This window comes from Microcoleus sp. Aus8_D2 (genome assembly GCF_036702665.1).
Lineage (GTDB): Bacteria > Cyanobacteriota > Cyanobacteriia > Cyanobacteriales > Microcoleaceae > Microcoleus.
Genome location: NZ_JAUBUN010000001.1, coordinates 232637 through 290307, shown reverse-complemented (window position 1 = coordinate 290307; position 57671 = coordinate 232637). Strand labels below are relative to the sequence as shown.

The 57671-nt window shown below is 46.2% G+C and carries 46 protein-coding genes, 1 other RNA gene and 3 pseudogenes (1 of these 50 cut by a window edge); 19 read left to right on the top strand and 31 right to left on the bottom strand.

Translation table 11 applies throughout. The annotated features are described in order from the left end of the window. Together QUB64_RS01260 and QUB64_RS01255 are read right to left on the bottom strand one after the other, a co-directional pair. A protein-coding gene (locus QUB64_RS01260; protein ID WP_333269053.1) for an nSTAND1 domain-containing NTPase crosses the window boundary here: on the bottom strand, positions 1-2595 show its beginning. 2883 nt of this gene lie to the left of the window's left edge; the window shows 2595 of its 5478 coding nt (coding positions 1-2595); it begins with the start codon at positions 2593-2595; the stop codon falls past the left edge of the window. Positions 2596-3278: 683 nt separating this feature from the next. Beyond that, positions 3279-4610: an ATP-binding protein gene (locus QUB64_RS01255; protein ID WP_333269052.1), complete on the bottom strand. Its 1332-nt coding sequence runs from the start codon at positions 4608-4610 to the stop codon at positions 3279-3281. A 334-nt stretch (positions 4611-4944) separates the two neighbouring features. On the opposite strand from QUB64_RS01255, the gene QUB64_RS01250 reads away from it, so the two are divergent. Next, the gene (locus QUB64_RS01250; protein WP_333269051.1) at positions 4945-5847 is read left to right on the top strand and encodes a cell division protein FtsQ/DivIB; all 903 of its coding nucleotides are present in this window, start codon (positions 4945-4947) and stop codon (positions 5845-5847) included. 368 nt (positions 5848-6215) lie between these two features. After that, entirely contained in the window at positions 6216-7487 is a 1272-nt protein-coding gene (gene ftsZ / locus QUB64_RS01245) for a cell division protein FtsZ (protein WP_333269050.1), read from the top strand. A gap of 164 nt (positions 7488-7651) precedes the next feature. Here the strand turns inward: ftsZ and QUB64_RS01240 are convergent, their stop codons facing one another. After that, complete coding sequence (locus QUB64_RS01240) at positions 7652-8431, bottom strand: MBL fold metallo-hydrolase (protein WP_333269049.1); 780 nt, start codon at positions 8429-8431, stop codon at positions 7652-7654. Positions 8432-8588: 157 nt separating this feature from the next. Between QUB64_RS01240 and QUB64_RS01235 the strand changes: the two genes are divergently transcribed. The 3 genes from QUB64_RS01235 (at position 8589) to thiD (ending at position 10988) form a co-directional block, all read left to right on the top strand. Beyond that, positions 8589-8771 (top strand): hypothetical protein, encoded by a 183-nt coding sequence (locus tag QUB64_RS01235; protein WP_333269048.1) that lies wholly within the window; start codon positions 8589-8591, stop codon positions 8769-8771. Between the two features lie 143 nt (positions 8772-8914). Then, complete coding sequence (locus QUB64_RS01230; protein ID WP_333269047.1) at positions 8915-10129, top strand: RNA-guided endonuclease InsQ/TnpB family protein; 1215 nt, start codon at positions 8915-8917, stop codon at positions 10127-10129. Positions 10130-10151: 22 nt separating this feature from the next. Then, positions 10152-10988 carry a bifunctional hydroxymethylpyrimidine kinase/phosphomethylpyrimidine kinase gene (gene thiD, locus QUB64_RS01225; RefSeq protein WP_333269090.1) on the top strand — a complete coding sequence of 279 codons (837 nt, stop codon included), beginning with the start codon at positions 10152-10154 and terminating at the stop codon, positions 10986-10988. 512 nt (positions 10989-11500) lie between these two features. On the opposite strand, the gene dndE is transcribed toward thiD, so the two are convergent. The 4 genes from dndE to dndC form a co-directional block, all read right to left on the bottom strand. Then, positions 11501-11902: a DNA sulfur modification protein DndE gene (dndE, locus tag QUB64_RS01220; RefSeq protein ID WP_333269046.1), complete on the bottom strand. Its 402-nt coding sequence runs from the start codon at positions 11900-11902 to the stop codon at positions 11501-11503. 289 nt (positions 11903-12191) lie between these two features. After that, entirely contained in the window at positions 12192-14189 is a 1998-nt protein-coding gene (gene dndD / locus QUB64_RS01215; protein WP_333269045.1) for a DNA sulfur modification protein DndD, read from the bottom strand. A 247-nt stretch (positions 14190-14436) separates the two neighbouring features. Continuing rightward, positions 14437-15000, bottom strand: a complete 564-nt coding sequence (locus QUB64_RS01210) for a GxxExxY protein (RefSeq protein WP_333269044.1) — start codon at positions 14998-15000, stop codon at positions 14437-14439. Positions 15001-15126: 126 nt separating this feature from the next. Further along, complete coding sequence (dndC, locus tag QUB64_RS01205; protein ID WP_333269043.1) at positions 15127-16809, bottom strand: DNA phosphorothioation system sulfurtransferase DndC; 1683 nt, start codon at positions 16807-16809, stop codon at positions 15127-15129. A gap of 170 nt (positions 16810-16979) precedes the next feature. Between dndC and QUB64_RS01200 the strand changes: the two are divergent. Both QUB64_RS01200 and QUB64_RS01195 read left to right on the top strand, forming a co-directional pair. Continuing rightward, positions 16980-18152, top strand: a pseudogene (locus tag QUB64_RS01200) (DNA sulfur modification protein DndB). A gap of 254 nt (positions 18153-18406) precedes the next feature. After that, on the top strand, positions 18407-19999 hold the full coding sequence (locus QUB64_RS01195) for a DGQHR domain-containing protein (RefSeq protein ID WP_333269042.1): 1593 nt from the start codon (positions 18407-18409) through the stop codon (positions 19997-19999). Positions 20000-20102: 103 nt separating this feature from the next. Here the strand turns inward: QUB64_RS01195 and QUB64_RS01190 are convergent, their stop codons facing one another. The 13 genes from QUB64_RS01190 to QUB64_RS01130 all read right to left on the bottom strand — a co-directional run bounded on the left by QUB64_RS01190 (position 20103) and on the right by QUB64_RS01130 (position 29013). After that, entirely contained in the window at positions 20103-21161 is a 1059-nt protein-coding gene (locus QUB64_RS01190; RefSeq protein WP_333269041.1) for an endonuclease/exonuclease/phosphatase family protein, read from the bottom strand. A 10-nt stretch (positions 21162-21171) separates the two neighbouring features. Continuing rightward, on the bottom strand, positions 21172-21642 hold the full coding sequence (locus QUB64_RS01185; RefSeq protein ID WP_333269040.1) for a DNA phosphorothioation-associated protein 4: 471 nt from the start codon (positions 21640-21642) through the stop codon (positions 21172-21174). A 228-nt stretch (positions 21643-21870) separates the two neighbouring features. Continuing rightward, positions 21871-22191: a nucleoside triphosphate pyrophosphohydrolase gene (locus QUB64_RS01180; protein WP_333269039.1), complete on the bottom strand. Its 321-nt coding sequence runs from the start codon at positions 22189-22191 to the stop codon at positions 21871-21873. Positions 22192-22203: 12 nt separating this feature from the next. Further along, a complete protein-coding gene (locus QUB64_RS01175; RefSeq protein ID WP_333269038.1) occupies positions 22204-22863 on the bottom strand; it encodes a Uma2 family endonuclease in 660 nt (219 codons plus the stop codon). Further along, positions 22850-24916: an AAA family ATPase gene (locus QUB64_RS01170; RefSeq protein ID WP_333269037.1), complete on the bottom strand. Its 2067-nt coding sequence runs from the start codon at positions 24914-24916 to the stop codon at positions 22850-22852. The genes QUB64_RS01175 and QUB64_RS01170 overlap by 14 nt, the downstream gene beginning before the upstream one ends. Further along, the gene (locus tag QUB64_RS01165; protein ID WP_333269036.1) at positions 24913-25188 is read right to left on the bottom strand and encodes a hypothetical protein; all 276 of its coding nucleotides are present in this window, start codon (positions 25186-25188) and stop codon (positions 24913-24915) included. The genes QUB64_RS01170 and QUB64_RS01165 overlap by 4 nt, the downstream gene beginning before the upstream one ends. Positions 25189-25515: 327 nt before the next feature. Continuing rightward, entirely contained in the window at positions 25516-26919 is a 1404-nt protein-coding gene (locus tag QUB64_RS01160) for a DNA phosphorothioation system restriction enzyme (RefSeq protein ID WP_333325353.1), read from the bottom strand. Positions 26920-26979: 60 nt separating this feature from the next. Next, positions 26980-27549 carry a Uma2 family endonuclease gene (locus QUB64_RS01155; protein ID WP_333269034.1) on the bottom strand — a complete coding sequence of 190 codons (570 nt, stop codon included), beginning with the start codon at positions 27547-27549 and terminating at the stop codon, positions 26980-26982. A gap of 24 nt (positions 27550-27573) precedes the next feature. Beyond that, positions 27574-28017, bottom strand: coding sequence for a hypothetical protein (locus tag QUB64_RS01150; protein WP_333269033.1), 444 nt, complete (start codon positions 28015-28017; stop codon positions 27574-27576). A 15-nt stretch (positions 28018-28032) separates the two neighbouring features. After that, complete coding sequence (locus QUB64_RS01145; RefSeq protein WP_333269032.1) at positions 28033-28170, bottom strand: hypothetical protein; 138 nt, start codon at positions 28168-28170, stop codon at positions 28033-28035. A gap of 49 nt (positions 28171-28219) precedes the next feature. Further along, positions 28220-28603, bottom strand: a complete 384-nt coding sequence (locus QUB64_RS01140; RefSeq protein ID WP_333269031.1) for a phasin-related domain-containing protein — start codon at positions 28601-28603, stop codon at positions 28220-28222. Positions 28604-28626: 23 nt separating this feature from the next. Beyond that, an RNA gene (ffs, locus tag QUB64_RS01135) (signal recognition particle sRNA small type) lies at positions 28627-28723 on the bottom strand. A 23-nt stretch (positions 28724-28746) separates the two neighbouring features. After that, a complete protein-coding gene (locus QUB64_RS01130; protein ID WP_333269030.1) occupies positions 28747-29013 on the bottom strand; it encodes a YciI family protein in 267 nt (88 codons plus the stop codon). Positions 29014-29140: 127 nt separating this feature from the next. Here QUB64_RS01130 and QUB64_RS01125 point away from each other — a divergent pair, with 127 nt between their 5' ends. Next, complete coding sequence (locus tag QUB64_RS01125) at positions 29141-29722, top strand: 2'-5' RNA ligase family protein (RefSeq protein ID WP_333269029.1); 582 nt, start codon at positions 29141-29143, stop codon at positions 29720-29722. A 299-nt stretch (positions 29723-30021) separates the two neighbouring features. Here QUB64_RS01125 and QUB64_RS01120 read toward each other — a convergent pair whose 3' ends face one another. Beyond that, positions 30022-30708 (bottom strand): ComF family protein, encoded by a 687-nt coding sequence (locus tag QUB64_RS01120; protein WP_333269028.1) that lies wholly within the window; start codon positions 30706-30708, stop codon positions 30022-30024. 73 nt (positions 30709-30781) lie between these two features. Between QUB64_RS01120 and QUB64_RS01115 the strand changes: the two genes are divergently transcribed. The 3 genes from QUB64_RS01115 (at position 30782) to QUB64_RS01105 (ending at position 35045) form a co-directional block, all read left to right on the top strand. Beyond that, positions 30782-33226, top strand: a complete 2445-nt coding sequence (locus QUB64_RS01115; protein WP_333269027.1) for a putative PEP-binding protein — start codon at positions 30782-30784, stop codon at positions 33224-33226. 221 nt (positions 33227-33447) lie between these two features. Then, positions 33448-33894 (top strand): hypothetical protein, encoded by a 447-nt coding sequence (locus QUB64_RS01110; RefSeq protein WP_333269026.1) that lies wholly within the window; start codon positions 33448-33450, stop codon positions 33892-33894. A 116-nt stretch (positions 33895-34010) separates the two neighbouring features. Next, entirely contained in the window at positions 34011-35045 is a 1035-nt protein-coding gene (locus QUB64_RS01105) for a VOC family protein (RefSeq protein ID WP_333269025.1), read from the top strand. A 79-nt stretch (positions 35046-35124) separates the two neighbouring features. Here the strand turns inward: QUB64_RS01105 and QUB64_RS01100 are convergent, their stop codons facing one another. The 3 genes from QUB64_RS01100 to QUB64_RS01090 form a co-directional block, all read right to left on the bottom strand. After that, a complete protein-coding gene (locus QUB64_RS01100) occupies positions 35125-35895 on the bottom strand; it encodes a DUF1838 domain-containing protein (RefSeq protein WP_333269024.1) in 771 nt (256 codons plus the stop codon). A gap of 182 nt (positions 35896-36077) precedes the next feature. Continuing rightward, the gene (locus tag QUB64_RS01095) at positions 36078-36365 is read right to left on the bottom strand and encodes an RNA recognition motif domain-containing protein (RefSeq protein WP_333269023.1); all 288 of its coding nucleotides are present in this window, start codon (positions 36363-36365) and stop codon (positions 36078-36080) included. Between the two features lie 155 nt (positions 36366-36520). After that, positions 36521-36739 carry a hypothetical protein gene (locus QUB64_RS01090; protein WP_333269022.1) on the bottom strand — a complete coding sequence of 73 codons (219 nt, stop codon included), beginning with the start codon at positions 36737-36739 and terminating at the stop codon, positions 36521-36523. 189 nt (positions 36740-36928) lie between these two features. On the opposite strand from QUB64_RS01090, the gene egtC reads away from it, so the two are divergent. Together egtC and QUB64_RS01080 are read left to right on the top strand one after the other, a co-directional pair. Then, entirely contained in the window at positions 36929-37717 is a 789-nt protein-coding gene (gene egtC, locus QUB64_RS01085; protein ID WP_333269021.1) for an ergothioneine biosynthesis protein EgtC, read from the top strand. Further along, positions 37689-38093, top strand: a pseudogene (locus QUB64_RS01080) (DinB family protein); the annotation flags it as partial. The gene egtC and the pseudogene QUB64_RS01080, both read left to right, overlap by 29 nt. 104 nt (positions 38094-38197) lie before the next feature. On the opposite strand, the gene QUB64_RS01075 reads toward QUB64_RS01080, so the two are convergent. Continuing rightward, complete coding sequence (locus tag QUB64_RS01075; protein ID WP_333393943.1) at positions 38198-38605, bottom strand: hypothetical protein; 408 nt, start codon at positions 38603-38605, stop codon at positions 38198-38200. A 7-nt stretch (positions 38606-38612) separates the two neighbouring features. Here QUB64_RS01075 and QUB64_RS01070 point away from each other — a divergent pair. After that, positions 38613-39347 (top strand): annotated as a pseudogene (locus QUB64_RS01070) (SUMF1/EgtB/PvdO family nonheme iron enzyme); the annotation flags it as partial. Between the two features lie 380 nt (positions 39348-39727). Next, positions 39728-40759 carry an L-histidine N(alpha)-methyltransferase gene (gene egtD / locus QUB64_RS01065; RefSeq protein WP_333269019.1) on the top strand — a complete coding sequence of 344 codons (1032 nt, stop codon included), beginning with the start codon at positions 39728-39730 and terminating at the stop codon, positions 40757-40759. 471 nt (positions 40760-41230) lie between these two features. Here the strand turns inward: egtD and QUB64_RS01060 are convergent, their stop codons facing one another. From QUB64_RS01060 to QUB64_RS01045, 4 genes are all read right to left on the bottom strand, one after another. Continuing rightward, positions 41231-41842 carry a hypothetical protein gene (locus QUB64_RS01060; RefSeq protein WP_333269018.1) on the bottom strand — a complete coding sequence of 204 codons (612 nt, stop codon included), beginning with the start codon at positions 41840-41842 and terminating at the stop codon, positions 41231-41233. A 401-nt stretch (positions 41843-42243) separates the two neighbouring features. Continuing rightward, positions 42244-42558 carry an RNA recognition motif domain-containing protein gene (locus QUB64_RS01055; protein ID WP_333269017.1) on the bottom strand — a complete coding sequence of 105 codons (315 nt, stop codon included), beginning with the start codon at positions 42556-42558 and terminating at the stop codon, positions 42244-42246. 457 nt (positions 42559-43015) lie between these two features. Continuing rightward, on the bottom strand, positions 43016-43864 hold the full coding sequence (locus QUB64_RS01050; protein ID WP_333269016.1) for a hypothetical protein: 849 nt from the start codon (positions 43862-43864) through the stop codon (positions 43016-43018). A 248-nt stretch (positions 43865-44112) separates the two neighbouring features. Next, entirely contained in the window at positions 44113-45795 is a 1683-nt protein-coding gene (locus QUB64_RS01045; RefSeq protein ID WP_333269015.1) for a tetratricopeptide repeat protein, read from the bottom strand. A 250-nt stretch (positions 45796-46045) separates the two neighbouring features. On the opposite strand from QUB64_RS01045, the gene QUB64_RS01040 reads away from it, so the two are divergent. Further along, the gene (locus QUB64_RS01040; protein ID WP_333269014.1) at positions 46046-47905 is read left to right on the top strand and encodes an RluA family pseudouridine synthase; all 1860 of its coding nucleotides are present in this window, start codon (positions 46046-46048) and stop codon (positions 47903-47905) included. Positions 47906-48255: 350 nt separating this feature from the next. On the opposite strand, the gene QUB64_RS01035 is transcribed toward QUB64_RS01040, so the two are convergent. Both QUB64_RS01035 and QUB64_RS01030 read right to left on the bottom strand, forming a co-directional pair. Beyond that, positions 48256-48894 carry a response regulator transcription factor gene (locus QUB64_RS01035; protein WP_333269013.1) on the bottom strand — a complete coding sequence of 213 codons (639 nt, stop codon included), beginning with the start codon at positions 48892-48894 and terminating at the stop codon, positions 48256-48258. 287 nt (positions 48895-49181) lie between these two features. After that, entirely contained in the window at positions 49182-50378 is a 1197-nt protein-coding gene (locus tag QUB64_RS01030; protein WP_333269012.1) for a sensor histidine kinase, read from the bottom strand. Between the two features lie 512 nt (positions 50379-50890). Here QUB64_RS01030 and QUB64_RS01025 point away from each other — a divergent pair. From QUB64_RS01025 to QUB64_RS01015, 3 genes are all read left to right on the top strand, one after another. Next, complete coding sequence (locus tag QUB64_RS01025) at positions 50891-51427, top strand: hypothetical protein (RefSeq protein WP_333269011.1); 537 nt, start codon at positions 50891-50893, stop codon at positions 51425-51427. A 365-nt stretch (positions 51428-51792) separates the two neighbouring features. Next, complete coding sequence (locus QUB64_RS01020; protein ID WP_333269010.1) at positions 51793-53769, top strand: efflux RND transporter periplasmic adaptor subunit; 1977 nt, start codon at positions 51793-51795, stop codon at positions 53767-53769. Positions 53770-54233: 464 nt separating this feature from the next. Next, complete coding sequence (locus tag QUB64_RS01015) at positions 54234-57371, top strand: efflux RND transporter permease subunit (protein WP_333269009.1); 3138 nt, start codon at positions 54234-54236, stop codon at positions 57369-57371. Positions 57372-57671: the final 300 nt, after the last annotated feature.

Sequence of the window (57671 nt, the reverse complement as noted above, 5' to 3'; positions counted from 1 at the left end):
TTGCAGTTCGTCTGCCAAATCTTCCACGAAGGCATCGATCAGTGCCGGCTCTAAATAAAATTCCGCCCGTTTTGTTAAGTGTCCGATTACAGCCCGCGCGTCTTTGATCGAAAAACTGCGCAGTTGGTAGCGGATGCTTTTGTCGAGAATATTATTGTTAATGGCGTCGAGGTCGGGGAAGCGATCGCAGTCGAGCAAATAGTGCAAGTAATCTTCGCGCAAGCAGAGAATTATCTTGACATAAGGCAGGTTTAAAAACAAACGCAAAAAGTTATAAAAAAGTTGTCTTTGTTCGACTGAGGTCGAAACAAAGAAAAACTCTTCAAATTGATCGAAAATCAGCACAGTCAACAAATTATTTGTGGCATTTTCGCGCAACTGATCTATAATAAAATTGGAGACTTCCGCTCTGCCATCTGGGAAAATAGAGCAACTTTTTTGGTCGATTTCCTGTACTACTTTGGCGATTAATTTCCTTTCCTCTTCGGTTTGTTTGTCGTGCAGCGCGCCGTTCAAAGCATTTTCTAATTCCACCAGCCAGTCGGTGTAAACTTTGACTACTACGGGCAAGGCATCCCGCGCGCCCGGAGTAATATTTTTCAAAGCAGGTACTAAGCCGGCGTTGACGAGAGAGCTTTTCCCGACTCCGCTGGGCCCGTGAATAATAGTTAATTTATGGTCGTCTCTGCTAATTCTTTCTAGCAATCTATTGATATCTTTTTGGCGGGAGTAAGCTGTCATGGACGCTGCGATCGCAGCTTGATTTTGAGCTGAGGGGCTCGAAGGATTGACAGCTTGGCGCTGCTGTTGCAATTGACTGGCTCCAATAAAAGCTCTAAATCCGTATTGATACTCGATCGATCGCTGAGTCTTTTTAATCCGGAAAGCTTTGAGATACTCTCCCTGCTCGAAATAAACTGCTTGCAGTTCCGTCAAAATATCGATGTAAAGTCGGGGATCGTACTTCGGCTCGCTTTGAGTTTGAGCCAACTCCAAAGAATGCACCGCCGCTTCCCACTGGCCTAGCTCCCGCAAACTTCTCGCTAACAGTAAAAGATACGAACTGCGATCGGATTTGGGATGTTGGATTTTAGATTTGGGATCGTTACTTGACTCGTTAGTGCCCACAAATTCTGGATAATTCCCCTCAAACCCCAATCTCAAATCTTCAATCAACAATCTCAAATCGTTAGGTGTTTGATCTAAAATCGCCAAGGCCAACTCGGCTAGCTGGCGGGCTTGACTCCACCTCGACTGTTGCAAGGCAACTTCAGCCAAAAACCCGTAATCTTGAGCTAGTTGGCTGGCAGTACCGTAAGTGAAGTGCAACTGCAAAGAATTTTCAGCTAATGCTTGCAACTCTCCCCAAGCTTTCAGGCGTTGCAGCACTTGTCCTAGGTGTGCTGTCACCTCAGCTACCAATTGCGGGCGATCGGCAAGGGAGAAAGCGTTTCTAGATTGTTCCAGGCTAATCCAAGCTTGTTCCCAGTGGTGGCGGTTGGCTACCGGATTTCTGGCTGCTTGTAAGCGGTGACACAAAGCTATGTGAAACAGCACTATGCCTTCTCTCTCTAAAAATAGGATGTTGGGGACAGGATTCGACAACGAGGAGCACAGGGTTGGTCGGTTTTCGGCATATTCCCAGTTTGCGAGTTCCCAGTTGCCGGTTTGCTGCTGCCAAAATGCTAAGCTTTCTTGATAGTGAATTAAGGCGGTTTCGGTTTGATCGCTGACATAGTAATCTCGACCGAGAACGAATTGCAGGCTGGCTTTCAGGGCGGGTTCTAATTCTTGACCGCGATTGTGTAAATCTCTTAAAGCTAATTCTAGTTCTCGGCGCGACAAAGAGCCGATCGCCAAATCGAGGGTATTCCCCGGACTCAAAGGCGAATAGGAATGGACATCTGATTGTTGTCCGTTTTGGGGTTGAGACTTAAAGGTGAGAAAGCGTTCTCCGGAGCTGAGGGAGCGCGAGTGGGCGGGGTTTTCCCAGTCGGTTTCGCAGGTGCCAAAACCTGGTCTGGTGCCGGCGGTGCTGCTGCCGAGTTCTTGATTGATTTCGCCTATTTTAAATATAGTATCGGCTCGCCCTGCCAGAAAATCAATTAATTCGTCAACCGCCATTTCAAATTTAATTGTGGCGGCGGCCCAACTTTTGAAATCCGGGGCCAGACGAATCATTTTGGTCACGATGTCATCTGTTACCCACAAAATCACCGGGCAGGAAAAATTTTTGCGAAATTCGTCTCGCACTTGATTGGTAGAGGCCATCAGTTCGTCGATCGCTACTACTGTTTCTAACCCGAATACCATCAAAGCCGAGGCGGAACCGACCGCCGAAGACTCGCTCGGGAACGTGTTTGCCAGGAGGGTAGTGTAGAGGGTTTTGACGGATGCTGGCAGGACGAGATCTTGAATTGGAACTGCGGACATTTCTCGCAGCCGCTGCGCTATTTGCTGTCGCAACTGCTCGTAGTTGCAGCGCACCAAAATTAGCGAGAATTGCTGTTGAGACATGGCGATGGACCTGACCAGAGTTTTGAGCGATCGCTCGTTGTAGCTGGCAGTTTCTTGTTGTTTAAGTAGATCGGTCATGCGTGCACCCCTTTTGCAGAAATCAATTACCTAACGATCGCCGATCGTGACTGAAACAGTATCTACTTAGAGATGCCCGTATCTGTCTGGAGCTTTATATCTGTAGGAATACGTAGTTTTTCGTACTTCTCCTATGAATACATACACAGTCATTAGGTTTAATCTAAACACATCATACCTCTCAATTTCCGAAAAAGCGAAACTTGAGAGTAAAAATTCAAGGTGGCTTAAAATATTTTTTAGTCAGCTACATATAAATTGCTACCGGTCATAAATAGCCGACCGCTAAATTTATGGATTATACCCACGACTAGCTATTAGTAAATAACTCCGGTATATGTGTAGCATATCTTTAGCAAAAAAGCAAAAAAAAGTCGTCCGGGAGGGGAATAGTTGAGGCTCATAGCAACAGGTAAATACAGACCTAGGGGGTCTGGCCTTGCAGATATGAGAGTTGGGATTGGGAAAAGTCCTTGATGGTGGCAAATATTTACGGTGCAATAATATTCGCGGCGTGCAGGCAGCATTCTACAGAAATCAGCCAGTGGCAAAAACCGCTGACTGCGTGCTATATTGGATTGTAGGAGTTGGGAGTTTTGAACGGTAAATTTTAAGTTAAAAAGTTTCTAATTCACTCGCGGCGAAGGGCTCTTAGAGTCGCGAATAAATCTCAAAAATCCCAACTATTTTTCGTGGTTGCCCTGCTGCCACTCCTGATATTTTCTGGTTTCTGCTAAAGCTGGATTGATGCCAAACCAGCGACCTTCTCGATCGCGGTATTCAAAGACAAACATACTGCGCAACAAGATTTGAGATTCTTCTTCGCCGGTTACACTTTGTCGGTTGACAACTTGAAACAGCAATTCCCATTCTGTGTCATTGATGGCTCCGAGAAGGTCATCGCGGTATTCTTGAATGACGCTTTCGAGACATTCGCGGGAGAAGGGAGGGTCTTCGTGTTGCAAACAGCTATACAAAAGCATTAGTAGGTTGCGAACATGGCCGCCGCTAATCCGGCAGAGCCTGTCTAAAGTTTCGGGAGAGTCAAAGACTTTGGAAATCAATTCGATGCGTTGAGCGGGAGCAACTGTGGGGAAAGCTCTAGCCAATACGAGTTGTCGCAGCAGTGCCATTCCTTCGTTGTGATCGTCGCCCGATCGCCGGATCACCGGTACCATCGGCATCACCTTAGGTTTGACTCCAAATCGACTGGCGAGACGGCCAAAGTCGTTAGAAAAAATCAAAGTCAGGGGAATTGTGTAGACGACGTGACAATTGAGTTTTTTCAACTGTTCGCCGCGGTCTAAAAACAGGTATTCTGGCTGGGTGCGCCCGCTGGGTTTGAGGGAAGCGTCGAGGCGATCGAGGTTGTCAACGATGACTGCGAGCCCTTTTTTGCCTTGGTGCTTGAGTTCGGCGTTAGCTCTGTTGAGGAGTTCTTCGTTGATGGACTGCAAGATGCTGTTGGTGCGGGGTTCGAGATATTGCCGGAGTTGCGATCGGAGTTTGGGAGAATCTTTAGTTTTAGCCGTAACTCTAGCAATGCCTATAGATAACTCCGCTTCCGCTGACAAATCTATGGGAGTCTGCAAAAATTCTGCCACTTCTGCAAACAGATTTGTAAAATAGCTGGGTCTGAGTTTGATTCTGGAGGATTCCATAGTTTCGCTGACTTGGCGAGCAATGCTCAGCAAAATATCGCTGATGTCTACATCGCCCATGTCTAAGTCTTGGGAAGACTCGAAGTAGACGACGCAAAAACCCTCTTGCTCTAGCTCAGCTTTGAGTCGAAACAATTCGGTAGATTTGCCGCACCCGATATGTCCTGTAAATAGCTGACAGGTTGGCTCGTCGGGGGAGATGCGGGTGATGGTTCGCTGTAAAGATTCAATGATTTTGCCGCCCCGCACGGAACCAAAATCAATGTAGTATTGATAGTCTCCTGGGTCTCCTGCAACAAGGGTCTTGCTCGGGTTACAGGCTTTATAGAATCTGTCTAATTCGAGTGCGATCACAATTGAAGCCGGCTAAAAGTTAAAAAAGTTAATCGAAAGTCTAAACTTTCTTTCGTTGAGTTTAGTTTGATTTGTCACCCTTTGCCCTGTGGGGTAATGCCCTAAATACCCAAACAACCTCTATCTGCTAATCAACCGGACGGCGCGGGAATTGGGAATTTTTAATTAAGAAATTTTAATTACCTAGCTGAACCGGTGATTTTACGGATATTGGCAGTGCTTCTGGGTAATTTTGCGGGGATCTGGTTAAATGGTAGGGGGGTAGGCAGCTTGAGAGAAATTAAACAGTTTTGAATTTTTGCTAATTTTAAATTACTAAAGTGTCAAGAGGTAGATGGCTAGTTTTGGAGCGGTTTCTCAAACAGAGTTAGGGCGCAGGCGTCAAGAGTTGCGGCGGCAGCGTCGCGCTCGATCGGTGGCTCTGCTGTGGCAAACGGTGGCAGCGAGCGCGATCGCCGGCGGTTTGCTGTGGTGGATTGCACAGCCAGCTTGGTTGATAGCTCGATCGGAACAAGTGAAGGTGGAGGGCAATCAGTGGCTGTCGGACAAGGCGGTGCGCTCTTTGGTGCCGCTGTCTTACCCTCAGTCGCTGTGGGGGATTCAACCGCAGGCGCTGGCCGAAAAGCTGGAGTCAACGGGAGCGATCGCCAAAGCCAAGGTGACTCGCAACTTGTTTCCGCCTTCTTTGACTATAGAAGTGTCAGAACGGCTGCCGGTGGCGGTGGCGCAGCCGACTGCGGTGTTGAAATCTAATAGCGACAAGGAAAAAGTGGGGTGGCTGGACGCTCGCGGAGGTTGGATGCCGTCGGATAGTTATGCCGCTGTGCGATCGCAGAATAGCTCGATCGTTCAAGGCAGCGCTCAGGGAACGGAGCCTCAGCATTCTTTGCCAACTTTAAAAGTCATCGGGCCTTTGGAACAGTATCGCGCCTCTTGGCCGAAGTTTTACCAAGGACTCAGCGGCCAAACGGTAAAAGTGTTTGAGATAGATTGGCAAGACCCAAATAACTTGATCTTGAAAACAGAGATCGGTACGGTACACTTAGGGCCGTACAGTTCTAAGACTGCTTCGCAACTTAAGGTTTTAGACCGAATGCGGCAATTGCCAAAACAGCTAGATTCAAGCCTCATAGCCTACATTGACTTGAGAAATCCTGCGGCGCCGATCGTCCACTTACCAGAACTCCCCGGCAGTTTGGAGAGTTCAAGTCCCGCACCAACTCCCGCCCACAATTGATCCTCTGTCAAGCAAGGGAAGGTAGAAAATATTGGTCGGCCGGCCGAATGTTTAGCCATCAGGATCAATACGCAGGGCTTGAAATCAGGACTCTATGCGCGATCGCGCATCGGGAGCGCCAAAAATTCGGATTTTTCTTTTCATCCCCATGCGGTTCGGGCTAGTATCGATTTTTTTTCCTTCTGCGTTGCGTACCAGCGGCAGGATTGGGGTCAATGGAGGTCTCGGCTAGCGTCGCGGCCCAAAATCCGAGATTGCTAACATTGACCCTCGACCTGTGTTAGTTTTTCGCGCAACATAGCCTATAGTTGATCGTGAATTGGCGTTTAGTTAAGTTAAAAAGCTGTAATCTACTATCCCCGACTCTAATGAAGCTTAATAATAGTCAGGGGTCTGACCAAGACAGTCCCCCTTCGGAAGAAGTAAAAAATTTTCCGGTGGCCATCGATTCCGCCAATCCCTTTAGACGCAAGTCTGGTTATGTAAATGTAGATAGTATTGATATCGATCCTATGGTCAATCCCAAAGACATAATGCCCAGCAGTGCCGCCAAAATCAAAGTAATTGGCGTCGGCGGGGGTGGCGGCAACGCCGTTAACCGGATGATTGCTAGCGAGGTTTCTGGCGTCGAGTTTTGGTGCGTGAATACGGATTCCCAAGCTCTGGTGCTATCAAATGCTCCGAAACGCTTGCAAGTCGGACAGAAGTTGACGCGCGGTTTGGGTGCAGGAGGTAATCCGGCGATCGGACAAAAGGCAGCCGAAGAATCTCGCGACGAAGTTGCTAATGCTCTGAATCACGCGGATTTGGTGTTTATCACGGCCGGCATGGGCGGGGGTACGGGCACGGGTGCGGCTCCAATTGTCGCTGAAGTGGCTAAGGAAATGGGCGCCTTGACTGTAGGTATAGTGACGCGGCCTTTTACGTTTGAGGGACGGCGGCGCACCAGCCAAGCTGAAGAAGGAATCGCCGCTTTGCAAAGCCGGGTGGATACGCTGATCGTGATTCCTAACGACAAGCTGCTGTCTGTGATTTCGGAACAAATGCCGGTACAAGAGGCTTTCCGAGTTGCTGATGATATCTTGCGCCAAGGTGTTCAGGGTATTTCTGACATTATTACAATTCCCGGTTTGGTGAATGTTGACTTTGCTGACGTGCGGGCTGTAATGGCGGATGCAGGTTCGGCTTTGATGGGTATCGGCGTGGGATCGGGCAAATCGCGGGCTAGGGAAGCTGCAATGCAGGCGATTTCTTCGCCTTTGCTGGAAGCTTCGTCGATCGAGGGCGCTAGAGGTGTAGTGTTTAACATTACTGGCGGTACAGATATGACGCTGCATGAAGTTAATGCGGCGGCTGAGACGATTTACGAGGTTGTCGATCCGAATGCCAATATTATCTTTGGAGCGGTGATTGACGAGCGGCTTCAGGGCGAAATTAAGATTACTGTGATCGCTACTGGTTTTTCGGGAGAACTTCCTTCGTCTCCTCAGGCTTCGCGCACACAAAATGTTAATGCTCCTTGGCGGGCTGCAACTGCGCCGGTTACTCCAGCTCAACAGACACAGGATACGAAAATTAAACCGCAAGATTTGGGATTGGATATTCCTGAGTTTTTGCGCAACCGTCGCCCAACCAAATAATTTGAGATTTGAGATTTTGGATTGGGGATTAGGATGGCTGATTAGATCTAAAATCTCCCATCTAAAAAATCTAAAATCTATGTAGATTTTGGATTAGGGATTAGGGATGGCTGATTAGAGCTAAAATCTACAATCAGCAATCTCCAATCTAAAAAATCTAAAATCTAAAATCTAAAATCTAAAATCTCTAGGGTTTGTCCGGGTTCGGGTTCGAGTAGTTGAGTGGAAAGTCCCGATTTTGCGAGTAAATCGCGAAATTCGGGAATGCTGCCGACCGATCGCACTAACATTGGTAAAATGCCTGTGGCTCGAATGTCTCCCGCCGTTGTAGGCAGGAAAAACCGAGGTTTTAGGGTTTGGGCGAGGCTGAGGGCTTCAGAGGGGCCCATGATGACTTGTCCGAGGAAGGGGAAGATTTGACCGATGACCGGGGCGATGGCTACGTCTACGGTGTCTATTTTCTGTTTGACTTTTTCTAATGGTGGCAGGTGCGGCTCGTAATAAAGTGTCTCGCCGCTGCTTAAATCTTTGAGTAAATAGCCGTTTTCTTCCTGTCCCGGCTGAATTTCGGCTCCGGGTACGGCGGTAATTTGTAACATTTCTTTAAATTTCGACTCTTGCCAATTTGCTAAAGATGTGATCTTGGTGTAGCCTAAACTGGTGAGGACTTTGGCGGCGGTGGGTGAGGCGATCGCGGGAATTGTGCGATCGAGCTTGGAGAGAGTTGGTCTGTGACAGTGGTCGTCTAAGCCTTGGGAAATTAGGATAAGATCGATCGGCGGTAAGGTGCTGGGCGTGAAGGCGACGGGGGTATTGTGGTAGGCGGTGAACAGCCAAGGTTGACCGTAAAATACCAGGGGATCGACCAGCCAGGGATCGACGAGGACGGTTTGACCTGCGATGTGGAAGATCCAGGAGTTGAGGTCGATTCGGGTGAGTTTCATAAGTGTTTGCAATAATTATTTACATTTATTTTAATCATAGCTAATTTGGCTGGGGATTTTGAACTAGAGATCCAGCCACAGGCGAGACGCCTGTGCCACGTGACAGGAATGTTATAGTCAGAATAATTGAATTATTAACGATACAAGCTGGATCGAAATGGAACTCAACCAGAATCCGCTCGAATTTTTAACTATAAAAGTACAACAAACTGTTACCGACACCCAAAACTTAGCTAACGAAATAGCTGGTAAAGTTCAGGAAAATTCAACTTTAGCTGAGACAGCATTCATCCCCGCGCTCAACCTGTACCCAGGTGAGCGTCGGGATGAATGCGAGTGAGCCGCCGATTCCACACACGAGAGGCTCTCGTCACAGCCAGCGGAAGATGGGCGTGTGGATGAGTAGGCGAACAAATTCCTTGCTTTTGGCAATGTTCTCAGCTACAATATTCTTAGAGCAATCAAAGGAGTAATCTAAGTATTGTGCTAAAAGCTGTCAAAGTCCGAATCTATCCAACAAAATCCCAGCAAGCCCACCTTGCTCAGGCTTTTGGCTGTGTACGTTGGGTTTGGAATCAGTCTTTGGCTACGATGACCGCCACTTATCAAGAAACTGGCAAAGGCGTTACAGCCATGACAATGAAGAAGTCCATACCTTTATGGAAAGCTGAATTTGAGTGGTTGTCTGAGTGTTATTCGCAATGTCTTCAGCAGTCAGTTTTGAATCTAGGTGTGGCTTTTGGTAACTTCTTTGATGGTCGAGCAATGTATCCGACATTCAAGAAACGTCAAGGAAAACAGTCAATTCAATATCCTCAAAATGTCAAAGTCTTGAGCGATTGCGAGATTAAATTCCCGGGCTCGTTGGGTGCAGTCAAAGCGAAGGTTCATCGGGATATTGAAGGCAAAGTTAAAACTGTGACTCGATCCAAAAATCCTGATGGTAGATACTTTGCTTCGATGCTGGTAGATGATGGAATTGAATGTCCAGAATCTAGTTCTGAAGGCAATATAATTGGCATAGATTTGGGTCTAACTGATTTTGCTGTCACCTCAAAAGGCTCTAAGTATCAACATCCTAGAGCTCCTAAAAAACCTGATAAGAATCTAGCCCGCAAGCAGAAAAAACTGTCTCGCAAAAAAGACAAAACGACTAACAATCGTCGCAAAGCAAAGCTGGCAGTGGCAAAGGTTCACTCAAAAATCAAAAGAGTTCGTGAGGATTTTCTGCACAAGCTATCGCGCAAGATAGTAGACGAAAACCAAGTCATAGTTGTAGAAAATCTGGCAGTGAGAAATATGGTCAAAAACCATTGCCTAGCTAAAGCAATTTCTGATGCTGGCTGGGGAATGTTTTGCACCATGCTCAAGTACAAGGCTGAAATGGTGGGCAAAGTTTATCTAGAAGTAGGTCGATTCTTTGCATCAACTCATCTCTGCTCCAATACCTTGAAACCACTGCCAAAAATCGATCGGTCGGTGCGTGAATTTGATTGCCCTCACTGCGGGCAAAGGCACGATAGAGACATCAACGCCGCGATTAATATCAAAAACGAAGGCTTGCGCGTATTGACGTTGGGAACCAGCGTTATTGCTCCTGAAGGCTGCGTAAGACCAAAACAGTATGGGCGCAAATCTACTACTGTGGAGGCTGTGGTTGTTGAAGGGAGAAGCCCACACTCTACCCGCTACGGGTGAGTGTGCGGTAGTTCACATAATTATGCCGGAGATTAAGCAATCAATGATACCAGTTGCAATGACGATCGCAGGTTCTGACAGTGGCGGCGGGGCCGGAATTCAAGCAGATTTGCGGACGTTTGCGTTTCATTGCGTCCACGGTACGAGTGCTTTGACTTGTGTAACGGCTCAAAATACATTGGGTGTGATCCGGGTGGATGCTTTGTCTGCGGAGGCCGTGGCGGCGCAAATTCAGGCGGTGGTTGGGGATATTGGGGTAGATGCTGTCAAGACTGGGATGCTGCTGAATCGGGAAATTATGGTGGCGGTGGCTTCGCAGGTTGAGGCTTTGGGAATAGGGAATTTGGTTGTCGATCCGGTAATGGTATCGCGATCGGGCGATCGACTGATTGACGACGGGGCGATCGCATTTTTGCGAGATAATTTGATTCCTGTGGCGACTGTCGTCACTCCGAATCGGTTTGAGGCTGAGATTTTGAGCGGAAGAGAGATTGTTTCACTAGACGACATGAGGGCGGCGGCGCAACAGATTTATCGATCGGGCGCGAAAGCTGTTTTAGTCAAAGGTGGCGGAATGGGGGGAGATTTGCGCGGGATTGACGTTTGGTTTGACGGTACGCGGTTGGAGACGTTGAAGGTTGAGACGGTGGATACTGGGAACACTCACGGGACTGGTTGCACATTGAGTGCTGCGATCGCTGCTAATCTAGCATTAGGTAAAGATTTGTTTACAGCAGTGACATTAGCTAAGAATTATGTTACTACTGCCCTCAAATATGCTTTGGATATTGGGGAAGGTCAAGGGCCAGTAGGGCATTTTTTCCCGCTTTTGCTGAAGGAAGAAGTCAATAGTCAGTAGTCATTAGTCATCTCATGACCCAAAAGAAAGATCGCAATCAAATAGGATCGAGCGTTCCGAATGCGAGTCCGCATCCATCAAAGGACTCGCATTCGGAACGCTCGATCCGTTGTTATTACTGGTACAGTTGTTCAATTGTCTGCGTTTAGGCTGGGGAATGCAGGGATGCAGATCCGGGGAATGTTTGAATGAGTGAGGGTTTGGGGTTTTTGAGCTGTGAGGGCGATCGAGTCAGCGCAGGAAGTGACAGTTGAGTGTAACTGCAAGTTAAAAAAATTCCCTATTGTGAAATCATCGAATTTAACAATAGCCCCATGGAACTCCTCAACTACTACTTTCAAACATCTACTTCCTTCCAACCCCTATTCTATCAGGTCAAATTTGTAATTTGCCATAAAATCCTCCGCCGCGACAGCCAACAATTGGCAGTTATAGCACTCCTCAATAAATTGTAAACTTTTTCTCTTCCCTTCTCTTTCTTCCTTCGCGTCCTTCGCGCCTTCGCGGTTCGTTTAATTTCTCAATTTCTCAGGCTCTAGAGCGATCGCCACCAAATCTTCAATCTTCTTAATATTCGGATCGCCAGCTAAATAGCCAATACCTCGATGCAAGTGTAGGCGAAACTGCTTGGCTAGAGTTTCTTTTTCCGTGCCCAAATTATCTTGATAACACCGCTGCTTGAGCGCAATTATCAGGATGTCCGCCATCTCGCCGCCAAAAACATCCCAGCTTAGTTCGACATTGCTGTCGCTGGGAATCGGTACTGGGGATGGGATGGTGGGTTCAGCGAGCGATCGGCAAAATCCCCACCTGCAAAGGATATTCCACTGATCGATTTTAGTCGATCGTTTAAGTTTGGATAGTTGGTCTTTACCTGTTTGGGAGAGGCGGATGCGATCGACTGGTGGTTCCATAGGTTGAGAATTTTTTGATATCTTGTAAACAGTGTTAATATTTGGAAGGCTCAGGCTCTCAATTTACGTTTTTTTGACTGAATTGGAAAACGAAACTTTACAATTTTTTACACGGCGCGGGCTTGATAAATTCAGCGGTTTTTGGTATTGTATTTCTAGTAGGATGTATCCTAATATAATGGGATGGTCGCAAAAATAAAATTTTCGCAACCATCCCATTATCCTATATATACTACCGCAACTCCCAGGCAAAAGTCAAGGGGGTTGCGGAAAATTTTGGCGCGAATTTTTATGCCCAGAAATAACCAGGTTCGACGGTAGTTTGGCGTTTACCCGAATCATAGTTGAGGAGGTAGCTGTGGGCGATCGCCTCTAATTCTTGCAGCTTATCATATTCTGTTTGGCTAATCTCCGTGTCGGTAGAAAGCAGGATGACTTGGTGGCTGGCTGAGGGAAAATAGCGTTCGACTAGGTTGTTCCTGTGGGATGAGTCGAGGCGGCCCAGGGGAGTGTCGATCGCAACTGGTAACTGTCTCCCGGATACTCTGGCCAATCCCCACAAAAAGGCGATCGCCAATAATTGTTTTTCACCAGCCGAAAGTCGGTGTTTGGGTACGAGTTTACCTTCTGGATCGTAAATTGAGAGGCTGAAGCTTTGAGTGTCGATCGCCACTCTGTGCACGAGGTCGGTTTTGTGCAACAGGTAGCGAAAACAGTCGGTAATCTCTATTTCGAGTTTGTTGAGTTTTTTGAGGGTGAGTTTTTCTTTGAAGAGTTTGAGGGTACCTTGCGCTTTGGCGATCGAAGCGATGACGTGTTGGCTGTTTCTGATGGTAATGTATTCGCTGCTGTAGCTTTCTAGTTCTTTCTGGGTTTTGGCTAATTCTTTGTCTAATTCGTCGATTCGGCGATCGGCTGATTCCAAGGCTGCGGCTGCGATTGCGACTGCTTTTTGCGCATTCCTGACCTCTGATTCTAGTTTTTCGTAGGCTTCGGGGGAAGCTGCGGCGGCGAGTTGTCTGTCTGTAAAGTCGATTTCTGTTTCGATGTTTGTGATTTCTGCTATTTGTTGGGCGACTAGAGTTTGTTCGGCTTTGATTTGGTAACTGAGGAGGTTTTCTAATTGCTGGATATTGCTGTTGTCGGCGTTCATCCAGGGCGGCGCGTCGGTTCCGGCTTGCTGTTCGAGTTCTCGATCTTCTTGGCGGATGAAATCTTGGATTTTATCTAGCTGTTGGGGATTTAAGGAGATTTCGGCGATGTAGTTAAGGAGGCGATCGCTTCTTTGTTTGAGCACATTTTTGGCAATCTTTGCTTGCTGCTGGCTGGCTTCGGTTTCTGCTTGGGTTTTGGCTGCGGTTAGCAAGGGTGAAATTAGGGCTAGTGGTAGGGTATTTGATGCCAATTCAATCAGGGATTGACGGGTTTTTTCTGCCTGATTTCTGTAATCGTTTAGCTGTCTGTCTAGTAGACTGCGATCGCCCGCAATTTTACCGCCTTGATAAAGAAATTTGTCTGATGCTTGTTGTTGATTCTTTTGAGCTTTTTCTAATTCGTTTTTAAAGCAGGCTTGTTTTTCCTTAGCTAAGTCTGTTTCAGCAGTAATTTCCTGAAAAGTTTGTTCAATTTTTTCTAAAGCTGCCAAGTCTTTTTTGCCAGCAATTTCTTTGCGCTTGCGGCCTGCTAATATTTCTAAATCGACAGCGAGGCGTTCTGCTAATTCTAAACCCAACAAAGATTTAATCGCGCCGACGACAAACTCTGGCGGTGTTTCGAGTTCTGCCAGTTCTTTTACTTGTTCGCCGTCAAACAGAAACAGGTTGGATATTCCAACTGGCAAAAGGGTTTCGATATATTCATCCCAGGTGTTAGTAATGGCTTTGTCCGACCACCAATCGCTGACTATTTCGCTGTATATGAGAATGCTGAGGCTATCTTTAATATCAAGTTTTTTCCAGTATCTAACGATTTTAAATTGAGTTAATTTGTCGTCTTGGACTTGTTCAAAGGTTAGTTCGACGCGAGTTTCTTCTAGTGGGGGAGTGTGGCGGTTGATGGATTGATTGAGAAAGTCGCTGTAGCTTAAATTGCCTCTGGTGGAACATTGGGCGCGGCCGCCGTAGAGGGCGAGGCGAATGGCGTCAATGAGGGTGGTTTTTCCGCCGCCGTTCATGCCGCCAAATAGGATAACCGGGCAGGGATTTCCGTCTTTTTCGGGGCGGAGATTGATGGTTTGGGTGCCTGCATAGGGGCCGAAGTTTTTGAGGACGAGTTCGAGGAATTGCATTGTAGATGTTGTTGGTGGTTGGTGAGAGTTGGTGAGGGATTTGGTAACCGATAGTTGGTTGGTGGGGGGGCGGTTAGCAGCGGATTTTGTAACGGATTTAACGGATGGGTGGTTGGTGGGGGCGGCGGTTAGCAGCGGATTTGGTAACTAATCCGCTGCTAACCATCCGTTAAATCCGTGACCAAATCCGCTGCTAATCATCCGTTACATCCGTTACAAAATCCGTTGCTAACCGCTTCCCCCCTTGCTACCAATCGATTATATCGGTTGAATTTTCCTCCTGATTTTGGGGCGGAATGCTGGGAGGTAAGGGTAGTTCAGCATCTGTTTCTTCATAGGATCCTGAACCTCCCCTCATCCAACCTCTGCCATCTGTTTTCGGCCGCCACAAGTACGGTTGAATGTGTTGTTGCCAACCTTGTACAGATTTTGGTGGGAGAATGCGGTGATCTTCTAATTTGCTGCGACCAAAGTTGATAAACAAACCTACTTTCGCTCCTGTAGCTGCTAAGTAAGCTATGATTTGAGCTTTGTCTTTGTCGGTCATTGGATAATTTACGGCTTTATCCTCTACTACTATACATTCATTGACCCAATGGTCTAAATAAAGGATGCCCATCCAGACTTGACCGTCGTAAATTTGTCTGGGATACTCCATTTCTGTGGTAATATCGAATTTCAGCATTTCTGCATCAAAGGCTCTTTGGTAGTGTTTTTCTCTTAAACCTTTTTGTGTCCTCCGGTGTACTCTCATGGCACAGCCGATGATGCTGTATGTCAGATCCTGATGGGGAATATTAGGGTCTATCATGGTCGTAAAAATTTGGTAATTTTAACGATGAGGGTTTGGTAATGCTGCGGTTAGTTGACAACCATTATATGCGATCGCACTGGGAGGCTGTCAACAAGTTTGGGTTTAACCGCAGGCGGTTGCTTGCTAATCGCTATGTTTTCCCTCTCCTACATCTGGAGTAGAATATTTGATATCTGCCCAAGATAGCTGCTTCGCTTGATTGCTGTTGCTTTCAAGTTCTTGTTTGAGTTTGGCAATATCGACGGTCTCGTTTTTTGCGGAATTGTTGGTTTGGGCGATCGCATTTTTGACTTGCTGAATGTTTTCAGTCGGATTTGCTATAACAGCTTCCACCGCAGTTTTTAAGTTGCGTTGATAGTGAGCGTTACCAATAGCTTCATCCCTCGATCGCGAACTGGTTTCAAAACACTTGTCCAAATCCGCGTAAATGCCTGTACGGCGGGGTTTTGTGTAATATTGGCGTTCTGTGTCGAGGAGTTTTGCCATCAATTCGAGGTGCATTTCGTCCTCGCTACAAATTTCTGCGATCGCAGTCCATTCGTCGCTACCTAGGAGTTTCCTTTCGGCGGCGGGACGGGAATCTGCAAACGGTTCGCCCGTGACTTCTTCATAAATCCGGGGTAAACTGTCGTCAAATTCGTGTCTTTCTTCCAGCCAAATGCGGCGGATTTCGCTAAGTTCTTCCGGGGAAATTAAAGTTATATCTCGCATTTCTTCTGGTGCTTTAGAACGAATTTCAGTTTGAACAGAAAGAAGTCGCCTCAATAAATGATCGCGCGCTTCTTTACTATAGGGGCCTGGAATAGGCTCAATAGATTTTTCACCTTCTAAATTGCGTTCATAGAGTTGGACATTGCCATTACGCCGCCTAAAGTCACGTCGATCGCGACTATCTTCAACATCCAATTCTACACGAAAATCTAGTAGAGGTTGCAACCACTCTTTTTCTTCATCATTTTGAATCATCGCTGTTAGCGATTTATCCTGACTCACCATTGTACATACCCAGCACCCAAAACGAGAGCTACCACAGCTAGGCGTAGAAGTATCGACAACTAGGGGACATTCATTATCAGCAGTAGCGCCCCGATACATACTGAACAAATCTTTGTTGCTGTATCCCCAAGGATTATCCCACTGCATCAGATAGAGCCAAACTTCATCATCACGCCAGTCTTCAATAGGACTATAAACCAGAGAGTTCGGTAAGTTCATATTGGGACTCAGGCGATCGCGTACCCGTCTGGCTTCCATTTTTTTCATCCTATGAGCACGCTTGGTGCTTTCAGCTTTACGAGTCCCTAAGACAAGTATAGTTTCACCGCTACTTCGGATAATATTGCGAATAAAACGGTTAGATGGAGATATTTTTAGGCGATCGGTGCACCAGCGAAACTTACCTCTTGGTGCTGGGTATCCTTTACCAATCAAACCTACCCAAAAAGTGTCTGTCCACTCTGGTTGTAGCACATGAGTATGTATGGGCATTTCTTGTTCTATAGCAGCAACATTCATTTGCTGAATTGACTTGCGAACCCATGCAGATACGATCGGATTTTCTACCAGAGTGTCAGTTGTAATGACATCAATTGTTTTAGTCCGCTTGGACTGTGGAAGTTTAGCTATCGCATTCCAAATTAGCTGTAATACCGCACTTGAATCTTTCCCGCCACTATATCCAATTACCCAAGGAATGTCATCAAGACAATATAACTCTTGGATTTCCTCAGTTAGCAATTCTATGTCTTCTATTAATTCTGTAACGGTGCGACCCGGTAATAATGACATCTGTTGAGTTTGTATCATGACTAAAATATCCTTGGCTCTACCTTAAAAGTATATAATACAATATAGTGTTGGATTAAAATTTATTATTTAATTTATTCTTTGCCTGTTGTTGAAATATATTTTTTGATTGGTTGACACATTTATGATTTGTGATATATAATTATTTTACCAATTTTTGATTAAATTATATGTCTGATAATAGCCCTCATCAGTCCAATCTAGAGCCAGGAATTGATGAAATTATGGAGCCTTACTTTGCCAAGTACCACCGTCAGAAATGCTATCCAGGGCTAACTTTTCAGCAGGGGAAGCGGAAGATGGTGCAAATCAATATCCCGGCTGATGATTTGCCTACCCTCCTCCAAGCACAACCATCAACGGGGAACGATCCTGATTCTGGTAAAAATCGCCCAGAGGTAACGGGTCATGCTGAGGAAGTAAAACAATATATTCTCAAACGGGCTAGAAACGATCGACCATGGATTTTGGGGACACTGACAGCAAATGTCGATCCTCAAAAAATTGAAATTATAGAACTCGGTCGGGGGTTTTGTCTAGTAGTGATTCCTCGTGGCGTCAAGTTAGATATTACTGATGGACAGCATCGCAAGCGCGCTATTCACGAGTTAATTGTAAGTGCTGACGGGGAATTAATAGGTGATAATGATTTTCCGATTACCCTGGTTTTAGAGAATGATTTTAACCAGTGTCAGGCGGATTTTAGAGATATGGCGCAGACAAGACAACTCGATAAATCATTGCTTTTATCATTTGGTGAATTTGAAGGTGTGGTTGGTATTACCAAAAACTTAGTGGAACAAGTGTTAATTTTTCATGGCAAAACTGATAAAATTAATCAAGCTCCCGATAAAAAAAATAAGCTCGTCTACACAATGAATTTTATAGCCAGATTTGTGAGTTGCGCGTTTACTGACAGCCCAAGTAATGAACTTAAAGATTATGACGTGGCAAAAGTATCACATATTTTGGCTGTACGTCTCAACGACTTTTTTTCACAATGCAGTTATACTAAACATTTTTCATAAACCCGGGTTGAAGAGTTGAGAGTTGAAAATGTCGAGCGGTTTCAGGAAGATTGTATCTTAGGTAGAAGTGTAGGACTAGAAATTTTAGGTCGGTTGCTACACTATACCTATGATACAGATAGCCAAGATTTTGAAATGGAAAAAATATCGCAATTGGCACAACTTGATTGGTCTAGAAAAAGTCATCTTTGGGATGGAAATGTTGTTTTATCTAACTCCAGCCCTAAAAAAAACAAATCGTACAAAATATCAGCAAGTGCTAGCGCTGTAAGAGTAGCCGTCGAAGCAGCAAAAGCCGAGCTAGGATGGATTTAATAAATATTATCCGCCGCGTTCATCTGCGGTTTCCAAGCCCAACCGCTTTTTCAAATAATCAGTCATCCAATTAACACTCGCCCTCAACTGCGGCTTAGATAAAGTATTGATATTTTACACAAATTTTGGTATTTACTTTGAGACATAACTGAACAACTCTAGTATTTCACAAATATTTTAAAAAAACAACTATTGACATCAAATTTAACCCATGATATTTTTGGAAACATAGCCTAATTATATAAAAACTGCCAATGACTAGCAACCCAGCGGCTGACCTCGCTATTCAATTTTTGGAAAAACAAAATCGCGAAAGACAGGAAATCGCACTTTTATTAGATAATTATTTAGGAAAGGACGATCGCATTTTTGTACAAAAAACCCAGATGGGAAGCAGCGAAGCTTACATCGGTTCAGTCACCCTAGAATGGTTAGACTCCCGCGTCCGTTTCGCCTCGCAAATGCCACTTTTTCGGCAAAAATTTGACATCCAAACTAACAACATCGTCCGCGACGATGAAACCATTGACGAAATTATCCAGCGCCCCTTAGATTGGTCGCGCCAAGCCGCCCTCACTCAATACTTAGCAGCCCGAAAATCCCACAAATTCCCCGCATTTTTAGTAGTCGTCAGTCCCCCGTGGGTAGACAATCCTCACGCGGAAGAATGGGATGAAAACGGCGTCGCGACTAAATCCGCCGCTGAATTTATATCCTTTGATAAAAACGGGAATTTAGGGCTGTTGGATGTATCTCAAAAAGTCTCGATTTTTGCCTTAGACGGTCAGCACCGGCTGATGGGAGTTCAAGGTTTAATGAGTTTAATTAAAACCGGAATTCTGCAAAGATACAACAAAAACAAAAAACCTGTGGGCGATGCAATTACTCTCGAAAATTTAGCCCAAGAGTATCAAATTGACCCCGAAACAGTGTATAAATTAGCTCACGAAAAAATCGGGATTGAGTTTATCCCGGCGGCTGTGGCGGGGGAAACCCGACAGCAAGCACAGCGGCGCGTGCGATCGATCTTTGTGCACATTAACTTAATGGCGGTAACGCTGAGTCAGGGACAGCTAGCATTGTTGAACGAAGATAACGGATTTGCCATCTGCGCCCGCAAAATTGCCGTCACCCATCCCTTATTAAAAGAACAAGAAGACAGAAATCCCCGCGTTAATTGGGACAGCGCCACAGTCGCAGCCAAATCAACAGTGTTAACAACATTGCAAGCGCTGCAAGATATGGCCCAACGGTATTTAGAACATAAATTCCCCCATTGGAAGCCGGAAAGAAAAGGTTTAATTCCCATGCGTCCCGAAGATGAGGAACTGAAAGAGGGAATAGAAGAGTTTCATAAATTGTTCGATTATTTAGCAACTTTGCCCAGCTATCAAAGAATTGAAAGCAGCGAAGAAACAGCACAATTGCGCCGATTTAGTTTTGAAAAGCCGGGGGGCGAGGGCAATATTTTGTTCCGTCCCGTCGGTCAAATTGCTTTAGCTAATGCTTTGGGAATTCTAGTATTTAGAAAGAAGCTTTCGCTGAAATCTGTTTTCGACAAACTCCGCAGGTATGATGTGGATGAAGGATTTAGCTACATGGAGAATCCTGAGTCTGCGTGGTATGGGATTTTGTACGATCCGAACAAAAAGCGAATGCTAGTTTCTGGAAGGGATTTAGCGGCGAAGTTAATTGTGTATTTGGTTGCGGGAATTGACGACGATATGGATCGGGCTCATTTGCGGCAAGCTGTGGCGGAGGCGAGGACTTTTGAGGATAAAGCTGTTAGTTTTAATAGCAGGTTTGTGCATCCAAAAGAGGTGGGATTGCCGCAGGTGCTGTCTTAAGTATAACTAAGACTTTAGAAACCCGGTTTCTGTGAAAAATCTTGATTTATAGACTAGAAATCTATGAAGAAACCGGGTTTCTAAACCGCGTGCGTAAGTCCTATTAACTATTTTGTGGTTTCAACAAAACTAATTCCGCTCCTACAGGCAAATGATCTGAGCCTGTTGCTTCCAAAACCGAACTCGATTTAGCACCCCAATGCTTTGAATACCAAATATAATCAATCCGACAAAGGGGATAGTTTAATTTCAAATTCGATGTTTTCACCAAAAACTTAAGTGGCCAACCATGAGGCCAGGTAAAACCCAATCCAAATCCCGATTTTCGGAAAGAATCTTGCATGACTTTTTGCACGATCTCATAGTCTTGACTGTCGTCTGTCATATTAAAGTCACCCGCGACAATTACTGGCAGAGTTTCTTGCTCAAGTCGCTGCACTAAATCTTGAATTTCGGGAAAGCGTTTCCCATACGTGTAAACGGGAATTTTGAGAAAACGCAATATTTTATGTTGCTTAAGCCAGGGGCTTGAGCTTTCCATATTATAAATTACTATTTCTTGTTGGTTGAATTTAATAATTGCTCGCTGCTGCGCTTCTGGATGACCCGCTAAGTACAGTATTTCGCTGGATACAATCGGATATTTACTGAGAATTCCTACCGGGGGAATCCCAATTTGATAGGGGTAGTCTGCTTTTAACGAGGCGAAAGCTATTTCGATATGCTTCTGAACTATTTCTTGTAAAAATATAATATCGGGTTTTTCTCGTTCAATCAGTTTAACTAAAGTTGGCGACTGAGTTGAATACCAACCGAGGTTATTGGAGAAAATTTTGATTGCAGGCTGCGAATCTGTGCTGTTTATTGGTGTGGGAGAAAAGTATTTTAGGTGCAGCCAACTTATTAGGAAAATGCAGGCGATCGCAGAAATAATCGAGAACCATCTTTTTTTGATAATTGTGAATCCGATGATGGGAAGCAGGAAAGTTGGCAATAAAATTAAGGGCAGAAAAGTGCTAATCAAGGCAACAATCCACAGTTGATCCCAAAAGATTAGTCTGAGAATGAAATAGCCGATCGTAAATACTGAGTAGCTGTAAGCGAGAATTTTGGTAGCTTGATTTAACGCTTTATTGATTATATTTGTTGGTATGTGCTTCATGGAGAACCTGTTAGAATAAGAACTTGCTTAAATCGAATTCTTCATTTGAGCGATGTTGATGGTCTCTTTCAGAGATTAAAAACAACAAAAGGCGATCGGTATAATCAGCGGCGCCCCGAAATTCTTCTCGCAAAATTTCCAGGCCGCCATTAGCATATTCTTCAAAAATTTGCAAGCGTTCTGCCTCTGATTTTTCGTCGAGATGGGAGAGAATTTGGGGATTTTTGGTTTCGGCGATCGCAATTAGCTTAATCGCCATGTCGTAACCCCTGGATACAAAAATATCAACATCAATCGAACCGGGTTCGCGTTTGGAGATTTCCCCTAAGGGCGATCGCTTTTTCCGGTGATTTCCCAAGGATGCAGCAAACGCAATCACATCGGCGTAAGTCTGAAAAGGCCCGGAGTTGTTATCTGATAAAGTTAAGGATTTGACTAAATCGGCTTTGTCTTTAGCAATTCTAATTCTGTTAGCAGCCATTGGGATGATTTGTAGATAAAGGAACCGCAGATGTCAGACGGATGAACGCAGATTAACGCAGATAATACCAGTTATAAAAAATGTGGCAACTATAAAATTCTTTGGTTTGTTTCGTTCACCCAATGTGTAAGGTGCGGATCTATTAGATTTTTACTCTTTTTTAGAGATTGTCGAGGGATCCACACCCTACATATACTGTTGCATTAATTTGGAAAATTGGTATAATTTTTAGAATGTCCGCAATAACATGATTTTTTGGGTAAAACCTCCTCTGGCTTCCTGGCGCTTGATTTTTTCGGCTAAAAGTCGATCGCCCGAAATGCCAAAACTAATCATCAGCGCATCCATCACCTCAGACAATTCAGCCAATTCCGCCACCAAATCATCCCGATCCGCCGCCGCAGCTTCCGCCGCTTCCTCAATCAACTTCTGGCGCAAAGCTTGACGGTATTCTGGATCGGACAAAATGACAAACTCGCATTCATTCCCACTGTGGTGAATAATTTCAGGAATGCGATCGCGCACCAATTTATGATACTCTTTTTCCATGTCAGACTTCCTTCAACCTTGATTAAAAGTTTGAACCAACCAGCGAGTTATTTCCCCATCATCTTGAGTGTAACTGCGATGCAAAGCTTCCTCAACTAACGCTATTTCTAATCCCGGTAAAACCCGCGACTGTTGAATTCTGCCGCTACCTCCGCCATTAATTGCAAAGGCAAAAACCTCCTGTGTATTCGCACGATCCACCCAATATTCGCTAATTCCTGCGTCTTCATAAAGCAACCGCTTGCTACCTAAATCATCGTTAAAAGAAGATGCACCAATTTCTATTATCAAATTAGGCGGATCGTATTCATCCAAATCAATAGGTGAATTGTTGTCAGCCGGAGGAACTCTCAAATCTGAACCGATGTAGTAAGCTATATCTGGTTGAAACTCGCCAATACCTGTTTTGCGGAAACTGGCATTAGTAAATTGAACTACTCGGATATTTCTCAATGCAGCAAACAGAATAACTACATACGGGACGATCGAATTATGACGCGCGTGTAATGGCCCTACTGGTGACATTTCTACCCTCATGTGTTCTTGATAGTAATAAAACTTGCCTTTTTCCCAAGTTGAATCATCAGCGAAGGCCAGAAACTCTTCCCATGTCGCTTTCACCCAAATATCCGTTTCCAAAACCTGCGTAATTACCGAATTAGAAGACATCATCCACCTCTACTATTTCCGTATATTCAAATTCATTCGGACTGCGCTTAACTAAAGGATAGCGCATTCCGCCCAGGTCGATCGCATCTTCCTCACAATCAGCCTTCGGAGAATTGTACACCAGCACGTATTCCTTACCGATGCAGCTTTCCATCTCTTGAGCAACTTCTCCGCGCCACTGAGTTTTCGTTACCAAAACTACCAATTGATTCGCCAATTTTGGCAGTTTATTCGCAATTTGTTTCCGATAAATCTCGTCCAAACTCCCAAAGGGAGAATCCATGACAATCGGAAACGTACTGCTATCCGGGCCCATCAAAGTATTTTTTTGACTCCACTCGCGCACGCCCTCAATAATTCCGCCGATAAACGACAAACTGAGGATTTGATTTTCTCCGGTAGAAGCGGCGACTAGAGATTCTTTTCCTGAGGTATTTTCTACTAGCGTCAGTTCGTATTTATCGCTCAACTTGGGGATGTACGGAGTAAAAGAAATTTGACTAAAAATATCTTGCACCCGCTTTTCTAACTGAGAACAAAACTGTTTTTCTAAACGCGATCGCACTTCTGTTAGGCGATCGATCGCATCCTGAGTCGCAGCAATCCGGCGCTGGGCTAATACTTGCCTTTGCTCGTTCAGTTGCTGCTTGTCAATTTGCTTGTCCAAAGCCGCAACCTGCGCATTCAAACTCTCAATCTGCTGCTGGTTAGAGCCTGTTTCCCGGTGCAACTCGCCAATTTTTGCCTCAATTTCATCCAAGCGCTTTTGCAAGCGGCTGACATCGCCGTCAGGGAAATTTTTCAGCTTGGTGTGAATATCGTCTAACTGCGTTTCCACCCGAGAAAGTTCGGATCTACCACGACTGATATTGCCTTGTTGGCGATCGATTTCGTCCCAAAAATCACCAATTTGGCGATCGATTTCATTTACGCGATCGCTAATTCGGATCGTAGTTTCTTCCACATCGCCAGCACCCGCTTTATTCATCCAACCGCTAACATTTTCGCAAGCTTCAGAACCCTCCACTAATTCCGCACCGCAAATACACCGCTGCTGCGCTAATAACTCTTCCAAAAACGGCCGCCCAATCCCCGAAAGCAACTCGCCTTTTTCCCGCAAATTACCAAAAATTAAGTTAAATTCAGCCGCCGCATCCGACAGAAATATCGTGTAACCGCGCCCAGAAATTGCTCGCTTCATCGCCTCTGAAGCTTCGGCAATTTGTTCCTTAAATAAACTCCGCTGCTTTTCCAGTTCGTCTCGCAACTTTTGCCACTCAGCAGCACCGCTGCGTTCCAGCAAATCACCGTTAACTGCTTTTTTCAATTCACCTTGATTTGTCAATTCTTGTTCAATTTCTAATTGTATTTGTGAAACTTGCTCTACCTCTTTCTGAAACTTTTGCTTCTCTTTTAATTTTTTTTTTATTTCGGAGCTACCAATCATTATCAAATCAGTTTCTAGAGATTTATTGGCATCTTTTAAATGTTTGATCGAGCGATTCAGCACCTCTACTCCCAGCAATTCCTTAGTAGCTTCAGCAATTTCTGCTTTCTTTTCATGGCGAACAATTTGCTCGATTCGTTCCCCATCAAAAAAGAAATATTGATGTAAACTTGCAGGCAAAATCCGTCCGATAATATCATCTGGATGCTGCGGCGGCAGTATACAGCGGCCGTCATCCCTCACTACCAGCATCGACAATTCGCTTTCGCTATGCTCGACAGTATTTTCACTTTTGTAAGCACGGCAAATACGCTTTACTTGGTAGCGCTTGCTGTCATGTTCAAACACAATTTCGACCGAACACTCTACAGGTTTGCCAGGTTTTGCTTCCGTAATAGCGCGTTTATTGACTAATTGTTTTTCCGCCGCAAAAGCGGCGCTAAATTTATCGTAAAGCACCCAAGTAAAGGCATTAATTAAAGCTGTTTTTCCCGCTCCGTTATTACCATGAATTACTGTGATATTTTTGGCTCCCCACGATAGCTTTATTTCGGGAGTTGTGCCGTGAAACTGCCGAAAGTTGCACAGTTTAATTGAAATTAACTTCATACAATTGCTTCCTTAATGATTTTCAAAATGTCATCGCTAATATAGCGCGGAGATTTCATGTAAAGTTTATCTTTTTCAAGTTCCAATACCTGCTCGATAATTTGTCGGACTTCCGGCGGCGCGCTAGTAATTGGTTGCTGTACGTCGCTCAAGTCTTTGTCCGTGTGATAACCAGAACGCTTTTCTGCTAAAATGGCGATCGGTACGGGTGCGATCGCACTATCTTCATATCTAAAAGCCATAATCAGATTTTCATTGAGATTTTCAGTCATAAGAAGAAGGAAGTTCGGCAACTGATTGTGTAACGGATGTAACGGATGTAACGGATAGAACGAAGAATGCTTATAGAGTTCGCTTTTGAGTCATCTCTATTTGACATTTAATTAGGTGAATTTATTTATTATATTGCACAAATCAAAAGTTACAGGGTTACGCATGGGAGGAGAAACCCGGTTTCTACGAGTTTTGCTGTCCCGTCACGAGAAATCTACAAACAAACCGGGTTTCTGAAGTCGGCGTGCGATCGCCAACTCAACTAACAACTCAAACTGCACTAAAATACTTCTATCTTTTTAAGATAAACCGAAGTCGAATAAATGTCAAATATCTAACAATCCGTAACGCCTTTGAATTTGCAGCAATTTCACCCTAGCTTCTCCAGCATTGTCGGCTAAATCTGCAAATTCTAAGAACCGCTTCAACTCTTTTCGCAGCAAGTTGCGCTCAACTTCTAAGCTTTCTCGACCCAAATCAGGAGGCAAAACAATCATATCAAATAAAGTTGCCCTTTCCTTCCCCGGATGCGGCCGCAAAATGCGTCCCCGGCGCTGAATAAACTGGCGCGGATTGCTGCTGCTGGCTAAAATTACAGCATTGCGAATTGCCGGAATATCAACGCCTTCATCCAGACACCGAATCGCGACTAAACCTTGCAATTCTCCACTCTCAAATTGTTGGCGCAATCGTTCTCTTTCTGCTACAGGAGTCGCCGCCGTATAAGTGTTAACTCGATAGCCTAATTCTGAACCCAATAACTTCGCGGTTTCTGTGAGTTGGCGGTTGTTGCTTCGGCGCGCACCTGCTTCGATAGAGCCGTCGCCGCAGTAAAATAAAGTGTGGGCTGTGTGGAGACGGTGCATCATTAATTCTCGCAATGCTGTTAACTTATTAGCCGCCGCTCCAATCAACCGAGATCGCTGCATTAATAAAGTCGTTAAAGCATCGTTTTCTTCTACTTTTTCCTCGCCCCACAGCGCCCAGCCAATTTTTTTAGTTAAGTAGGAATATTTGCGGGTTTCGGCTGCCGTCAATTCTACTAAAATCGGATAGTATAAATAATGTACTAATGCTTTTTGGCGGATGGCGTCGGCTAAGGTGAGTTCCGGCTGCAAAACTGGGCCGAAATAATCTAAAATAGCTTCGGTTCCTTGTTCGTCGAAATGTCTTTCTGGGGTGGCGGAAAGGGCTAGGCGCAGTCCAATATTGCGCGGCAAACTTTGTCCTAAACGGGGCGCGCCTAAGTTGTGAACTTCGTCTCCAATAATTAGAGTTTTTTCTGGGAAATAGCGGATTTGAGACTGCAAAGTATCCAACATTAATGTGGCGTTTGTTGTGATAATTGTCAGAAATCCGCGATCGCCCGTTAGCGAAGCCCTCGAAGAGGATCGCACTTCATACAAACTCGCAGCCAGCTTATTTTGCCAACTACGGGCGCTATCAAACGCCAAAATAGGTTTTAAGCCAAATTTTTCCGATTCGCGCGCCCACTGATTCACCAGATGGCAGTACGGGCAAATTACCAGGAGGACTTGGAGGTTAATTTTATTGTACAATTCAGTGGCGATCGCCAGCGCAGTAATCGTCTTACCGCTACCAGTCGCCATCTTCAGCGTACCGCGTCCCTGATTTGCGAACCAATTATCAACCGCCGCCTGCTGGTATTGTCGCAATTGTAGCGATGGCGGCATCCTCGGAAACCCGTATTGTGAATGATTGGCGACCATTCCGATTCACCTTTAAAGCAGTTAGATGCAACTCGATTCTGATTCAACTGTAACTCATTTCTAATTAAAACTTAACAGCTCGAACAAATTTGCCGCAGACAGTTGCAAATCCGAGAGCACATCGAGTACAGGTAAAACATCTTCATTCTCTTTAATTTCAGGTTCCTGCTGCGGTTGAAAAACAATTACCAATTGTTCTTCCGGGTCAATCAGCCAACCCAATTTAGTCTTATTTTTGAGACAAAACAGAATTTTGTTCATTACGCGACTGGAACTTGGCTCCGGTGATAAAATCTCAATTATCCAATCCGGTGCAATTGCAAAGGTATTTTGAATTTTTCCATTAGCATTCAAGGGAATTCGCGACCACTCGAACACTGCTAGATCTGGAACAATAGAACGTCCATCAAAAGTGCACCGCAGTTCGGAAAAAGCAAATGCTAACTTTTGCGGTTCTCCCACTTGATTAATTCTATTTCCAAAACGAGTTTGCAAGGTACTGTGTTTTCCTTGGGGCATAGATTTTTGATGAATTTGACCGTCAACATATTCGCTAGCCGGCTTAGTTTCTGGAAGCAACAAAAACTCTTCCAGAGAAATCTTGGACGGAGACTGAATTGACGTTACCATAAGCGATTAAACCCTCAAAAACTCTTAAAAATTCACATCGCCGTCAGTTTCCCAATCAGGACAACTGTCCGATTCCACACCCTTCGGGTGCATAGCACAAACCAACAAATTCCCGCCGTAAACTTGACCGTGATAGTTCATACAACCGCGACAAACCGGATGCTGCGTCGGCGAAGGGTCTACATAAGTCACAAAGGACGAATCTATCTCATCAAACTCCGGCTCAAATTCCCGGCAAATTTCAATTATCGGTTCGAGAAATTCATTGAAATAACCATCAAATTCATTGAAATAACCATCAACTTCAGCAATCAGGTTATTTTGTACTTGTTCTGTAAACTCTTCCGAAATATGAGCCAAAACGTCCAGCATTTCGACAAACTCTTCGCCCATGTCGGTGAAAAAATGCTCTACTTCAGAAACAGCATTTTCCATTACTTCAAAAAAATCTTTAGACCAATCTTCCATAAATTTGACAGCTTGCTATTGCAAAATATTTAACAGACAAGTGCAACCAGCCTCCGGCGAAGCGATCGCACCTACTCTCAATTCTATTATGTATTGTCTGATATCCGTCCACATCTGAATCTGAGACGGGAGATATTCAAAAAGGGAACTCAAGATTATTATCCTGAGTTCCCTTTTTGGTTGCGGTGCGAGCTTTTTGAGCTTAATCTCGCTTGAGCCGCCGCAATTCCTCTTGTAAATTCTGCACTTGTTCGCGGAGCTTGTCTACGCCGCCGGTTTCTTTAGCATTTTTTGCCGAAACTTCTTCTTCCTCAGAAACAATTTCAATCCGCCGAGGTTCAGCGGGTTTTTTGTCCCCAGCCGGTTCTACTGGCGGCGGCTGCTGCTGAGCCTGTTGCACCATATCATCAACAAAGCGACGAGCTTCTTCCGTTGACATCTCGCCCCGCTTCACCAATTCATCTGCCAGCTTTTGGGCTTCAGTGCGCAATTCAGTTAACTTGCTGCCAGCTTTTTCACCAGCGTAGGAAGCTAGCCCAACACCAAGGTAAACTGCTTTCTGTAAAATATCTCCAAAACCAGGCATAGGAACTACACCTCATAAAACTGGGTGAACCGGAGACCACGCCTATTACAAGCATCCCGTGTTGCTGCTACCTTCCGGTCCTGACAAGATTTGGGCGTTGGAATCGCGTGGGTCCAGTTCATTTATGAGTATAACACAGTTATTTATTCTTCAACCACACACCAGTGATAAATTTCATAAATAACGCAACCGTTCTTCACCAGAGGGTCTTCAGCGACGATCGCCTTTGCCTCATCCATAGAAGCCGCCTCAAACATCAACATACCGCCGCCCCGCCTCGCCCAGTAGCCAGTTTTCGCTCGGTGTCCTTTAGAAATCAAATCACGGACATAAGCTCTGTGAGCTGGCACGTACTGGTCAAAGACAGGCTTTTCGACAATTCCCTGCTCAATTTTGACAAACCAAGGCATTTTAAATTTGAGATTTTAGATTTGGGATTTTGGATTGTAGATTGGGAGTGAGGTTGTTGGTACGGGGCATTGAGTAAATACTCGATCGCCCGTACTCTGCCATTCCTTCCTTATCCGATGCTATCCCATGAACCTGTCAAAACAGAGATTTTTTATAGCTTTAGTGCCGCCGGACGATATTCAAGAGCAGATTACTCAGATTAAACTGTATTTTGCCGATCGCTACAACAGCCGTGGTGCATTGAGTTCGCCACCCCACATCACGCTACAACCTCCCTTTGAATGGCTGCCGGCGGATGTGCCAAAATTGGAAGAAAGTATCAAGGTTTTTGCTGCAAAAAGGTGGCCAATTCTCGTTACGCTATCAGGTTTTGCTGCTTTCGCGCCCCGAGTCATTTACGCTGATGTCGTCAAATCGCCCGAATTGCTGGAGATGCAAACAGATTTGATGAGTTATGTCAAGGCAAATTTAGGAATTGTCGATCGCATTTCTCAGACTCGCTCATTTGTACCGCACATGACAGTAGCGTTTCGCGATTTAACTGAGGAGAATTTTCAAAGGGCTTGGTTGGAATTCTCGGGGCGCGAGATCCACCTTGAGTTTACCGCTGCTGCGTTAACTTTGCTGCTTCACGACGGCAGCCGCTGGAACATCAGCCAGCAGTTTCAGCTTGCCACCGAACCTACAACAATTTTAAATCAATCCTGAACACTCTTCCTTCTCTTCTCTTCTCTTTCTTCGTGTCCTTCGCGTCTTCGCGGTTCGTTTCTCCCAAAAATAAAAACTTGTTATAGGTTCGTAGTGAGGACTTTAGTCCGCAGCATTTTCTGAAGGACTAAAGTCCTCACTACGAAATTGTTATAGGTTCGTAATGAGGACTTTAGTCCGCAGCATTTTCTGAAGGACTAAAGTCCTCACTACAAACCTGAAGGACTAAAGTCCTCACTACAAACCTGAAGGACTAAAGTCCTCACTACGAACCTGTTTTAATTAAAAGGTAAAACAGCTTAGCGATCGCGCTTAGTCGGACTGGCAAGTGCTACTGTTCCATAAACCGAAATACCCGACTCTTTCAAAGTTTTAATTGCCGACTTAACCGTAGTACCGCTAGTGTAAATATCGTCAACTAACAAAACGCGATCGCGCGGGAGACGGCGCCGAAAATCTTTCCCCAAAATTAAAGCATCTTTCATTTCAGCTTGTCGCTGCTGTGGTGTCAGAGCAAATAAAGCCTGAGTATTTTTCACCCGCTCCAAACCGTGCCGCTGCAAAGGCAAACCAGTCAGCTCGCAAAAACTTTCTGCCAAAAGTTCCGCCTGATTGAAACCCCGTTCTTTGACCTTTGATTTGTGCATGGGAATCGGTACAACTGTTAAATTGTCAATAGCTAATTCGGGAAAACTCAGCCAAGATTCTGCCAGCCAGCCGCCGAGGGGTTTCGCTAATTGTGGATTACCTTCATATTTTAAAGCTGCGATCGCCCGTTTGAGAGTCCCGCCGTACTCCCCCCACACAAAAACACCCTGCTGTGAATCCCAAAATCGACCAGGATCGGCTAACTGACAGCGCTTAAGTTGTTTGTGGCAGTACCCACAAAACTCCTCCGCGGCCGGTCGCTGACAAAGAGGACAGTTAGACTTAAGAAATAGATTCAGAAAAGATTTGACTAATCCCGTCCATTTTCGCTGCTTCATCCTAAAATTGTGGTATGTGATTAATGGAAAAAACTATCAAAATTAAATCAGTTTCCAAGGACAGGCTCCCAGCGTGACAAACCTCTACTGGCTAGACAAAATTCAACCTTCAGACCGAGATGCAGTGGGAGAAAAAGCATTTTACTTGAGCTGTTTGCTCGCCCAAAATCATCCCGCTGTACCGGGTTTTGTCGTGCCGGCTACAACATTTTGGCAGTTTGTAGAGTCGATCGACTGGCTAGAACCGCTGTTGGCTGATTGGCCCCACTCTTCGCTACACTTGAATGTCGATGAACCCAAACAACTGCAATCGATCGCCCGCAGCATCCGCCACCAAATCCTCGCCGCCAAACTACCAGATGTAATCCTCTCCATCCTAGAGCCTGCTGTGGGCGATCTCAACTCCCAAAGCTTAATTTTTCGCCCTTCCCTGACTTCCTGGAACCCGAAAACCGCCGGAATCCTGGAATCTCACGCAGTACGCGCCGAACCAGAAGCCATTGAGGCCGGACTCAAACGCGCTTGGGCAGAAGCATTCAGAGCCAGAAGTCTATTTTACTGGCAGCGGTGCGGCATGAAGATACAGCAAATCAATCCCGCAGTTTTGGTGCAGCCAATCTTCCCAGCCATCGCCGCGGGGGAGGTAAAAACTAACTGCGGTGCAGCCTGGGAAATCCAAGCCACCAGCGGTTTGGGACTGTCCCTCGCTCGGGGAGAAACCATCCCCGATTACTATCAAGTGCAGCCGGAAACAGGGGCGGTTAAATTCCAGCGGCTCGGTTACAAAACATTAGCGTACAATCTCAAAGCCTGCGAGGGAAAACCGAAACAAAAACGGCATATCGGAAATTTGGAAAGCCGAAAAATTACAAATTCTGCATTGTTAATTCCCGATTTTGCTGGCAGTTGCGTGGAACTTTTGGCGCTGGGAGAGGAGTCACAAACAGAATACGTTTTAGGAGAATCGCAACTGCAAAAACTGATTGAGTTGAGCAAAAAAGTAATCGCCGAATTTGACTGTGATTTAATCTTGGAGTGGACGCTCAACCAGACAGCAAACAGTAGCGAACCGCAGTTTTATTTTACTCAAGTTCGTCTTTTAAAACGGGAAAAAGTCGCGCAGGCACGGGAAAATGCGATCGCCCCAGGCAGAACTCCTGCAATCCTCAAAGGTTTGGGCGCCGCCTCAGGAAAAGCCGAAGCAATTGCCCAAGTTATGACTAATTCCCAGTCAGAAAACGCGGAATTCTTAGCCGGAGGCATTTTGGTCGCCCGGACAATCGATCCCAATTGGCTGCCTTGGTTGAAAGTTGCTGCTGGAATAGTTGCAGAACAAGGAGGCATGACGGGCCACGGCGCCATTTTAGCCAGAGAATTGGGTATTCCTGCGGTTGTGGGAGTTGCCGGGGCGACTCGGACGATCGCCTCTGGTGATTCGGTGTTGGTAGACGGCGATAGCGGAGAAGTTTTTGCCCTCGCCCCACATCCGGCGATCGACACAGCAGACAGCAACCCGCTTCAGGAAACGCCAAACAATCCAGATAAATACAGTACAGCAGCAAAAATGTCAATAGCCAACCACCAATTTTTAACATCAGAGCGATCGTCCAATCCCGCATCTAAATCTCGACGGGCAGAATCTCCCGAATCAGTTTGGGGCGCGCCAACGGCAACTCAACTGCTGGTTAATGTCAGCCAAACAAGTTCGATCGATCGCTTCAGAAATCTGCCCATCGACGGCATCGGATTATTGCGATCGGAATTGATGGCATTGGAAGCTTTGGACTGTCAAAACCCCAAACTTTGGCTGCAAGAGGGCCGTCAATCGGAATTTGTCTCGCGCATGGCGGATTGTCTAAGTTTATTTGCAGCAGCCGTAGAGCCGCGGCCGGTATTTTATCGCTCTCTCGATTTGCGCGAATCAGGATATCATGGCAGTTTCAGCGATACCTTTGAACCGGAGTTATTTGATTGGGAGTTGTCCGTACTTCAAAAAGTCTGCGAGTCAGGCCATACAAATGTCAATTTAATTTTGCCTTTTGTGCGCTCTGTAGACGAGTTTGTCTACTGCCGCCAGCGCTTAGAAACTATTTGGAAAAATCGACCTGCTCAATTTCAAATGTGGATTATGGCGGAAGTTCCTTCGGTATTATTTTTATTGCCAGATTACGTAAAAGCCGGAGTTCAAGGTATTTCTATAGGAACCAACGATTTCACTCAGTTTCTGTTAGGAATTCACCGTAACTCCCAACAGGTAGCAAGTGGTTTCAACGGGCGCGATCGAGCAGTGATGAGGGCGATCGAGCAATTAATCCGACAGGCCAGGGCTGCGGGCATTCCTTGCTCGATCTGCGGCGATGCTCCAGCTTTGTATCCCGAGACAGTCGAATCCTTGGTGCGGTGGGGGATTTCGTCTATTTCGGTGAATGCCGATGCTGTAGAACAGACTTGCAGGGCGATCGCCCGTGCGGAACAGCGCCTGCTCCTAGAAGCCGCGCGATCGAGCATTAACAATTAACCAGCGTCCCGCGAACCCTGCACAAAAATTATTATTCCGATCCAAACAGCAACAATATTTAACCATGATTACAAAAACCCAGTTTCTGCATAGATATATCGCCCTCCATCCCTGAGTTTTTTTGTGATACCGCCTTGAGAAACCTAAGTCATCATTTAAAAACATCCGATTTTCAAGCTAGGATAGAAATATTACCAGCACTTTAACCGGAGGTAGAAACAGTGAAATCAAAAATTATTGCAACCGCAGCAATACTTGCCGCCCTCGGCTGTCTGCATCCCCATCCAGCATTATCTCAACCCGCAACTGACGGCGGCACAAAACCAGGATTCTGGCAACCTCAAGCGCAGGTTGACACTACTCGCAAGATTACCCTCAGACTGTTAAATGAAACCGGATTAAACCTAGAATACGGTGAATCCGGTGTCGGCTTATCATCCTTGGCTGTGGGAGCGAGCAAAAATATCATAGTTCGCGTCAGCAACCGCACCGCCGACATTGCCAATATTCCGATTAATGTCAAAGGAGGAACCACAACTTTGAAATACGACTATAACGTTGACGCCAAGCAAAACATTGTGACGGTTCGCATCACCACATCAGACGGCCGCACTAGGCAAGATAGGTCAGTTTATATTGATGAAAAAGGGCGAATTTACTCTTTCTAAAAATGACGCTTATTAACCCGGTTTCTCCTGATAAATCTTGGTTTTAGCAGCGAAGTATCCGGGAAGAAATCGGGTTTCTAGACTCCCGTGCGTAAATTCTGTCTTGCTCAAAAAGTATGAATCAAGTACAACCAATTTCCATCGCAGGCATTTACGAAGTGTGTATTGGCGTTACCGATTTGGTTCCACAACTTCAATATTGGGAGCAATTTGGATATCGCATCGGTGAAATCGGAGAATTACCGGCATCGGTGGCTGCCGAATTGTATGGAGTTTGTTCAAAAGTGCGAGCCGTGCGGCTCCAACACCAAGATGCAGATCGCGGATTAATTCGCTTGATGGTTTGGGAAAAACCTACAAATGACGGCTTGCAAATGTCGTCTATGAAGGTAAAAGGCAACCGCTGGGCTACTACTTTAACTGCTGATTTGTTGAATATTCTCAACCATGCCGAAGATGCCCAGTCCGCGAATTTGCCTGTCAAATATACCTCTCCCCGCTGGGAGGTTATTTACAACAAAGAGCGCAAAGCACGTCCTTTTCTCGGGGCGGCTGTCGGGGTGCGCGAGATGATGTTGTTGCAGCCTTTGACTCGGCAAGTTTTTTTTCAAAGATTCAATTATGCCCTGCCCAATTACGGGAAAATCGATGAAAATGCTTTTTTCAAAACGAGTCAAATTACCCATATGGGCATGGTAATTCAAGATGACAGCAAAGAAACATTGTTGTTTTATGAAGAAGTTCTGGGCTTGATTCGCGCCCGCGACGATGTAGAAACTACTTTTGAATCTTCCCTCGCGGGAAGGGAGATTTTCGATCTTCACCCGGGCGAAAAATTTGTGGTGACGGCTTTTGACGATCCGCGATCGTCCAAAACAGATTTTGCAGCCGCGCGATCGGGTAGACTGTATATTCTGAGGTTCCCCAGTGCGATCGCCTCTTACGATGGAGTCGATCGGGCTATTCCCGGCTGTTTGGGAATGTCGCTGTACACCTATCGAGTGTCTAGCATCGCAGAATACTTTCACCGAGTCAAAGCCAGCAGCGCCCAAAAAATCACCGAAATAGTCCCTAATGAGTTTGGAGAAGCGAGTTTTTCGTTTATCGCCCCTGACGGCTATTTCTGGACATTAATAGAATCAGCTTCGTAGTTAAGAATGCCAGCCATCAGATGTTGATGAATAGCTAATCCTCCGAACTTCACACCAATTTTATAACGATATTATGAGTTTATTCTGCTGCTGCTGGCAAAGGGAATCTTTCACCTGCAAGATAAGCCTCAAAGTTTTTCTCAAAATAAATCCAAGAAGTCATATCTTCTACATCTAATTGCGATTTCGGCGCATCTTGATACAAAGGAATCCGAGTCCGAATTTCATCTTGCAGCAATTGAGGTAAATCTGTCCAACTTTTGACTTTGGAACCAGTGGCGCTGTAAATCATGTTACCGGGCAGATTTCCCATTTTCATCCAAGCCAGCCACGGCCCAATTCTATCCCAACTCAGAATTACTTGAGAAACTGAAACAAGTTCGGGATCTAATAATTCCGCCGTGGGTACAGTCAGCTTAAACAATTCCGCAGCTTGATAAATCGGATTGGGACTGTAATCGGCCAATCTCGGATCTCCAGCTAAAGGATTGGGATAGTTGGGAAATAAGTCAAAGCTAAAAGTTGTAATTTCTCCATCTACTTTCGCCGGGAAAATGCCTTGAAAATAACCTTGAACAGGGTTGTTAGCAACGTGTGCAACTGTGAGGACTTCTCCTGTCCAAGGATTCTCCCATTTGTGGAGAATTTCTCCGCTGTTGGGATCGAGATAGTAAGTTAGTTCTCGCGAGGTGAATTCCCAGCCGCCATCGCCGTCAGCAATACACCTGCTCGCACTCATCCCAACTATTTTGAACAAGCGCTTTTTCGGTTCGTTAGGAACAAAAGAATAAATCGCGCCGTTCCAGGTGAGAAATGTGGCTTCACCGTCTAGGGAACTGCGGGTTTTCACCCATTCCTTGGCATCAAATTATTGTACTAAAACCATACCGCAGGCTCCTGTAAAGTGTCGATGTTTTTGTGCAGCGGATTTGACATTTTCTCCTCAGAGTCAACTGCTGCTAACAATGCGGGGCTACTGGCGCTCTTGCTATCAGATTGGTTCCGACAAAATGTCAACCGCCGCATCGCGGACTAATATCCGCTGTTCCTGTTGATACCAGGGCCTCGATTTCCCTCTTCTTTCGGTTTAGCTTTGTTCACTCGCAAGGGGCGCCCCATCCACTCTGCACCGTCTAATGCGGTAATTGCAGCGTTTTCTTGGGCATCCTCCATCATCTCAACAAATGCAAAACCGCGCATCCGACCGGTTTCCCTGTCGGTAGGTAAGACAACTCGCTTAACTGTGCCGTACTCTGCAAATACTGATTTCAGGTCTTCTTCGGTGGCGCGGTAGGACAGATTTCCAATATAAATAGTCATGTCGATCGAACTGAACTTGTTGTGCTACCCATAATAACCTGTTCAATTGACTCTCAAGTGCCATCTAGCTAACAACAGGCAAATCGCCTTTGAACTAAAAGGGTTTGCCGCACTGACAAACCCTTTGTACTGACTGCAATAGTTAGTGCTTGTCCTTAGTCGATCGAGATCGACTGAGGCCCCGTGCTTTTAGCGTTGGTGGCTTCGGCTGCGGGATTCGTGTAGGAAGTTGAACCGGCTTGTTCGTCGATCCAGCTTCTAACGGGATCTTCGTGAAGGTTGAGTCGAAGCAGGCCAGAAAAAAATCCGCCCGCAAAGGCGATCGGCTGTTGGATCAATTCTTTGACCACTGGGATGAGTTCGTCGAGGAACATTCAAGAGTCTCCTTGTGCTGCTGGGGTTCTACTTTTACTGTACCGTTTGTACGGAGATACTGGCAGCCGACTGCAAAAAAAGGGCGATCGAGCCTGTTAAAGATGGGCCAACCCATGCTGCAAAAAACGCTTGCGGGCAATTTTCCGGCAAATGATTTATAATGCTAATCAGTTTGTTTACAAAATTTTATGTGCCGTTTGCTTGGCTACCTCGGCGAGCCGATTTTACTCGATACTATTCTGTACAAGCCGGAACATTCGCTAATTGTGCAGAGTTACGAACCCCGCGAAATGACTTCTGGCGTGCTCAACGCTGACGGTTTTGGCATCGGTTGGTATCACGCGCACCTCGATACTGACCCGTTTACTTATAAAAATGTACAGCCTATTTGGAACGACATCAATCTTCCGAGTATCAGCCGATACGTTGAATCAAAATGCGCGATCGGATACGTTCGCAGTGCAACTTCAGGACAAGCTCTTGATTTGAGCAACTGTCAGCCGTTTGTGCACGATCGCCTGTTGTTCGTCCACAACGGCTTCGTGCAGAATTTTCGGCAAAGTCTTTACAGATTAATTCGCGATCGGCTGTGCGATACCCTTTATCAATCAATTAACGGCACTACAGATTCAGAGCACATCTTCGGCTTATTTGTCAATGAATTAACAGCCGGCAATCTGACTCTAGAAGCTGCTTTGCAAAACTCCCTAAAAACCTTGGCTGAACTAGCAAACCTTCACCAAGTCGAATTTTCAGCTAATATCATTATCAGCGACGGACACCAGCTCGTGGCCTCTCGCTTTGCTTTCCCAAAAGTCCCTCCTTCCCTGTATTGGCTGCGGGACGATTTAAATTTCCCCAATTCTGTCATCATTGCTTCTGAGCCTTTATTTAGTGGCAATTGGCACGAGTGTCCAGAACAGAGCATTATCAGTACGGGAGTAGACGGTGAGATCCAAATCTATCCAATCTTGTAGAGAGGCAATTTATCACGATTTGCAGCAGTGTCGCAGTCGCACTTTCAAGCTATTTGCAGACATCGATTACGATACTTTCTGCCGTCAAGCTCATGCTGATTTCAGCCCGGTTGGCTGGCACTTAGGTCACATTGCTTATACTGAGGATTTGTGGCTGTTGCAGCGATGTGCTGGGTTAAAGCCAGTTTTTCCTGAGTATCACCAACTGTTTGCTGCGGATATTTTGCCGAAAAAACAACGGGTGTTTTTGCCTGCGTTGCCCGAAGTTGAATTGTATCTGGATGCGGTACGAAAAAAGGTCTTAGATTATTTGGAAGTTGCGCCGATCGCACAACAGGAACGTCTCTGGCGGTTTATTATTCAGCACGAAAGCCAGCACTGCGAAACTGTTGCTTTTGTGTTGCAAATGCTTCGGAAGGAAGAAGGAAGTTCGGCAGCGGATTTTGTAACGGATGTAACGGATGTAACGGATAGAAGGCATCAGGAAGAAGGAAGTTCGGCAACGGATTTTGTAGCGGATGTAGCGGATGTAACTGATAGAAGGAATCTGGAAGAACAAGGATTAATTACCGATTCCCAATTCCCAATTCCCAATTTCCAATTCCCAATTTCCAATTCCCCATCCCCAATGCCCAATGCCCACCCTTCGACTTCGCGAGCGGGCAAGATGCCCAATGCCCACCCTTCGACTTCGCGAGCGGGCAAGATGCCCAATGCCCAATGCCCACCCTTCGACTTCGCGAGCGGGCAAGATGCCCCATGCCCCATGCCCCATGCCCACCCTTCGACTTCGCGAGCGGGCAAGATGCCCCATGCCCCATGCCCACCCTTCGACTTCGCGAGCGGGCAAGATGCCCCATGCCCCATTCCCCATGCCCCATCCCCCATTCCCGATTCGACGATCGCAATTGCGGGCGGGGAATTTTATATGGGAAGCGATGCTGCTGAGGCTTTGGATAACGAGCGATCGCGCCACTTGTGTTATTTAGAAACATACGCGATCGATCGCTATCCCGTGACTTGCGGTCAATACCGAGATTTTATGGCATCCGGCGGCTATCAGAACCGCGATTGGTGGTCTGCTGAGGGCTGGGAATGGCAAAAAGTTCATTTAGTCGATCGCCCGCTTTACTGGTCAGAAAATCCAGCTTTCAACAACCATCCAGTTTGTGGCGTCAGTTGGTACGAAGCCCAAGCTTACTGCAACTTCGCCGGCAAGCGTTTACCATCGGAAGCCGAATGGGAGAAAGCAGCGAGTTGGGATGGGACAAATCAAATATATCGCACCTATCCTTGGGGAGAAGCACCGCCAAATGCCAGCCTGTGCAATCACGGGAACAATCTCGCAAATACTTCGCCTGTTGACGCTTTTCCTAAAGGAGCGAGTGCAGCGGGCTGCGGCGATATGTTGGGTAATGTCTGGGAGTGGACTGCTTCCATCTTTGACGCCTATCCGGGATTTGAAAGTTATCCTTACAGGGGATACTCGGAAGTTTATTTTGATGGAGAGCACCGGGTTTTGAAAGGCGGGAGTTGGGCAACTTTTCCTCAAGCACTGCGATCGAGTTTTCGGAATTGGTACTATCCGGGCGTGCGGCAAATTATCGCGGGTTTTCGCTGCGCTAAGTAGTTCGTCACCTCCTTAGAACTGCCATCAAATAGGTTCGTAGTGAGGACTTTAGTCCGCAGGAAATTCAGAGGACTAAAGTCCTCACTACAAACCTGTAAGATTTATTTTAGGGATAGCATATAAATTAATTAAAAGTAAATCTCACATAAGATTTGTTTGCTAGCTGTAAAAGTTTTTGTCATGGAAAAATACCCCTTCAAAAAAAAATTGTGAATTATTTAATAATTTACGTTGATATTTTTTGAATTTTCAATGGCGGGTGCGATCGCCATCTGGTGAGAAAATACAGAACGCAGATCGGCATAAAAAATCTAGCTTGAGCGCGATATTTAGCAACGCGACTATGTGTTATACCGATTGGTGGATCTTAATTTTACTCTATGAAATCCCCAAGACTGTCCGACACGACAAACTCAGCTTCAAGTAAGGAAAACAGGCTGCATTTAGAGCGACTGGTGAGCGCTGCGGCACCCACACCCGCAGAAATCAATGCTGGCAGCGATGCAGTTAGCGGGTTGACTCAAAACCCCAAAACCCTGCCTCCCAAGTATTTCTACGACGATCGCGGCTCGAAGCTGTTCGAGTTGATTTGTCAGTTGCCAGAATACTACTTAACGCGCACTGAAACGGCGATTTTGCAAGAGTGCGCAGGGGCGATCGCCCATGTGACGGGCAAGTGCGAAATCGTCGAACTCGGCAGCGGCAGTTCCACCAAAACCCGGATTCTCCTCGATGCTTACAGCAAATTGGAATATCCGCTGCACTATTTGCCGATCGACATCAGCCCTAGTATCCTAGAAAGCAGCGCTTGTCAACTGTTGGCAGATTATCCCTCGCTCAAGATTCACGGACTTGTCAGCACATACGAATTAGCCTTAGCTAAAATTGCACCGTCGCCGCTGCCAACCCGAATGATTTGCTTTCTAGGCAGTACCCTCGGCAATCTCAACCCTCAAGAATGCGATCTATTCTTCTCGCAAATTGTCGGTGCATTGCAGCCGGGAGAGTATTTTTTGCTCGGAATTGACTTAGACAAATCTAAGGATATTTTAGAGCCTGCCTACGATGACAGTCAAGGAGTGACCGCAGCCTTTAACTTGAATATGCTGCGACATTTAAATCGGAAGTATCAGGGAAATTTTGATTTAGCCCAGTTCGAGCATTGGGCTTTTTACAATCAAGAACAATGTCAAATTGAAATGCACTTGAAAAGCAAGAAAGCGCAAACAGTGAACTTGCGCGCGCTCGATTTAACGGTGGAATTTGCAGCAGGAGAAACTATCCGCAGCGAAATTTCCCGCAAATTTAATCTCAATACTGTCAAGGAAGAACTTTCGCAGCACGGTTTAAAGCCTGTACAAGTTTGGACAGATCCTAATCAGTGGTTCGGCTTGATGCTTTGTCAAGCTTAGTTATTAGTCATCAGTCATCAGTCATCAGTCATCAGTCATCAGTCATTAGTCATCAGTCATCAGTCATCAGTCATTAGTCATTAGTCATTAGTCATTAGTCATTAGTCATTAGTCATTAGTCATTAGCCATCAGTCATTAGCCATCAGTCATTAGTCGTTACTTGAAGGTTGGGTTTCGTTCCACTGGTACCGCCTTCTTCCTTACTTCTTCTTTGCTTCCTTCCTTCCCAATTCCCAATTCCCAATTCTCCATTCACCATGCGCTATTCTCCATTCCCAAGGACTAATAGACCTCTTGCAAAAATAGCTAGGAACGGGCTCTTATAGCCCGTTCCACAAAGCAACTTTTTCTGTGGAACGGGCTATAAGAGCCCGTTCCAAAATTTGATCGAAAAGACTTTTGCAAGAGATCTAATGACTAACGACTAATGACAAATGACCAATGACCAATGACCAATGACTAATGACTAATTAACAAATTGGCCACTGTCCGGGTTTTACGGCGTGAATGTACTCGCTGCCCGAAGTCGGCCATCCCCGCTTGTAATAGGCTTCCTCGGGCTTCCCCCAGCCCAACTGCAACAAAATTTCGAGAAAATCCAACTTTTCCCACTTCGAGAGACTCGCCCATTCTGTACGCTGGGCTAGAGGTTCTACGTCTCTAGGAGCGATCGCTCGAAAATCCTTCCCGCTGTTAATACTCAAATACAAATCCATCCCCGCAGTTACCCGCTGCCAGAATTCCAACATCGCAGTCTTAGCAGCCTTCAGCGTCATCAAATCGATCGGTAGAGCAATTAATTCGTCATCCACCGCCGGATAGCGCAGAGTATTCCCTTTAACCGTCATCTCCCGCCAGACAATCCCAGAAACTTGATGTTCCCGCTGGTATTCGTGCACGGCTGCCTTAAAATTTTGATAAGCAGTGAACTTTTGAACGCCCTCCGATTTGAGAAAGCGGTCAATCACGGGGTTCCCTGTAGCAGGAGTTTCAGTCAAACTCAGGCGCCGTCCGTACAAACAGGCTTGGCGCTCTTCTTCGAGAATTTTAATCAGTTGGGCCGTGCTGTAAACCTTGGACATCTTTATTCAGGCAAAATCTATTGATTTGCGGGTCGGGCTGGTTTTCTCGGCTAATTTTCAGTAAAGATTGTTTGTTTTTTGAGCAATATCACTTTTGCCGTTATTGTAACTTTTCTTTGTGCTTAATTCTAGTGAGACAGTTTACAGGAGTTGGGCCCAGAAATCCTGAAAGGTTCTTGAAAAAAGCAGTTAATCACGATACAGAATTGCGAGTTAGGCTGTCCGCTGCGTGGCGGGCTTACCTCGCAGGATTTTTCGCAAAAACAAAGCCCCCTTGAATGAGGGGGCTAAACTGACTTAGAGGTGTGGGAGTTATATTTGGCGAGTCGAATAACCCGAAAAAAAAAGCAGCATTCGCACTTGCTGTCAACTACCAAAACTCAAATTTTCACTCTCAAAGCTTAGTAGCGTCGTGAAGAGCGATTGTTGTCGCCCCAGCCACCGCCGCCCGAGGAGCGTTTGTTGTTGTTGTTTTCGCGAGGTTTGGCTTTGTTGACTTTCAAGTCGCGGCCCATCCACTCAGCACCGTCTAGAGCTGCGATGGCTGCTGCTTCTTCTGTCTCGCTTGCCATTTCCACAAAAGCAAAACCCCGCATTCTGCCTGTTTCCCGGTCCACTGGCACTTGGACGCGGCTTACAGTACCGTACTCGGCAAATACTTCGCTGAGGTCGTCTGATGTGACCTCATATGAAAGATTACCCACGTAAATCGACATAAAATCTCCAGAATCATTAGGGTGCAGAGACTTAGATTCGGAGAGACGCTTGTAAATAAACACCAACAAACTACGCAACCGAATTTAATTCTTGAAAAACTACTATAACATGAAGCCAGCAGAATCAGCAATTGGCTGTCATAATTTTCAATTTTGGGCGCCGTCGGGTAGTCTCCGACAAAAAGTATTCTTGATAACTGACATCTTGCACTGTTGGTGTCGTCAGCTTGGTTTTTGGCTGGGGATCGAGCTGAAGGCTGAGATTTTTCGTCGCTGTTAGCTGGTTGATTGGGTTTTATTGAGAATATTGCCCGATCTCAGTTATAACTGACATCACGCTCTTTTCTGGCGGGGCAGGCATCGTGCCTGTGCCATCAGAGATAAATATTTTTAGCCTCGGATTCATCTTCAGAGTCAATTTCCAATCTTCAATCTCCCGTCTCCCATCGAATTAGATTTAGCGGCCTGCAATGGCGACCCAAAAATAATTCTCAAAAGATTTCTTAGCAATATCTACGCGCATTTTTCTACCCCAAGTATAGATATCAAAGCTAACGCGAGATCGATCGCCCTGGGCAGAACTTTCCTCTTGAATTGCGACATTTCCCAACAGCGCCACCCAGTGACTAGGATAAGGGAGCAAGGGCAGTTTGTTGCCCAGCATTCCTTCAGCGGTAATCAAAGCAAAAGCAAATCCCCCAGCTTGAATCGCCTCATCGGCGGCCCGCAGCGCTGGAAGATCGCCGCTGAAATAAGCGTAGTGAGATTTTACATCGAGGCCGCTCAAAATTTCTCGCGCCCAGCCGGCCATTTCCCAAGATTTGGTCATCCCGCTGATGTTGCGGACAATTTCTGGGGCGTTTGCTTCTATGGGAAATATCAAATTTTCTGATTCCCGCAGCGCTGATAAAACCATCCAGTCTACTTGAGGCATCCGCAAATTGCCTTTGCTTTGCCGCAGCGTCATTGAGGGAGAAATCGATCGCATAGATTGAGTGCGAAAATGGCCGGTTTCCCAAAGATGGCGGCAGATTTCGACGTAGCGGAGGGGGCGGCGCGTCAAGAGTGTAAAGGTGACGGCGGCGGGGCCGCAAAAAGGCTGTCCGCCTTGATTTACTTGGAAAGGATCGAGGATGCGATCGCGCATTTCGGCGATGATTTGGGTTTTGTTTAAAGCGGGCCAAAAGCTGCGCAGATTCGAGCATTCAAATTCGGAAATTGCCCGCTCTGCCTGCTGTAGCTCGATTTCGTGTGGCTGTTGGGAACTGGAACTCGCAACTGCGATCGAATTGTCTGATTGTGTCATTTTTGTGATAAGTCGGATGTCTGAATATTTGCCTGTAATTAATTACTTATGCGACCGCACTCGCTCGGGATAGATCGATATTATTAGATTGGTGAATTAGATTTTTTTATGCACCGCAGAGGGCGCAGAGAACGCAGAGCAAGAGAGAAGAAGAGATATCTCGATAAATTTTTTCTTCTTCCTTCTTTCTTCTTCCTTCTTCCTTCTTCCTTCTTCCTTCTTCCTTCTTCCTTCTTCCTTCTTCCCCCTTACCATTTTCCTGGGATTGAGTCCTTGAGTCTCAATTCTTCTCGACTGACTAGAGCTTCGTAGTAATCTGGTTTGATTTCTAGGGCGACTCCGTAGGAGCTAATGGCGTCTTGAGTCCGCTGCAATTTTTGCAAAACGTCGCCCCGCTGCGCCCAAGCTTCCCAGTTGTCGGGCTTGAGTTGAATCACTTGGTCAAAAGCGACGAGTGCTTCGGAATAGCGCTGCATTTTCCCCAGCACCAGGCCTCGCTGCACCCAGCCTTGATAGCTGTCAGACCAGATACTAATTGCTCGATCGTATGATGCTAGACTTTGTTCGTACTGCTGCAAATTTGACAGGGCGTTGCCGCGTTTCAACCAAGCTTCAAAATTGTCTGGCACGTTTTTAATTACGCGGTTGTAAGCTGCGATGGCTTCTTCGTAACGCTGCAATTTTTCCAGTGCTGCTCCTTGCTGTAACCCTACTTTTGATGTGATTTCTGCTTCGGAACTCAGAGATATTACTTTGTCATAACAGGCGATCGCTTCTTCGTATTGCTCCAATTTTTCTAGAGCTTCGCCTCGCAAATTCCAAGCTTCTAGAAAATTACCTTCAATTTGGAGGGCATTGCTGTAAGCGATTATCGCATCTTTGTAGCGTTCCAATTCTGCTAGGGCGATGCCTCTACCCAGCCAAGCTTCGGGGAAATTCGGATTAATTTGAATGGCTCGGTCAAAAGCAGCGATCGCACCTTCATAATCTCTCGATTCTGACAGTGTTTGACCGCGCCCGATCCATGCTTCGGGATAAACAGGATTCATTTGAATTGCCCGATCGAAACAAGCAATTGCCGCATCGGGCCACTGGTGTTTGACGGCCATGCCTTTATAAAACCAAGCTTCGCAGTCGTTGGGTTGCAGTTGCAGTACGCGATCGTAAGCTGTGACCGCTTCTGCATATTTGTGCAATTTTGCGGAAGCAATGCCCCGATTGAACCAAGCTAGACTATTTTGTGGTTGCAGTTTCAGGGCGCGATCGTAAGAAGTTACAGCTTCAGCGTAGCGTTCCGCCTTCATTAGAGCCAAACCTCGGTTCAGCCAAGCTTCCCAATTAGTCGGGACGAGTTTCAGGGCGCGCTCGTAAGCCGCCACAGCCTCAGCGTAGCGCTCTGCTTGCAGCAACACGCTGCCTTGTCTATACCACATCGCGGGCAAATTCGGATGAATTTGGGTTGCTTTTTTGTAACAGCTTGCTGCTTTCTCCCACTGCTGCAATTCCTCTAAAACTCTGCCCTGCTGATACCAAGCTTCGTGCTTTTCTGGATTGATTTCAATTGCTTTGTCTAAAGCCACGATCGCTTCTGAGTGATTCTGCAAACTTAACAGTGCTGTGCCGCGCAGCATCCAAGCCCAATATTCTTCTGGATTAATTGCTATAGCTCGATCGCAACACACCACTGTTTCGGCCCAGGAGTGCAGTTGCTTGTAAGCTTTGCCCAGATTCAGCCACGCCCTGTCCCAGTCCGGCTTAATTTGCACCGCTTTTCCGTAGCAAATGATTGCCGCTTCGTACCTTCCCGATGCGTAATGTCTATTGCCCCGATCGTAATCTGGAAATGCTGCCAAAATTCTTAAAATCGGCGGCAGCAGAGCTGATTGGGGGTTTGAGGAGTTTTCCGTGGCATTGGTCGAGAGGTCTGGCATACGCCTTGCACATCAAAAGATTTAGTGGGATCACAAGCTGGCGGTCTTATATATTAACTTATGCTTTTCTTAACTCGCTGCTGTTTTGAGACAAATTTACCATATCAGGTCTGGTCTGCTGTGACAAATTATATTTACTTAACTGTATGTGTATAAAATCATGCACTGCCCCACTTTCGGTACACGACTGTAGAATACAGGCAGGACAAAAATAAATATGTCATGATTCAGATTTCAAACCAAATTTAATATGTTACTTCTGCACGCATTTTTAGATTTCACGGACTGCTTTATGGACGGAGATCGGGGGTCGATCGACTCTAGCCCCAATTATTGGTACGAAGGGCATTGCCCTCAAAGCGGCGAGCTGCTGAGATTGCCACGTACTCGAATGTCTGAAGAGATCGCCAGGGGTTTGATGGAATACCTTGCTGCTGACGATTCCTACGATCGCGAGGGCAAGATGTACGGCATATTGCTGGTAGAGATGCCTTGGGGAGAGCAGCGGATTCTCAAAGCATTTTCGGGGCTGCTGAACGGTTGCAGCGTTGTTGACGGCTGGGTGCCGCCGATTCCGGGACGATCGCGAGTTGCATTCGAGGAAGCCCGGGCTTTGAGTCAATTGGAGGCGATGAAACAGGAATTGATTGCACTCAAGCAACTCCCGCAGCGACAAGAGTATGCAGCCTTATGCGAGGAGTTTGAATTGCAATTGCAAGTGGTGAATGCGCGCCACCGTAATTGCAAGCAGCAGCGAGATGAAAAACGCCAGTTACTGTGTGAAACTCTGCCAGCAGAAACACTCGAAATAGCCCTGGAACAACTGAATCAAGCAAGCCGTTTGGAGGGAATTGAACGCAGGCAATTGAAACGGCGGCGGGATGAAATATTGCAGCCGCTAAAACAATTAATTGATGCTGCGGATGAGCGGATGCGGATGCTGAAACAGGGACGAAAAGAACTTTCCCGCGAACTTCAGGCGCAGATGCACGCGGCTTACACCCTGGTGAATTTTTTGGGGGAATCGCGATCGATCTCCTCATTAATGCCAACTAATTCTATTCCCACTGGTACCGGCGACTGCTGCGCGCCAAAATTGCTCCACTGCGCGGCTGTACACAATCTGAAACCGTTAGCAATGGCTGAGTTTTGGTGGGGGCCGCCATCGGGTGACAAAGTTCCGGGAGAATTTTACGGTGCTTGCGGCGATCGCTGTCAGCCGCTGATGGGTTTTTTGCTGTCAGGATTGGCTCAAAATCCAATTGTTTCGGGGCCGAAAGCTTACCCGGCTTTTACATCGTCAGCTAATAGCAAAATTCTGTCAAAAGTCGCATCAAAAAACAGTGTAAATCAGTCTTTTAATGGTGGCATCGAAGCCCGCCCGACAAGTCAGACTTTGAGGGGCAGGCTCCATGCCCACCCCACAAATCTCAAAAAATTTGGTGGAACTGGCATCTTGCCCGTTACCAATCCCCAGGAAATGCTGCCAATTATTTATGAAGATAAATGGTTAATTGCAGTCAATAAACCCTCAGGTTTGCTGTCAGTTCCAGGTCGTTATCTAGAAAATCAAGATAGCGTTTTGAGTCGCTTGCAAAACTTGTTACTGGACGGGTTAGAATTGACGGCGGTGCATCGGTTAGATTTAGGAACATCTGGGATTTTGTTGCTGGCGCGGGACAAAGAAACCAGCAGTCAACTAAGCCTGCAATTTGAGAAACGGCGGGTTCACAAAGTTTATGAAGCTGTGCTTTCGGGGACTGTCAACATAGAGGCGGGGACGATCGAACTCCCGGTAAAAGAAGACCCAAAAAATTCCCTAGTTCAGCAAGTTAATTGGGAGTGCGGAAAACCCAGCGTTACTCGGTTTCAGGTAATGGCGAAGGAGGGAAATCATAGTCGCGTGGAGTTTTGGCCGCTGACGGGACGCACTCATCAATTGAGGGTTCATGCGGCGGATGTCCGAGGGTTGGGAATGCCGATTTTGGGCGATCGACTTTATGGATGTCGCGCTGCTGCGAGCCGGCTACATTTGCACGCACGGGAACTTTCCTTTGAGCATCCGCAGTTGGGACAAAGGCTCAGCTTACAGGCGGCGACGCCATTTTGATCGCGCGCGTTAATTGATAGCGCAATCTGTGATGCAGTTAACATTTTCTGGGTGGGTTTCTGGGGCTTAAGAAACCGGGTTTTTATAGAGATTTAGGGTTTTTGGCAAGTATTGGGGAGAAAAACCCGGTTTCTGGGTGGGTTTCAAGTAGGTGAGAATTCAATACGGTTTACTTAAGACAGATCCCCCCCTAACCCCCCTGATCAAGGGGAGTAGGGGGTGGGACAAGAAGCTCTTAAAGTCAACCCCTACTCCCCTACAACCAGGGGAGTAGGGGTCGAGTAGGGGGTATGCGAGGGGGATCTCCGGGCATAAATAGTGTTAAGTGAACCGTATTGGGTTAGAATTTGCTAATTGAAGAGTGAATGGGCTAACAGGGCGGCTTGAGTGCGATCGCGCAAATTCAATCTACTCAAAATATTTGTGACATAGTTCTTGACTGTATTTTCCGACAAAAATAAGGTTTGAGCAATCTCTCGGTTGTTCGCGCCGGAAGCTATTAGACGCAATACTTCTAATTCTCTGGGGGTGAGTTGTTCTAATTCTGGGGGAGAAACTACGGCGGGAGTTGTTACCGCAGGTGTCATCAAAGCTTTTTCAAACAATCCGGGGCCGAGTTGGGTGTGTCCTTTGTAAACAGCGCGAATTGCTAGGGCTAGTTCGTCGGGTTCGGTGTCTTTTAGCAGGTAGCCTTTGGCGCCGAGTCGCATGGCTTGGCTGACGTATTCGTCGTCGTCAAAGGTGGTTAAGACTAGGACTTTGGTGTCGGGATGGGATTTGGCGATGGCTGCGGTTGCTGCTACGCCGTCCATCACGGGCATCCGAATGTCCATCAGTACGATGTCGGGCTCTAATGTGGGGATTTGGTCGATCGCCTGTTGTCCGTTTTCGGCTTCGCCTATTACTTGCATATCTGAGTAGCATTCTAGCATACTTTTGATGCCGCGGCGTATTATATGGCGATCGTCTACTAGCAATATTTTAATCATATATCAATCCTCTAAAACAATCACAGTAAGATAGGTTCGTAGTGAGGACTGAGCGTCCGCATTAAACCGTAAAACAGTAAGACAGGTTAGTAGTGAGGACTGAGCGTCCGCATTAAATTCGGAAGGACTAAAGTCCTCACTACGAACTAACTTGGAAGGACTAAAGTCCTCACTACGAACTAACTTGGAAGGACTAAAGTCCTCACTACGAACTGACTTGGAAGGACTAAAGTCCTCACTGCGAACTAACTTGGAAGGACTAAAGTCCTCACTACGAACTAACTTGGCTAAATGTTTTGAGAGGGCAAGGAAACGGAAATTCGGCAACCGTTTCCTGACTCGCTATAAATCGCAAATTGACCTCCCGCTGCGGCCACTCGTTCTCGCATTCCTTGCAGTCCAAATCCTGTGGTATTTTGCGCCGGATCGAAGCCTTGGCCGTTGTCAGAAATCGATAAATAAATCTGTCCGGCCTGTTGCTGCAATCCAACTGTTACCATTGTTGCATTGGCGTGTTTGTGAATATTTGTCAGGGATTCTTGCACAATTCTGTACAGTGTGGTATTCATTTCTTGAGAGAGCGGAACTGGTAAACGGATTGACTTGGATACTTCGATCGCTCTCAGGCGCTGAAAATCTTGCAGTAGTTTGTCGATCGCACTTTCGAGCGACAATCCCTGCAAAGGGTTCGATCGCAAAACCGACACTGATTTGCGAATTTCTAAGAATGCTTCCGATCCGAGTTGTTTGGCTTGTTTCAGAAACTCCAGCGCTTTCTCATCCTCGGATTTCCAGAACAATAGGGCGTTGTTGAGCTGAATTGTTTGAGCCGCCAGGGTGTGCCCGAGTCCGTCGTGGATTTCGCGAGCAATGCGGTTGCGTTCTTGCAGTGTTGCTTGGTCTTCTATGCGCAGTGCATAGTGGCGCAGTTGCTCGTTAGTTATGGCTAATTTGTCGTGGGCAATTTCTAATTCCTCTCGGCTTTGGCGTTCGGCAATTAAGGCATTTATTAATAGTAAGGCAAATACTAAGGTCAATCCAAATAATAACACGTTGCTCAGGCGCCATTCCCAAACTGTGGGGATGACTTTTCCCCGTAAAATTGGTTTAGATAAAATCAGCCAGCTATAGGAGATTAGGGCTAAACCCAAGACTGTGACTTGTCCGGGCTGCCGGAAAATCAGGCAACTCCGCATCAGCAGCACGAGAAATAGCAAAAAGCTCGATCGGCTAGATAAGCCTTCGCACACAATCGGCAGTAAAATTAAGCTGAATTCGAGGGCGGTAAATAAAAGTTTTCTACCCAGCCGCACTGTTGGTAAACGCAACCCGATGAGGCAGAAAAGTGCGATCGCGCCTACACGCAACAGCGGCGACCAAAACGATCGAAACGGGTGCAGCACTTCCATGAATGCTGCTGTCGCCAGCAGCAGCCACTCCAAATACAGCAATAAACGAAAGGATGGATAGGTCAAGCGAAGCATAGAACTTTTTCCCATCAATATCTGGAGCGATTCAAGTAATGGCGCTGACTTAATTATAGATGGTATCTTGGAGTCAAAAAACATATTACCCCCTTATGGTGAAGGAAGAAGAAAGAAGGAAGAAGGAAGAGGGAAGATTTTTCTAACTCTCCCACTCTCCCCTTCTGGGTTTTGCGATAACAGACAATTTATATAGCAACCGCGCCCGACGCTTAGGACGTTCTTAATGTCCGAGTCCCCATGCGGTCGATTTATTTTAGATCGCGACGATAAATAAAGCCTTTTTCCGACTTCACGCTTGACGAATTCCTTTTGGTATATGTGTAGCAGCTTAGCGAACGTGCGATCGATCGCGCTAGAGCCTTTTTGGCTGATTTTGAGGTGTGGGACTAGGAAAAAAGTCACAAGCCCCATGTGCTTTTTGACTGGTGAGGTTAGGAGGATTGCGTCATGCGCCGATCGATTTTACGCTATAACATTGGTGGAACAAGGTTAATTTGAGGCCGTGAATCATGAAAAGTACGATCGCACCAGCATTTATTCTCGCCGGTGTCATGTTAATTGGCGGTTTGTCGGCTTGTGCCCCATCTAACACCCCGGAAGCTTCGGAATCTAATGCAGCTAAGGAAAATCCCGTAAGTTCAGCGAAACCGAAGGCGGATGCTGTTTCCTCCGATACTGCTAAATCGGATGCGACTGCGGCGACTCAAGTCAGTTCATCGGAAACGAAGGCGGATGCTGCTTCTTCCGATGCTGCTAAACCTGACGTGGTGGCTGCAAATCCCACAAATTCCCAGAAACCGAAGCTTTCTGATGCTGAACGCGCACAGAAGCGCAAGGAAGTTAGTGAAAAACTCGCAAAGGTACTCACGGCTGAGCAATACAAACAGTTGAACGCTAAGCTGAAGTCTGGTGAAAAAATGCGTAAAGCTTTGACTGAAATTAATCTCACTGCTGAACAGAAGCCAAAAGTTAAGGCGATTCTTAAGGAGGCTTATCCTCGCGCCGCACAAAACCTTCAAAAATCCTCGGAAACTAAGCCGCAGTAATGCCGTGAAAGCACGTTTTGTGCGATCGCAATTATAAGGTTTTTGGATTTGTGTAGGGTGCGTCAGGAAGTTAATTTTTTTTGCATTGCTGGTTGTGTTGTCTGACGCACCCTCCCAGAGAAAAGTTTTTGGATTTGTGTAGGGTGCGTCAGGAAGTTGATTTTTTTTTTGCATTGCTGGTTGCTTTGTCTGACGCACCCTCCAAGAGACTGGTATTGTCTAAATCTTAGATTGAGAGGTTGACCGCAGATTTAAGGCAGATAGACGCAGATAGACGCAGATAAATTCAAGATTGGAAAGCGAGTTATATAAAAGGTCTGACAACTGTTATTAAAAGTAAGATCTATTTTTATAGGAGGTTGGTGATGATTGAGGAAATTATTAATGACAGTCGAAATGGCACTCGCCCTAAAGTTGATGCGGAAAATCTGAAGCCAAACGAACAATCAACAAACCGGATTGAAATTGTTGATGAAACTCCCAAAAATAATAATTTTTCTGAACTTTGTGAAAAAGCTCAAACCTTACCGGAAAGCGAACCTATAAATAGTGTTGTCGCAGCCGAAAACAAACCTGAAAAAGTGCTTGCGAAAGGGCGGATTGCACTGTTTTTATTGATATTGTTGCTGGTGGGAGGTTTGGGTTTTTTGGTTTGGCAGCGGGCGATCGCTCCGAAACCGGAAAAAGCAAGCCGCCGCAGTGGTAAAATGCAGGTGACTCCGGTAATGGTGGCGGCGGTAACTAAAAAAACGGTGCCGATTCAACTACAGGCGATCGGCAACGTGCAATCTGGTGCTACTGTTTCGGTGACTGCACAGGCTAGCGGGCGGATTACTGGGGTTTATTTCAAGAAAGGGCAAGAAGTTAAGAAAGGACAGTTGCTGTTCTCGATCGACGATCGCTCTCAAACTGCATCGATCCAACAAGCTCAAGGCATTGTAGCAAAAGACCGAGCGCAGGTGCAACAAGCCATGTCAAATCTTGCTAAAGACCAAGGGATTGTCGAACAAGCTAGGGCGACTCTGGATAAGGATAGGGGAATTGTCGAACAAGCTAAGGCGACTCTGGAAAAAGATAAGGGTGTTGTCGAACAAGCGAGAATGACTCTGGCGAAGGATAAGGGAATTGTCGAACAGGCGAAAATGACTTTGGAAAAAGACCAAGGTGCAGTCAAACAGGCGATCGCCACTTTAACAAAAGATCGAGCGCAAGCCGAATATGCCGCAGCCCAAAGTCAACGTTACGCAGAGCTCTACAAACAAGGAGTAGTCAGTCAAGATCAAGCGGAACAATATGCTACCAGCAGTCGAGCGGCGGCGGCAACGGTTGAACTTGACAAACAGGCGATCGCAAATGCGGAAACTGCCCTGAAGAGCGATCGCATTGGCATCACGAATGCGGAGGCTGCTGTCAAAGGTGACGAGGTGGCGATCGCAAATGCGGAAACTGCCCTGAAGAGCGATTTAATCGGAATTGAGAACGCTCAGACGGCGGTGAAGAGCGATTTAGTAGGGATTGAGAATGCTCGGTCTGTCGTGGAGGGCGATCGATCGGCGATCGAGGGTGCTCAGGCTAGTGTTAGCGCTGACGGCGGCACTTTGCAAAACGCTCAAGTGCAATCATCCTATACTAAGGTGTTTTCGCCGATCGACGGACGCGCCGGAAACGTCCTAGTCACAGAAGGTAATGTGGTACAACCAAGCACCGACAAACCCTTAGTAACCATCTCCAAAATTAATCCCATTCAAGTTGCCTTTTCCGTTCCTGAATCGAACTTACCAGACATCCAAAAATACGCAGAAAACGGCAAGCTGAAAGTTGATGTCACCTTTGCAGGAAACAATAAACCGATATCAGGAACTTTGTCCTTTGTCAACAACACGGTTGACAACGCTACAGGTTCAATTCAACTGATCGGTGATTTCAATAATTCCGACGGGAAACTATTCCCCGGTCAATTCGTCAATACTACATTAACCTTATCTCAACAACCAAATGCGATCGTAGTTCCATCCCAAGCAGTACAAACCGGGCCGAAGGGACAATTCGTATTTGTCGCACAGTTCGACGATACCGTAGATAATGTGCCCGTGGTTGTCGGGAATACAATCAATGGTTTGACTGTGATCGAAAAAGGTCTCAAGGCGGGTGATGATGTTGTCATTGACGGACAAGCTAATCTGGTTGATGGTGGCAAAATAGTCGTTAAAACCGCAGAGGATGCTAAAGATAATTCTGATTCAGTGAAGGGTGATAAGTCAGATACATTAGGGGATACAAAATCGAGCGATGATTCCAATTCATCCGAGAAAAAATCAGGGAAATCGCGCAAAAATCCTTAGGATAATCTGTTTGAGATTTTAGATGTGATGATTAGGCCTAGATCCCCCCTAGCCCCCCTTAAGAAGGGGGGAACCGGAAGTGTTCAAAGTCGTCCCTGCTGGAAGCGGAAATCGGAAGTGTTCAAAGTCGTCCCTGCTGGAAGCGGAAATCGGAAGCATTCAAAGTCCCTCCTGCTGGAAGCGGAAATCGGAAGTGTTCAACGTCCCTCCTGCTTCAAGGGGAAATCGGAAGTGTTCAACGTCCCTCCTGCTGGAAGCGGAAATCGGAAGCGTTCAACGTCCCTCCTGCTTCAAGGGGAAATCGGAAGTGTTCAACGTCCCTCCTGCTTGATGGGGATTTAGGGGGATCGGAAGTGTTCAAAGTCCCCCTTCTTAAGGGGGATTTAGGGGGATCGAGACTTAGGAAAAACCGAAAATTCTCAAATGACGGCAATTATATTCTCATCTTAAACTGGTATAACTAAATGAATCTATCAGAACCATTTATCCGCCGTCCAATTATGACCACCCTGGTGATGGCGGCGATTCTAATCTTTGGTTGGATGAGTTATCGATTGCTACCGATTAGCGACTTACCCAACGTCGATTATCCCACAATTCAAGTTAGCGCTTCCCGCCCCGGCGCCAGCCCGGAAACAATGGCTGCATCCGTGGCGCGCCCGTTAGAAAAGCAGTTTTCCAGCATCGCTGGACTCGATACGCTAACATCCACCAGTACCAGCGGCAAAACTCAAATTACGCTGCAATTCAATCTCAGTCACAGTATTGATGATGCGGCGCAGGATGTGGAATCGGCAATTTCCTCAGCAGCGGGACAAATACCCAACGATTTGCCAAATCCGCCGACTTATAGTAAAGTCAATCCCGCCGATGGGCCGATTCTTTACCTTTATCTCACATCCCCAACTTTGCCGCTTTCAGAAGTTGATAGCTACGCCCAAACGTATCTCGCGCAAAAGCTTTCGACAATCAACGGTGTGGCGCAAGTACAGATTTACGGTTCCCAAAAATATGCCGCCCGAATTCAACTCGATCCGCAACAGTTAGCCACACGGCAAATTAGCATCGATAAAGTGCAAACTGCTATCGAACAAGGCAACGTTAATTTACCTACAGGAAGCCTTTCTGGCAGTCATAAAAACTTTACGGTGCAAACTAACGGACAGCTTAAAGATGCTGCGGCTTTCCGCCGTTTGATTGTAACATATAAGAACGGTCAACCTGTTTATCTCGAACAGTTGGGGCGAGTGGTTGATAGTGTAGAAAATACTAAGGTTGCTAGCTGGTATAATAACGATCGCGCAATTATCCTCACAATCCAGAGACAGCCGGGGACGAATACCGTCGAAGTGGTTGATACGATTCAAAAATTGCTGCCGAGTTTGCAAGCCCAGATGCCAAGTTCGATCGCACTTGGCGTCATGTACGATGCGTCTCAATCGATTCGCGAGTCTGTGGATGATGTCCGGTTTACGCTGGTTTTGACGATCGCCCTTGTCATCTTAGTCATCTTCGTATTTTTACGCAACCTGTCAGCAACAGTCATTCCCAGCTTAGCGCTACCGGTGTCGCTGATCGGCACCTTTGCCGTCATGCACCTGTTCGACTACTCGTTGGATAACTTATCAATGATGGCGCTAACGCTATCGGTGGGCTTTGTAGTCGATGATGCGATCGTTATGTTGGAAAACATCGTCCGCCACATCGAAGCTGGAGAAACCCCAAAAGAGGCAGCGCTAAACGGTTCTAGGGAAATCGGATTTACGATTTTATCGATGACGCTTTCCTTGGTGGCGGTGTTTATTCCAATGTTATTTATGAGCGAGTTGCTGGGGCGCTTGTTTCATGAATTTGCAGTCACGATTGCGGTTTCCATCTTGGTTTCCGGCTTTGTGTCTTTGAGTTTGACACCGATGTTGTGCAGTCGTTTTTTGCGCCCTGTCAATCACGCCAATCAAAGCAAACTTTATCAAGCTTCCGAGTACGTGTTCGATAAATTCTTGAATTTGTACGATTGGAGTCTCAAAATAGTCTTAAAATATCACCGCACTACCATGATTTTATCATTAGTTATGGTGTTCGCCACAGTTGGATTATTTATCGCAGTTCCCAAAGGCTTTATTCCCAGCCAAGATACCGGACAAATTACCGGGATTACCCAAGCCGCGCAAGATGCCTCCTTTGATGAATTGGCGCGCCACCAGCAAGCCGTTGTTAATACCATTCGCCAAGATCCAAATGTGGAAGCAGTCAACTCGAACATCGGGGCGGGGGCGAGTGCAAATGGAGGCGGGGCGGCGGTTGCGGGTAATTCCGGCAGTTTGTTCGTGCGGCTGAAACCGATCTCGCAGCGAGAGATGGGTGCGGATGAAATTGTGCAGAATTTGCGATCGCAATTAGCAGAAATTCCCGGTATTCAAGTCTTCTTGCAAAATCCTCCCGCCATTCCGCTTGGTACGCAACAAAGCACAGGATTGTACCAACTAACGCTGCAAAGTTCCGATGTTTTACCGCTGCGAAAATACGTGCCGCAACTGGTAGACAAAATGAAAGCAATGTCAGAAATTCAGGATGTAAACAGCGATTTGCAGATGACTTCTCAAATCAAAGTAGATATCAATCGCGACAAAGCCTCAGCTTTAGGAATCACCGCCAGTCAAATCGAAAATACCCTAAGAAATGCCTACGGCGCTTACCAAGTTTCCACGATTTATGGCGCGAGTAACCAGTATCAAGTTATTTTGGAACTAGAACCGAAATATCAAAAAGAACCGAATGCTTTAATGCAGCTTTACATGGCGACAACTGCGACTGATGCTTCTGGAAGTCAAACCCAAGTACCGCTAGCCACCTTTGCGACAATCTCCCAAGGAGTCGCGCCGTTAATTATCAACCACGTCGGGCGGATGAATGCTGCGACAACTTCCTACAATCTCGCCCCTGGTGTCGCCCTGGGAAGTGCCAATAGCGCGATCGACAAAATCGTCAAATCCGTGATTCCCGACAGCATCACGACGAATTATCAGGGCGCCAGTCAAGTATTTCAGAGTTCGCTACCGAGTTTGGGGTTTTTGTTGGCGATCGCAATTCTCGTCATCTATCTCATCCTGGGAATTCTGTACGAAGATTTCATCCATCCGATTACCATCCTGTCAGGATTACCTTCAGCGGGCTTTGGCGCCTTGCTAACACTAATATTATTTGGCGTTGAGCTCAACGTTTACTCATTCATCGGTATCATCTTGCTAGTAGGGATAGTCAAGAAAAACGGGATTATGATGGTCGATTTTGCGATCGAATCCCAGCGGATGGAAGGGAAACAACCAGCAGCAGCAATTTATGAAGCGTGTTTAGTAAGATTCCGACCGATTATGATGACTACAATGGCCGCATTAATGGGTACTTTGCCGATCGCCCTAGGAGTTGGTGCGGGCTCGGAATCTCGGCGCCCGTTAGGAATTGCGGTTGTCGGCGGACTTTTGTTTTCACAAGTATTGACATTATATCTCACGCCTGTTTTTTACATCTATATGGAATCGTGGCGCAACAGACTTAAAGATGTGAAACTTGGGCAACTTTTTTATGTAAAAGGATGGCGGTAAAATAACATTTATAAATTCCTTCGTAGTAAGGACTTTAGTCCGGCATTTTCCGAGGACTAAAGTCCCCACTACAAACCAAGTTATTCCTTCGTAGTAAGGACTTTAGTCCGGCATTTTCCGAGGACTAAAGTCCCCACTACAAACCAAGTTGTTCGTTCGTAGTAAGGACTTTAGTCCTGAATTTTTCGAGGACTAAAGTCCCCACTACAAACCAAGTTATTCGTTCGTAGTAAGGACTTTAGTCCGGCATTTTCCGAGGACTAAAGTCCCCACTACAAACCAAGTTGTTCGTTCGTAGTA

Coding starts and splice junctions, on each gene's coding strand:
- QUB64_RS01250 (WP_333269051.1), top strand. CDS start 4,945: ATGGCTAGTTTTGGAGCGGTTTCTCAAACAGAGTTAGGGCGCAGGCGT.
- ftsZ (WP_333269050.1), top strand. CDS start 6,216: ATGAAGCTTAATAATAGTCAGGGGTCTGACCAAGACAGTCCCCCTTCG.
- QUB64_RS01240 (WP_333269049.1), bottom strand. CDS start 8,431: ATGAAACTCACCCGAATCGACCTCAACTCCTGGATCTTCCACATCGCA.
- QUB64_RS01235 (WP_333269048.1), top strand. CDS start 8,589: ATGGAACTCAACCAGAATCCGCTCGAATTTTTAACTATAAAAGTACAA.
- thiD (WP_333269090.1), top strand. CDS start 10,152: ATGCCGGAGATTAAGCAATCAATGATACCAGTTGCAATGACGATCGCA.
- dndE (WP_333269046.1), bottom strand. CDS start 11,902: ATGGAACCACCAGTCGATCGCATCCGCCTCTCCCAAACAGGTAAAGAC.
- dndD (WP_333269045.1), bottom strand. CDS start 14,189: ATGCAATTCCTCGAACTCGTCCTCAAAAACTTCGGCCCCTATGCAGGC.
- QUB64_RS01210 (WP_333269044.1), bottom strand. CDS start 15,000: ATGATAGACCCTAATATTCCCCATCAGGATCTGACATACAGCATCATC.
- dndC (WP_333269043.1), bottom strand. CDS start 16,809: ATGATACAAACTCAACAGATGTCATTATTACCGGGTCGCACCGTTACA.
- QUB64_RS01195 (WP_333269042.1), top strand. CDS start 18,407: ATGACTAGCAACCCAGCGGCTGACCTCGCTATTCAATTTTTGGAAAAA.
- QUB64_RS01190 (WP_333269041.1), bottom strand. CDS start 21,161: ATGAAGCACATACCAACAAATATAATCAATAAAGCGTTAAATCAAGCT.
- QUB64_RS01185 (WP_333269040.1), bottom strand. CDS start 21,642: ATGGCTGCTAACAGAATTAGAATTGCTAAAGACAAAGCCGATTTAGTC.
- QUB64_RS01180 (WP_333269039.1), bottom strand. CDS start 22,191: ATGGAAAAAGAGTATCATAAATTGGTGCGCGATCGCATTCCTGAAATT.
- QUB64_RS01175 (WP_333269038.1), bottom strand. CDS start 22,863: ATGATGTCTTCTAATTCGGTAATTACGCAGGTTTTGGAAACGGATATT.
- QUB64_RS01170 (WP_333269037.1), bottom strand. CDS start 24,916: ATGAAGTTAATTTCAATTAAACTGTGCAACTTTCGGCAGTTTCACGGC.
- QUB64_RS01165 (WP_333269036.1), bottom strand. CDS start 25,188: ATGACTGAAAATCTCAATGAAAATCTGATTATGGCTTTTAGATATGAA.
- QUB64_RS01160 (WP_333325353.1), bottom strand. CDS start 26,919: ATGGTCGCCAATCATTCACAATACGGGTTTCCGAGGATGCCGCCATCG.
- QUB64_RS01155 (WP_333269034.1), bottom strand. CDS start 27,549: ATGGTAACGTCAATTCAGTCTCCGTCCAAGATTTCTCTGGAAGAGTTT.
- QUB64_RS01150 (WP_333269033.1), bottom strand. CDS start 28,017: ATGGAAGATTGGTCTAAAGATTTTTTTGAAGTAATGGAAAATGCTGTT.
- QUB64_RS01140 (WP_333269031.1), bottom strand. CDS start 28,603: ATGCCTGGTTTTGGAGATATTTTACAGAAAGCAGTTTACCTTGGTGTT.
- QUB64_RS01130 (WP_333269030.1), bottom strand. CDS start 29,013: ATGCCTTGGTTTGTCAAAATTGAGCAGGGAATTGTCGAAAAGCCTGTC.
- QUB64_RS01125 (WP_333269029.1), top strand. CDS start 29,141: ATGAACCTGTCAAAACAGAGATTTTTTATAGCTTTAGTGCCGCCGGAC.
- QUB64_RS01120 (WP_333269028.1), bottom strand. CDS start 30,708: ATGAAGCAGCGAAAATGGACGGGATTAGTCAAATCTTTTCTGAATCTA.
- QUB64_RS01105 (WP_333269025.1), top strand. CDS start 34,011: ATGAATCAAGTACAACCAATTTCCATCGCAGGCATTTACGAAGTGTGT.
- QUB64_RS01095 (WP_333269023.1), bottom strand. CDS start 36,365: ATGACTATTTATATTGGAAATCTGTCCTACCGCGCCACCGAAGAAGAC.
- QUB64_RS01090 (WP_333269022.1), bottom strand. CDS start 36,739: ATGTTCCTCGACGAACTCATCCCAGTGGTCAAAGAATTGATCCAACAG.
- egtC (WP_333269021.1), top strand. CDS start 36,929: ATGTGCCGTTTGCTTGGCTACCTCGGCGAGCCGATTTTACTCGATACT.
- QUB64_RS01075 (WP_333393943.1), bottom strand. CDS start 38,605: ATGGGGGATGGGGCATGGGGAATGGGGCATGGGGCATCTTGCCCGCTC.
- egtD (WP_333269019.1), top strand. CDS start 39,728: ATGAAATCCCCAAGACTGTCCGACACGACAAACTCAGCTTCAAGTAAG.
- QUB64_RS01060 (WP_333269018.1), bottom strand. CDS start 41,842: ATGTCCAAGGTTTACAGCACGGCCCAACTGATTAAAATTCTCGAAGAA.
- QUB64_RS01055 (WP_333269017.1), bottom strand. CDS start 42,558: ATGTCGATTTACGTGGGTAATCTTTCATATGAGGTCACATCAGACGAC.
- QUB64_RS01050 (WP_333269016.1), bottom strand. CDS start 43,864: ATGACACAATCAGACAATTCGATCGCAGTTGCGAGTTCCAGTTCCCAA.
- QUB64_RS01045 (WP_333269015.1), bottom strand. CDS start 45,795: ATGCCAGACCTCTCGACCAATGCCACGGAAAACTCCTCAAACCCCCAA.
- QUB64_RS01040 (WP_333269014.1), top strand. CDS start 46,046: ATGTTACTTCTGCACGCATTTTTAGATTTCACGGACTGCTTTATGGAC.
- QUB64_RS01035 (WP_333269013.1), bottom strand. CDS start 48,894: ATGATTAAAATATTGCTAGTAGACGATCGCCATATAATACGCCGCGGC.
- QUB64_RS01030 (WP_333269012.1), bottom strand. CDS start 50,378: ATGCTTCGCTTGACCTATCCATCCTTTCGTTTATTGCTGTATTTGGAG.
- QUB64_RS01025 (WP_333269011.1), top strand. CDS start 50,891: ATGAAAAGTACGATCGCACCAGCATTTATTCTCGCCGGTGTCATGTTA.
- QUB64_RS01020 (WP_333269010.1), top strand. CDS start 51,793: ATGATTGAGGAAATTATTAATGACAGTCGAAATGGCACTCGCCCTAAA.
- QUB64_RS01015 (WP_333269009.1), top strand. CDS start 54,234: ATGAATCTATCAGAACCATTTATCCGCCGTCCAATTATGACCACCCTG.